This window comes from Citrobacter sp. wls827, assembly GCF_005280875.1.
GTDB classification, from domain to species: domain Bacteria; phylum Pseudomonadota; class Gammaproteobacteria; order Enterobacterales; family Enterobacteriaceae; genus Citrobacter; species Citrobacter youngae.
The window spans coordinates 15,031-58,177 of sequence record NZ_SZWR01000014.1; the positions used below are offsets into that span (position 1 = coordinate 15,031).

Sequence of the window (43,147 nt, forward strand, 5' to 3'; positions counted from 1 at the left end):
ATTGATTTTATTCAATGTTTCTTCCATTTTGAGCGTTTCTCTGCGGTTCAATGGATAGCAATAAATCAGAATAACCGCCGCCAAAAACAGGCACAAAGCCGGCAAGAGATTTGCCATCGTATAAATATTTTCCTGCACAATGCTGGTTTGCACTGCACCGCCCGTTGACGAAGATTGATAACCAATGATGGCCAGCATAAAGCCACCAATCGCCCCTGCACACGCCTGACCCACCTTGCGGGCAAAGAAGTTCACACCGTAAACCGTACCATCCTCACGATCGCCGGTGACATACTGATGATAATCACAAACATCGGTCATAAACGCCCAAATCATCAGGTTGAATAGCCCTGCCCCCAGCGTCGCCAGGAACAGGAAAACCAAATAGACTTTCGCGTCCGTAATATGGATGAAGTACATAATCAGATACATCGCCACCGCAAAGAGCAATGCGCCGACGCTGGCCTCTTTTTTGCCAAACCGCTTCGTCAGCCAGGACGCCGAGGGTGCCAGCAAAACCAGAGAGCCGAAGGTAAATAGCAACGCCACGGACATGGCCTCTTTGTTGTGGAAGTAGTCATTAAACAGGTAAGTCATGTTGGTACCTGACAACCCCTGGTTAATCACAATCAGCAGATCCACCACAACTAAAACGATCAGTGCTTTATTGCGTAACAATCCCTTCAGCAGCACCGATACGGGCATACTCTCTTTTCGCTCCACGCGCACACGTTCTGTTGTTAACTGACAGGTCAACGTTAAAAAGATAAAGCCCAGTACGGCACAACCAATAGCAATCCAGAAGAAATGTTGCCCGGAAATCACCTGACTTCCGTCCACCAGGGTGGTGTACATCAGAATCGGGATAAAAAAGCCGGTTGCTCCACCGCCGATGGCGGAACCCACGCTGCGCCAGGTTGACAGTGACACCCGATCTTCCGGGTTCGAGCTAATCGCCGCAGACATGGCGCCATATGGAATGCTGACTGTCGATAACAGTGAACCGTAAACAAAATAGGAACAGCAGATATAGATAATTTTCGCCGTATAAGAAAAATCATTCACAAACGGCAGGAACAGGACCACCGCAATGATGCAGAACGGGTACTTCATACGGCGCACCCACGGATTAAATCGTCCATGTACCGTCAATTTAGAGGTATCGCATAAGCGCCCTACACCAACATCGACAAACGCATCAAAGAGCTTAGTCACAAAATAGAGCGAGCCGACAATAACTCCTGAAATGCCGAGGACGTTAGTGTAATAAATCATTAAAAAACTATTTACTAACCCAAGAATAAAACAGGTTCCCAGGTCACCACACAAATAACCAATTTTATCCCTGAATCCGAAAGGTCTGACGACAATATCTTGATTACTTCCACTCACTGTTCCATCATTAGACATGATGTCAACTCCTTAGACATATTATTCACGCAAACTATGCGTATATCCTGGTGTTCAACGTAATAAACCAATACGCAGAGTATTAACAATCAGAAGTTATAACCGAGGCCGACACGATAGCGGGTCTGGCGATCGTCAGTCGTGGTGGTGTCATAACCCGAAGAAACATTACCAATTTCAATAAATGGAACCCAGGAATCTATTTTATAAGCGACACGGAAGTTATATTCATAATCGTCTTTTCGGTTGTTATATAAATCTTCGCTATCGGCAATTTTATAAATGCCGTTTAGCTCAAACATCCAGTTATTGACGTTATAACCAAGCCAGACTTCCGGACGATAGACCATGCGGTCATCTTTGCCGTCAGTGTTTCTGCGCATGTACTCCTGACGATAGCGGAACGCGGTCCACCAGCTGTCGTTGATGTTGTACTGCACGCGGATATAAGGTTTATAAATCGTGATGTTATCGCCCGTTTCGATCGCAATACCTGGCTGCCAGATGAGATCCCACCAGGTAAACTGGTAACTTGCCGTATACTCGTTACCGTTACTTTCCATATTATTCCACGCATCGTTCGATTGCGTATCTTCAGAACGTGAAATGGCCTCTACCGCTACACCAAAACCTGTAGCAAAACGATGAGACATATAAACACGATCGTAATTTCGCCCGTCATCATAATATTCATGGCGGTAATCAACATAACCCGCCTGCGCGGCCGCAGATAATAATGGAATAAGTAACAAGGTAGATTTAAATTTCATGACAATCCCTTTTCACACTAAATAAAGAAAATTCACCATCACATCCCGGGCTATAAACAGGAAAGCAATAGAGTCGTAAGAATAATTTTATATTTCCGCGAAAGTGTATTTTAGAAAGAGGGGATAAACCTTTGAGATTTTGCCAGGAATTGGCATGAGTGGCAAAGAACAGAAGATAAAAATGACGAAGATCACTAGTGCGAATATTTTATCTTAAAAAATAAAAACACTGTTTCATTTATTAAAAGTGAAACATCATTCAATACATCAATGTAAGTTTTATTATCAAGTACAGATACAAAAAAAGCGCCATAAGGCGCTTTTTTCTGACAGCAGGAACTTATTTGCTGCCCGGGATGCTGAAACGCTTGTTGAAGCGATCAACACGGCCACCGGTAGCAACATCACGCTGCTTGCCAGTATAGAACGGGTGGCACTTGCTGCACACGTCGAGGTTCAGATCGTGACCGACAGTAGAGCGGATTTTAATGACGTTACCGCAAGAGCAGTTTGCAGTAATTTCTTCGTATTTCGGGTGAATATCTTTTTTCATGGGAAAACCTCGGTTTAAGGCCGCGTCGCTCTTCCAGCCCTAACGCCAGACACCACGCGATGTTAATAGTATAGGTCAGTGATACAAATTTGTATCAAAGGCGGCGAATCATACAGAAATTAACCTGCTCATGCAAACTGATCCGCATTCTACCCTCCACTAATGTGTATACTAACCCGCCAGATTTCAAGTCAGGATGATTCAATGCCCGTTGCGCACGTTGCCTTACCCGTTCCGCTACCTCGCACCTTTGACTACCTCCTGCCGGAAGGCATGAGCGCCAAAGCCGGGTGCCGTGTACGCGTGCCCTTTGGCAAGCAGCAGGAGCGCGTGGGTATCGTCCTTTCCGTCAGCGAGCACAGTGAACTACCGCGGAGCGAATTGAAAGCCGTTCTCGAAGTGCTGGACAGCGAACCGGTCTACTCGACCTCTGTCTGGCGTCTGCTGTTGTGGGCGGCGGATTATTATCATCATCCTATCGGTGACGTACTGTTTCACGCTCTGCCAATTTTACTGCGCCAGGGACGTCCGGCGACTAACGCGCCCATGTGGTACTGGTTTGCCACTGAAGAAGGCCAGGTTATTGATCTGAACAGCCTGAAGCGCTCTCCCAAACAGCAGCAGGCGCTGGCTGCGCTACGCCAGGGAAAAATATGGCGCGACCAGGTCGCTGAACTGGAATTTAATGACGCCGCATTACAGGCACTGCGGAAAAAAGGTCTGTGCTCCCTGGCGAGTGAAACGCCAGGCTTTAGCGACTGGCGTACGCACTACGCCGTTTCCGGTGAGCGTCTGCGGCTGAATACCGAGCAAGCCACCGCTGTTGGCGCGATTCATAGCGCGTCGGACAGCTTTAGCGCCTGGCTATTAGCGGGCGTGACGGGGTCGGGCAAAACAGAGGTCTATCTAAGCGTACTGGAAAATGTCCTTGCCCAGGGCAAGCAGGCGTTGGTGATGGTGCCGGAGATTGGCCTGACGCCGCAAACTATTGCCCGTTTTCGCGAACGCTTCAATGCGCCGGTCGAAGTCCTGCACTCGGGTTTAAATGACAGTGAACGTCTTTCGGCATGGCTGAAGGCGAAAAATGGCGAAGCGGCGATTGTTATCGGCACGCGCTCCTCGCTGTTTACGCCGTTTAAAAATCTGGGCGTGATTGTCATCGACGAAGAGCACGACAGCTCTTATAAACAGCAGGAAGGCTGGCGCTATCATGCGCGCGACCTCGCGGTTTATCGCGCCCACAGCGAGCAGATCCCGATTATTCTCGGCTCAGCCACCCCGGCGCTGGAAACGCTGTGCAACGTGCGGCAGAAAAAATACCGCATGCTGCGCCTGACGCGCCGCGCCGGGAATGCACGCCCAGCCACTCAGCACGTGCTTGATCTGAAAGGTCAGCAGGTGCAGGCCGGACTCGCCCCTGCGCTTATCACCCGCATGCGTCAGCATCTGCAAGCAGATAACCAGGTAATTCTGTTTTTGAACCGCCGGGGTTTTGCCCCTGCGCTGCTGTGCCACGACTGCGGCTGGATTGCCGAATGCCCGCGCTGCGATCACTACTATACCCTGCATCAGGCACAGCACCATTTACGCTGCCACCACTGCGACAGCCAGCGCCCAATACCGCGTCAGTGTCCTTCCTGCGGCTCGACGCATATGGTTCCGGTTGGACTTGGCACCGAACAGCTTGAGCAGGCTCTGGCACCGTTTTTCCCCGGTGTGCCGATTTCACGCATCGATCGCGACACAACCAGCCGTAAAGGCTCGCTGGAGCAGCATCTGGCGGAAGTGCATCGCGGCGGCGCTCGCATTCTTATCGGCACACAAATGCTGGCCAAAGGCCACCACTTTCCGGATGTCACGCTGGTTGCACTGCTGGATGTTGACGGGGCGCTATTCTCTGCCGATTTCCGTTCGGCTGAACGTTTCGCCCAACTTTATACCCAGGTTTCCGGACGAGCTGGGCGCGCCGGGAAACAAGGCGAAGTAGTGCTGCAAACGCACCATCCTGAACATCCGTTGCTACAAACCTTGCTGTATAAAGGTTACGACGCGTTTGCCGAACAGGCGCTGGCCGAGCGACAAACGCTCCAGCTTCCACCGTGGACCAGCCATGTGATCGTGCGGGCAGAAGATCATAATAACCAGCATGCGCCAATGTTCTTACAGCAGTTACGAAATCTGATTCAGGCCAGTCCGCTGTCTGATGACAAGCTGTGGGTGCTCGGCCCGGTTCCCGCCCTGGCGCCCAAACGCGGCGGTCGCTATCGCTGGCAAATTTTGTTGCAGCACCCGTCGAGAATTCGCCTGCAACATATCATCAGCGGCACGCTGGCGCTGATCAATACGTTACCCGATGCACGTAAGGTTAAATGGGTGCTGGATGTCGATCCCATCGAGGGATAATGCCTCATGATGCGAGGCGGATCGTAAAATTAAACATCCATCACACTTTTTATGAAAATTCTGTAACCGCTTCCATTAACTATCTGATAAAAATGTTTCAGATGAAGGTTACCCAGGGACGAGTCTGTGCCAGCAGCCCTCTGGCGAGGAGAAAGAGTGAAACCGAATAAGCAGGTTGCCGCCGCTACGATGAAAGATGTTGCTCTGAAGGCGAAAGTCTCAACGGCAACCGTATCCCGCGCATTAATGAACCCGGACAAAGTCTCACAGTCAACCCGTAACAAGGTTGAGCAGGCCGCGCTGGAAGTGGGATATTTACCCCAATCAATGGGACGCAATGTTAAGCGTAATGAGTCACGTACCATTCTGGTGATTGTGCCGGATATCTGCGATCCCTTTTTTAGCGAAGTGATTCGCGGCATAGAAGTGACCGCCGCAGAACAGGGATATCTGGTGCTGATCGGCGATTGCGCGCACCAGAACCAGCAGGAAAAGACCTTCCTCAATCTCATAATCACCAAGCAGATCGATGGCATGGTCCTGCTCAGCTCGCGCCTGCCGTTTGATGCCAGCGTGGAAGAGCAACGCAACTTGCCGCCGATGGTCATGTCCAACGAGTTCGCGCCAGAGCTGGAACTGCCCACCGTGCACATTGATAACCTCACTGCCGCCTTTAACGCGATGAATTATCTGCTGGAACTGGGGCATAAGCGCATTGGTTGTATTGCCGGGCCAGAGGATATGCCGCTGTGCCACTACCGCCTGCAAGGCTATGTTCAGGCACTACGCCGCAGTGGAATTACCGTCGATCCACACTTCATCGCGCGCGGTGATTTCACCTATGAAGCGGGCGCCAACGCGTTAAAACAGCTGCTTGAGCTACCGCAACCTCCGACCGCGGTCTTTTGTCACAGCGATGTGATGGCGCTTGGCGCACTCTCTTACGCCAAACGTCAGGGCTTAAAAGTACCGGATGATTTATCTATCATTGGCTTCGATAATATTTCACTGACGGAATTTTGTGATCCACCCCTGACAACCGTCGCACAACCGCGTTTCGATATCGGACGTGAAGCTATGCTGTTACTGCTCGATCAATTACAAGGGCAGAGCGTCAGCAGTGGCTCACGTTTACTGGACTGCGAGCTAATTATTCGGGGTACTACCCGGGCACTGACGTAAAGTAAAGTGCTTTCGGACTCCCCTGTCTGGTCAAAGGCCCGTCGCTTAAGTAACATGGCGGGCTGACGAACGAATAAATACAGCGAAACGATAGTGGCACAACGAGATTATGTACGTCGCGGCCAACCGGCACCTTCGCGGCGCAAAAAGAGCACATCACGGAAAAAGCAACGCAGTACGCCAGCGGCATCCCCCGCGATGGTCGCTATTGCTGCAGCCGTACTCGTGACCTTTATCGGTGGTCTGTACTTCATTACGCATCACAAGAAAGAAGAGTCCGAGACGCTGCAAAGCCAGAAAGTCACCGGTAATGGCATCCCGCCTAAACCGGAAGAACGCTGGCGCTATATCAAAGAGCTGGAAAGCCGTCAGCCTGGCGTGCGTGCGCCTACCGAACCCTCTGCGGGTGGCGAAGTGCTTAACGCCGATCAGTTGACCAATGAGCAGCGCCAGTTGCTGGCGCAAATGCAGGCTGATATGCGTCAACAGCCTACACAGCTCAACGAAGTACCGTGGAACGAACAAACGCCTGAACAGCGCCAGCAAACGCTGCAGCGCCAACGCCAGGTGCAGCAACAGCAATGGGCCAACACGCAGCAGCAGGCTCAGCAGCCGCGCCCACGGGCGACGGAACAGCCTTACCAGCAGCCACAAACGCGTACGGCACAAGCCGCACCGGTACAACAGCCGAAAGCGCAGCCAAAACCAGTGGCCCAGCAGCCGTATCAGGATCTGTTGCAGACGCCTGCGCACACCACCGCCGCGCAGCCGAAAACGCAGCCGGCCGCGCCAATAACGAATGAAACGCAGCCGCCAAAACAGACGGCGGAGAAAAAAGACGAACGCCGCTGGATGGTGCAGTGCGGGTCATTTAAAGGCGCAGAGCAAGCAGAAACCGTGCGGGCGCAGCTGGCTTTTGAAGGCTTCAACTCCCGCATTACCACCAACAACGGCTGGAATCGCGTGGTGATTGGCCCGGTGAAAGGCAAGGAAAATGCCGACAATACCATCAGCCGCCTGAAAGTTGCCGGCCACACAAACTGCATTCGACTCGCCACTGGGGGTTGAAACCCCCAAAATCTCCCCCATCTATACTTGCATTACGCCCCGTACAACTGTGCGGGGCCTGTATTCTGCATTTGTAACCAAGGGGTCTGCTCGTGACAACAATAGTAAGCGTACGCCGTAACGGCCATGTGGTAATCGCCGGTGATGGTCAGGCCACACTGGGTAACACCGTAATGAAAGGCAACGTGAAAAAAGTCCGCCGTCTGTACAACGACAAAGTCATTGCGGGCTTTGCGGGCGGGACTGCGGATGCATTCACGCTGTTTGAACTGTTTGAACGCAAACTGGAAATGCACCAGGGTCACCTGGTTAAGGCCGCCGTTGAGCTGGCTAAAGACTGGCGTACCGACCGTATGCTGCGCAAACTCGAAGCGTTGCTGGCCGTTGCAGATGAAACAGCATCGCTCATCATCACCGGTAACGGTGACGTCATTCAGCCAGAAAACGATCTGATTGCCATCGGCTCCGGCGGTCCCTACGCCCAGGCTGCAGCACGCGCTCTGCTGGAAAACACCGAGCTTGGCGCACGCGAAATTGCTGAGAAAGCGTTGGATATTGCAGGGGATATCTGCATTTATACCAACCACTTCCATACCATCGAAGAATTGAACTCCAAAGCGTAAGGATCCCCCATGTCTGAAATGACCCCACGCGAAATTGTCAGCGAACTGAACAAACACATCATCGGCCAGGATAACGCTAAGCGTTCCGTGGCGATTGCCCTGCGTAACCGCTGGCGCCGCATGCAGCTCAACGAAGAACTGCGCCATGAAGTCACACCGAAAAACATTCTGATGATTGGCCCGACCGGCGTCGGTAAAACCGAAATCGCCCGTCGCCTGGCAAAACTGGCCAACGCGCCGTTCATCAAAGTTGAAGCAACGAAATTCACCGAAGTTGGCTATGTTGGTAAAGAAGTTGACTCGATCATCCGCGATCTGACCGATGCTGCCATTAAGATGGTTCGCGTTCAGGCAATCGAGAAAAACCGCTTCCGCGCAGAAGAAATGGCGGAAGAGCGCATTCTCGACGTGCTGATCCCACCGGCTAAAAATAACTGGGGACAGTCAGAGCAGCCGCAGGAGCCTTCTGCAGCGCGTCAGGCGTTCCGTAAAAAACTGCGTGAAGGCCAGCTGGATGATAAAGAGATCGAAATCGATCTCGCGGCCGCACCGATGGGCGTTGAAATTATGGCGCCTCCGGGAATGGAAGAGATGACCAGCCAGCTGCAGTCCATGTTCCAGAACCTGGGCGGTCAGAAGCAAAAACCGCGTAAGCTGAAAATCAAAGACGCAATGAAGCTGCTGATTGAAGAAGAAGCGGCCAAACTGGTCAATCCGGAAGAGCTGAAACAGGAAGCTATCGACGCCGTTGAACAGCACGGGATCGTGTTTATCGACGAAATCGACAAAATCTGTAAGCGCGGCGAATCCTCCGGTCCGGATGTTTCCCGTGAAGGCGTACAGCGCGACCTGCTGCCGCTGGTTGAAGGCTGCACCGTCTCTACCAAACACGGTATGGTGAAAACCGATCACATCCTGTTTATCGCCTCTGGCGCATTCCAGGTGGCGAAACCGTCCGACCTGATCCCGGAACTGCAGGGTCGTCTGCCGATTCGTGTCGAGCTGCAGGCGCTGACCACCAGCGATTTTGAGCGTATCCTTACCGAACCGAATGCCTCTATCACCGTGCAGTACAAAGCGCTGATGGCGACTGAAGGTGTGGACATCAACTTCACCGAATCGGGTATTAAACGCATTGCCGAAGCGGCCTGGCAGGTTAACGAAACCACCGAAAACATCGGTGCGCGTCGCCTGCATACCGTTCTTGAGCGTCTGATGGAAGATATTTCCTATGATGCGAGCGATTTGAACGGTCAAAGCATCACAATTGATGCCGAATATGTGAGCAAACATTTGGATGCGCTGGTCGCAGATGAAGATCTGAGCCGTTTTATCCTATAATCGCGTTCAATGCATTTTCATCACTGTTGATGGGGCTGATAAAGCCCCATTTTTATTGGCGCTAAATATGACTGAACAACAACAAATTAGCCGCTCACAAGCCTGGCTGGAAAGTTTACGACCTAAGACCTTACCGCTCGCCTTCGCGGCGATCATCGTCGGTACGGCATTAGCATGGTGGCAAGGGTTCTTTGATCCGCTGGTCGCTCTGCTGGCATTGATTACTGCAGGACTGCTGCAAATCCTGTCCAATCTCGCGAACGACTATGGCGATGCCGTCAAAGGCAGCGACAAGCCCGACCGCATCGGACCGCTGCGTGGCATGCAAAAAGGCGTTATTACCCAGCAGGAGATGAAGCGTGCGCTGATTGTCACCGTGGTCTTAATCTGCCTGTCCGGTCTGGCGCTGGTGGCGGTGGCATGTCACACGCTGGCGGATTTTGTCGGCTTCCTGATTCTCGGCGGCCTGTCGATTATCGCCGCGATCACTTACACCGTAGGTAATCGCCCTTACGGCTACATCGGCCTCGGTGATATTTCCGTGCTGGTGTTCTTCGGCTGGCTGAGCGTTATGGGGAGCTGGTACCTGCAGGCGCATACGCTGATTCCGGCGTTAATCCTGCCGGCAACCGCCTGCGGCCTGCTGGCAACTGCCGTGCTCAACGTCAACAACCTGCGCGATATCAACAGCGACAGAGAGAACGGCAAGAATACGCTGGTGGTGCGTTTAGGCGCCGTCAATGCCCGCCGCTACCACGCCTGTCTGCTGATGGGGACGCTGGTCTGCCTGGCGCTGTTTAACCTGTTTTCACTGCAAAGCCTGTGGGGATGGCTGTTTATCCTCGCCGCTCCGCTACTGATTAAGCAGGCGCGATACGTGATGCGTGAGATGGATCCAGCGGCAATGCGCCCGATGCTGGAACGCACCGTAAAAGCGGCACTGTTGACTAACCTGCTGTTTGTTGTTGGAATTTTCTTAAGTCAGTGGTCTCTTTAACTGACAAATATCAATTAACAATTGATGATTTTGCCAACAGTACACATAGCGCGATATACTAAAAATTCTCGCAGCAACTGAACGTTGAGCCTATGAAATACGATACATCCGAGCTTTGTGACATCTATCAGGAAGATGTCAACGTCGTGGAACCACTGTTCTCTAACTTTGGAGGACGGTCGTCGTTTGGCGGACAAATCATCACGGTAAAATGTTTCGAGGACAACGGGTTGCTGTACGATCTGCTCGAACAAAATGGCCGTGGTCGCATTCTGCTGGTCGATGGCGGCGGTTCTGTCCGTCGTGCGCTGGTCGATGCCGAACTGGCTCGACTGGCCGTACAGAATGAATGGGAAGGTCTGGTCATCTACGGCTCAGTCCGTCAGGTAGACGATCTGGAAGAACTGGATATCGGCATTCAGGCGATTGCCGCAATTCCGGTCGGTGCCGCAGGGGAAGGTATTGGGGAAAGCGATGTACGCGTCAACTTTGGCGGCGTAACGTTCTTCTCCGGCGACCACCTGTACGCCGACAACACCGGGATAATCCTCTCCGAAGACCCGCTCGATATCGAGTAAAGAAAACACCGCAATTCGGTGTGATGCCAGTCGGTTAAACAACTGACTGGCTTTTTTTCGCTTCTGGAAATCTCCAGAGCCTCTTTTTGTCACTTTCCCCTTTCGATTCCCCTATCCTGCGCATTGACGAAGAAAAAACTCTCTCTATACCTAATGATGAATCTCATCACTCTCATCACGAGGTCATCATGCATATCGATCTGACAGGTAAAAAAGCGCTGGTCACCGGAGCCAGTCGTGGATTAGGGCGCGCCATTGCACTGTCGCTGGCGAAAGCCGGTGCTGATGTTGTTATAACCTATGAAAAATCTGCGGAGAAAGCCCAGGCCGTTGCCGATGAAATTACAGCGCTTGGCCGCCATGGTGAGGCGATTCAGGCAAACAGTGCAGACGCTCAGGCGATTCAGAACGCCGTACACCGCACTGTACAGTCACTCGGAGGACTGGATATTCTGGTCAACAACGCAGGGATCGCACGTGGCGGCCCGCTGGAGTCGCTGTCACTGGAGGACATCGACGCATTGATTAACGTGAACATCCGTGGCGTGGTAGTTGCCATACAGGCCGCGCTGCCGCATCTCCCTGAAGGTGGGCGAATCATCAATATTGGCAGTTGTCTTGCCAACCGCGTCGCCCAGCCGGGAATTGCTGTCTACGCGATGACTAAATCAGCGCTCAACTCGCTAACCCGTGGCCTGGCTCGTGATCTCGGCCCACGGGGTATTACCGTTAATCTTGTCCATCCCGGCCCAACTGACAGTGATATGAACCCGGCAGATGGCGAGCAGGCAGAATCCCAACGGCAGCTTATTGCTACAGGGCATTATGGAACACCGGAGGATGTTGCAGCGGCGGTGACGTTTCTGGCAAGCCCAGCGGCTGGGCAGATTTCCGGCACCGGTCTGGACGTAGATGGGGGTTTGAATGCCTGAAATTAACGTTGTGTTGCGGTAAAACGTTTGTATTGCCGGATGACGGCTTACGCCTTATCCGGCCTACACAGGAACGATTACGCAAGAGATTTCGTGTTGTAGCAAGGCGGCAAACGAAGGTATCCCCAGGAGCGTAGTAAACTACGTGACTGGGGTAACTGAGCGCAGCCAACGCAGCTACGGCACGAAAGATGAAGCGTAATTAGACTTCTTCCATACGACCTAAAAGGGCATGCAGACGATCCTGCCAGCCGTTCTGCTGTTCTTTCAGGTTGTTGTTCTCACGCTCCAGCTCTTCACGCTGCTGCTGTGCAGACTGAACTTCCTGCGACAGTGAGTTGTTCTTTTCTTTCAGCTCTTCGATTTCCATCTGCAACAGCGTGATGGTATCAATCGCCTGCTGTACTTTTGCTTCCAGTTTCTCAAACACTTCTAATGACATCGTCATACCTCTCCTGAATTGCAAGGCGTTGATGGATAAAAATCCTCGTCCCGATAACCGGCGACGCCTTAATAAAAACGAGCGCACACTACTTAACACCGATTGTATGAAGCCGCGCCATCCCTGTCCAGCGGCATCCCGCGCAGATTGCGGTTTGCAACACTTTTAATCTTTGTCCTGGTGACACAACGGTCATAACTCTTAAGTGTTAACAGGATGATCGGTGAAATGATTCAGCTCACACTATTTTTGTATAACAAATACCGCGCAATGGCGCGAAAACGCTCATTTTGTTGATGGAGTACACACATTTTAATTTCGATATTTCTCGTTTTTGAGCGTTAACGATAAATTAACAGTGTGCCTACCGGCTCCGGGGATGTCAGTGACCTTCTCGCATACAATAAACATTAAACTCTTCAGGATCCGATTATGAGTCAAACATCAACCTTGAAAGGCCAGTGCATTGCTGAATTCCTCGGTACCGGGTTGTTGATTTTCTTCGGTGTGGGTTGTGTCGCTGCACTCAAAGTGGCCGGGGCTACTTTTGGTCAGTGGGAAATCAGTATCATCTGGGGTCTGGGGGTAGCCATGGCTATCTATCTGACCGCAGGCGTTTCTGGCGCACACCTGAATCCAGCAGTCACAATCGCACTATGGCTGTTTGCGTGTTTTGACAAACGCAAAGTCGTTCCTTTTATTATTTCGCAAATTGCCGGCGCCTTTTGCGCAGCGGCACTGGTTTACGGGCTTTATTACAATCTTTTCATCGATTTCGAACAAACGAACCATATCGTGCGCGGTAGTGTAGAAAGCCTCAATCTGGCAGGTACTTTCTCCACCTATCCAAACCCGCATATCAATTTTGTGCAGGCCTTCGCGGTTGAAATGGTCATTACCGCTATTCTAATGGGGCTGATTCTGGCACTGACCGATGATGGTAATGGTGTACCGCGTGGTCCACTGGCACCGCTGCTGATCGGCTTACTGATTGCCGTTATTGGTGCATCCATGGGCCCACTGACCGGTTTTGCGATGAACCCGGCACGTGACTTCGGACCGAAACTCTTCGCCTGGATGGCCGGATGGGGTGAGATTGCCTTCACGGGTGGTCGTGATATCCCTTACTTCCTGGTTCCGGTGTTTGGCCCAATTACCGGCGCGATTTTGGGCGCATGGGCATATCGCAAACTGATTGGTCGCCATTTACCGTGCGATGTCTGCGCGATTGAAGAAAAAGACGCGGCGGCTAACACTCAACAAAAAGCTTCGCTGTAATGTGACTACGGGACAAAAATTATGACTGAAAAAAAATATATCGTTGCGCTCGACCAGGGCACCACCAGCTCCCGCGCGGTCGTAATGGACCACGATGCGAATATCGTTGCCGTTTCACAGCGCGAATTCGAGCAAATCTACCCGAAAGCAGGTTGGGTAGAACACGACCCAATGGAAATTTGGGCAACCCAAAGCTCTACGCTGGTTGAAGTTCTGGCGAAAGCCGATATCAGTTCCGATGAAATCGCAGCGATCGGTATTACCAACCAGCGTGAGACCACCATCGTCTGGGAGCGTGAGACCGGTAAACCAATCTATAACGCCATTGTGTGGCAGTGTCGTCGTACCGCAGATATCTGCGAAAAGCTCAAGCGCGATGGCATGGAAGAATACATCCGTAACAACACCGGCCTGGTGATTGACCCGTACTTCTCCGGTACCAAGGTGAAGTGGATCCTCGACCACGTAGAAGGCTCGCGTGAGCGCGCTCGTCGTGGCGAACTGCTGTTCGGTACCGTTGACACCTGGCTTATCTGGAAAATGACGCAGGGACGCGTACACGTCACGGATTACACCAACGCTTCACGTACCATGCTGTTCAACATCCACTCCCTGGACTGGGATGACACGATGCTGGATGCGCTGGACATTCCGCGCGCCATGCTGCCAGAAGTGCGTCGTTCTTCTGAAGTCTATGGCCAGACCAACATCGGTGGTAAAGGCGGCACACGTATTCCTATCTCCGGTATCGCGGGTGACCAGCAGGCTGCACTATTCGGCCAGCTGTGCGTGAAAGAAGGGATGGCGAAGAACACCTACGGTACTGGCTGCTTCATGCTGATGAATACTGGCGAGAAAGCCGTTAAGTCAGAAAATGGACTTCTGACCACTATCGCCTGCGGACCGACCGGGGAAGTGAACTACGCGCTGGAAGGTGCGGTATTTATGGCTGGCGCATCCATTCAGTGGCTGCGCGATGAAATGAAACTCATCAGCGATGCATTCGACTCTGAGTATTTCGCCACCAAAGTGAAAGACACCAACGGCGTATATGTTGTTCCGGCGTTCACCGGTTTGGGTGCACCGTACTGGGACCCGTATGCACGCGGCGCCATCTTCGGCCTGACCCGTGGCGTAAACTCCAACCACATCATCCGTGCAACGCTTGAGTCTATCGCTTATCAGACGCGTGACGTGCTGGAAGCGATGCAGGCGGACTCAGGTATTCGTTTACACGCCCTGCGCGTCGATGGCGGTGCGGTCGCCAACAACTTCCTGATGCAGTTCCAGTCTGACATTCTGGGTACCCGCGTAGAGCGTCCGGAAGTCCGCGAAGTCACCGCATTAGGCGCAGCATATCTGGCCGGTCTGGCTGTCGGCTTCTGGCAGAATCTGGATGAGCTGCAGGAAAAAGCGGTCATTGAGCGTGAGTTCCGCCCTGGCATCGAAACCACCGAACGTAACTTCCGTTACAGCGGCTGGAAAAAAGCGGTCAAACGCGCTCTGGCGTGGGAAGATCACGACGAGTAATACGTCATTGCCGGATGGCAACTTTGGCTTATCCGGCAATCTCTTCGTGCGGGGGCAACCCCGCACACACATCAATAATCTCGTCCCCTCCCCTGTGCTACACTTCGCGCCATTCCTTTCAGCTACGAGTTTGCAATGAGACGAGAACTTGCCATTGAATTTTCACGCGTGACCGAAGCGGCCGCGCTGGCTGGCTATAAATGGCTGGGCCGCGGCGATAAAAATACCGCTGACGGCGCGGCGGTGAACGCCATGCGTATTATGCTCAACCAGGTCAACATCGACGGCACCATCGTGATTGGCGAGGGTGAGATTGATGAAGCGCCGATGCTGTTTATCGGTGAAAAAGTCGGGACCGGTCTTGGTGATGCGGTCGACATCGCCGTCGATCCTATCGAAGGCACACGCATGACGGCCATGGGTCAGGCCAACGCGCTGGCCGTACTGGCCGTTGGCGATAAAGGCTGCTTCCTGAACGCGCCGGATATGTACATGGAAAAGCTGATTGTCGGCCCAGGCGCAAAAGGGTCCATCGACCTGAACCTGTCGCTGGAAGCCAACTTGCGTAACATTGCTACCGCGCTCAACAAACCGCTCAGCGAACTGACCGTTACCATCCTGGCAAAACCACGCCATGACGAGGTTATTGCCGGGATGACAAAACTGGGCGTACGCGTCTTCGCCATTCCTGACGGCGACGTGGCGGCCTCGATTCTGACCTGCATGCCAGACAGCGAAGTTGACGTGCTGTACGGCATTGGTGGCGCGCCGGAAGGTGTCGTCTCTGCCGCCGTTATCCGCGCTCTGGATGGCGACATGCAAGGCCGCCTGCTGGCTCGCCATGACGTCAAAGGCGACAGCGAAGAGAACCGTCGTATCGGCGAACAGGAGCTGGCTCGCTGCGCCGCGATGGGTATTGAGGCAGGTAAAGCGCTGCGTCTGGATGAAATGGCCCGCAGCGACAACGTTATTTTCTCCGCGACCGGCATCACCAAAGGCGATCTGCTGGAAGGGATTAGCCGCAAAGGTAATATTGCCACCACCGAAACACTGCTGATCCGTGGGAAATCACGTACGATCCGTCGTATTCAGTCCATCCACTACCTCGATCGCAAAGATCCGGATGTACAGACGCATATCCTGTAATTGATTTGATCAATAGAGCCTTCCAGCCCATCTGGGCTGGAAATCTTTCGTGCAACGAACGAAGATAAGGCAATCACAGCAGACAGGAGAAAACCATGGCAGATTGGGTAACAGGCAAAGTCACTAAGGTACAGAACTGGACCGATGCCTTATTTAGTTTGACCGTGCGAGCTCCGGTTCTTCCCTTCACCGCAGGTCAGTTTACCAAGCTCGGCCTCGAAATCGACGGCGAGCGCGTCCAGCGTGCCTATTCCTACGTGAATGCGCCTGATAACCCCGATTTAGAGTTCTATCTGGTGACGGTTCCTGACGGAAAACTCAGCCCCCGTCTGGCCGCACTGAAACCTGGCGACGAAGTCCAGGTGGTGAGTGAAGCCGCCGGTTTCTTCGTGCTGGATGAAGTCCCCGATTGTGACACGCTATGGATGCTGGCAACCGGTACCGCTATCGGCCCATATTTATCGATTCTGCAGTTGGGCAAAGATCTGGACCGTTTTAAGAATCTGGTGCTGGTCCATGCCGCCCGCTATGCCGCCGATTTAAGCTATCTGCCGTTAATGCAGGACCTGGAAAAACGCTACGAAGGTAAATTACGTATCCAGACGGTTGTGAGCCGTGAAACCGCCGCAGGTTCATTAACCGGGCGAGTTCCGGCGTTGATTGAGAGCGACGCGCTGGAAGCTGCTGTTGGGCTACCCATGGATACAGCAACCAGTCATGTGATGCTCTGTGGTAACCCGCAAATGGTACGCGACACGCAGCAGTTGCTGAAAGAAACCCGGCAAATGACCAAACACCTGCGCCGTCGACCGGGCCATATGACCGCTGAGCATTACTGGTGAGGTCTTGCCGGATGGCGCTCACGCTTATCCGGCCTACGAGTCAGCTCTGTATTTTACGTCCTGCGTGTCCTTACCGTATTTATTTGCGTCCTGGGTGCCAACGAACGCGCCCAGATCGATAAGCATACCCACCAGAATCAGCGTCGGTACAAAGCGGCCTACCGCCCATTGCCAGACACCGGGCAATACTGCCCAGTTTCCGGCCAGCAGCATCCATGCAAGAATCATCAGGAACGCCCACGCGCCGGAGCGACCCCGATCATGCAGACGTTTTACTGTGACTGCAGCCGTCGGCCACAGCAGACAAACCAGACAAAATGCCGCCGTCTGGATATCGAGCAATTGTTTACTCGCCAGCGAGAACAGAACCAGCATCCCGACTATCCACAAGCCTATCCAAATCCAGAAATCACGGCGTCCAAGACGCCCTTTAAATGAGAATAACCACTGCTGTATGGTCATGTAAGTTCCTTTATTATTACCTTCCAGAACAGTTTACCCTTTTGACAAGCCCGACGGTTACCGTTTTAATCGTGAGCAGTGAGAATGAAAGGTACGATTGATGAAGCAAGGATTTACACTGTTTTTATTATTGTTTTCAGCCATGTCCGTGAATACAGCGGCGCTGGCGGAAGAGCCATCGACGGCAACCACGGCCCCCTATTTACTGGCGGGTGCGCCGACCTTTGACCTGTCGATTAGCCAGTTTCGCGAAAACTTTAATACGCAGAATCCGAAGCTTATTCTGAATGAGTTCCGTGCCATCGACAGCAGCCGCGATCGGGCAAATCTCACCCGCGCGGCCAGTAAAATTAATGAAAACCTGTATGCGTCCTCCGCCCTTGAGCGCGGCACCTTAAAAATCAAAAGTATGCAGATAACCTGGCTGCCGATTCAGGGGCCAGAACAAAAGGCGGCCAAAGCGAAAGCGCTGGAATACATGACCGCCGTCATTCGCACCGTCGCGCCGCTGTTGACGAAAGAACAGAGTCAGAAAAAGCTGCAAAAACTGCTCGCTGCCGGCAAAGGTAAGCACTATTACGCCGAAACGGAAGGCGCAATCCGCTATGTTGTTGCAGATAACGGCGAAAAGGGGCTGACCTTCGCTGTTGAACCGATTAAGCTGGCACTATCAGAAAGTCTTGAGAAGGCGAATTGATGACAAAAAGCAAAGCCTTTCCGCAGATGAATCTCTATACTGTTTCACAGACCATGCTGCCCTGACGGGCGGCCATCTTCCTTAATTCGCTGACAAGCGTGGAGAAATGAAATGCGACATCCTTTAGTGATGGGTAACTGGAAACTGAACGGCAGCCGCCACATGGTAAACGAACTGGTTGCAAACCTGCGTAAAGAACTGGCTGGCGTTGCTGGCTGTGCAGTAGCAATCGCTCCGCCGGAAATGTATATCGACCTGGCGAAACACGCCGCTGCCGGTAGCCACATCATTCTGGGCGCGCAGAACGTTGACCTGAACCTGTCTGGCGCATTCACCGGTGAAACTTCTGCTGAAATGCTGAAAGATATCGGCGCGCAGTACATCATTATCGGTCACTCTGAGCGTCGTACTTACCACAAAGAGTCTGACGAGCTGATCGCGAAGAAATTCGCTGTGCTGAAAGAACAGGGTCTGACCCCGGTTCTGTGCATCGGTGAAACCGAAGCGGAAAACGAAGCGGGCAAAACTGAAGAAGTTTGTGCACGTCAGATCGACGCAGTGCTGAAAACTCAGGGCGCAGCAGCATTCGAAGGCGTGGTTATCGCTTACGAACCTGTATGGGCTATCGGTACCGGTAAATCTGCAACGCCTGCTCAGGCTCAGGCAGTCCACAAATTCATCCGTGACCACATTGCTAAAGCTGATGCGAAAATCGCTGAGCAAGTTATCATCCAGTACGGCGGTTCTGTAAACGCAGCAAACGCCGCAGAACTGTTCGCTCAGCCGGACATCGACGGTGCGCTGGTTGGCGGTGCTTCTCTGAAAGCAGACGCCTTCGCAGTCATCGTTAAAGCAGCAGAAGCCGCTAAACAGGCCTAAGTTGTTAAAAGGGGAGCATCGCTCCCCTTCTTATACCCGCTTTACCAGTATCCCAGCCAGTGCCACCAGAAGGCCCCCGTGACACCCCAGATGGTCAGGTTGACCACACTCATCACCAGCCCCGTTTTCCACCACTCCGCCAGCGTGACATAGCCCGAACCAAAGATAATAGGCGCAGTACCCGTGCCATAGTGCGTGAGTGACATCATCAAGGAGGAGGAGAAGCCCAGCATCAGACCGAGCAGCGCCGGTGGAGCACCGAGGCCTAATCCGGCAGCAAAGAAAGCCGCGAACATGGCCGTGATATGTGCAGTGGTACTGGCGAAAAAGTAGTGTGAATAGACATAAAGCAGGATCAGCAGCAGCGTGGCGATACTCCAGTGCACGCCGAGATGGTCAATTGCGCTACCAACACTCGTCGCCAGCCACCCCACCAGACCCAGTTTGCTCAGGAAATCCGCCATCATAACCAGTGCGGCAAACCAGACTATCGTATCCCATGCACCGCGGCATTTAAGGATATCGTCCCAACTCAATACCCCTGTCACTAACAGAACAGACAAGCCAATGAGCGCCGCGCTGGTGGGGTTAACGGCCCAGGTACTGCCCATCAGCATGGCAGGAACACCTGCCCACAGGCAGAGCAGCAAAGCGAAAACCGCGAGGGTGATTTTTTCAGCCAGCGACAACGGACCGAGTGCCCCCAGCTTTTCCCGGGCAAACTCTGGCGCATTCGGCGTGCGTGTAATAGCGGGCGGATAGAGCCACCAGATGACAATAGGCATCACGACCAGTGAGACAACGGCAGGAAGAAGCGCCGCAATCGCCCACATTCCCCAGGTCATATTCAGCACCCCATCCGTCCCTTTGGTCAAGAAACTCACAATAAGCGGGTTTGGCGCGGTAGCGGTAATAAACATTGCCGAACTGATCGGGTTAATGTTGTAGTTCACCAGAGCCAGATAACGACCTGTAGCACCGTTCTCTTTGTCACCGGGTTGAGAACCCAGACTTTCCGCAATCGCCCGCATCACTGGGTGAATAATACCGCCGCCGCGTGCGGTATTGCTTGGCGTAACGGGTGCGATCAGCGTTTCTGCCAGCGTTAGCGCCCACGCGATACCCAACGTTCTTTTGCCAAACAAAGCAATAAACCCATAGCCGATACGCGCGCCCAGCCCCGTTTTCAACAGGCTTTGCGACAACATAATCGAGATGCCGATCAGCCAGATAAGCTGGTTGGAGAAACCACTTAACGCATCGCTCAGCGCCGCGGTGGGTTTACCGGGATGCGTCACGCCGGTCATGGCTACCAGCATAATTGCCACAATCGCAATCGCGCCAATAGGCATCGCTTTACCAATAATTGCCGCGATAGTACCGATAAATAACGCCAGCAGATGCCACGCCTCGGGGGTGACATCTGCTGGACATGGGATAACAAACCAGATGGTCAGCGTAATAACAATCGAGATGATGGCAGGCCAACAGCGGATGGGGGTCAATCTGTCCATGAATCAATCCTTGAGTTTCCAGCACGCAATTATGCGCTCAGGTATTAACCAATATCGGTGCGCATAATACAATTCACCCACTCACAAAACAAAAAATTAACATTCTGATGCAACTATAATTTCCCCAACACGCTAAACCACAGATAATCCAGCGGCAGCAGTATCAGATACGTTGCCGCCGCCAGCGCGATACACAGCAGCATTCCAGCTCTTGCCGGTACTTTTCCTAACGCCATTGCCACCACAATCGGTGATGCCTGATACGGCAATAGCGGTGTGGAATAGCCCAGTACCTGAATCATAATCACCGAGAGTAGCGGGAAACCGGTCGCATCTGAAAAGCTTTGTGCCAGTGTGGTATACAGTGCCGGAACGCCGTTCGCCGTCATGATGAAATTGAGCGCGGTGGTAATGCCGGTCAATGCAAGGAAGCTGGTAAACGGTTTTTCCGCATCCAGCGGCATCACCTGTAACAGCGCCTCGCCTACCGCGCTACCGATACCGGTCTGTGTCACGGTGATGGCCAGCCCCAGAATACCCGCCACGTAAATGCAGGTACGGATATTCACCCCACTGGAAAATTCTTCGCCATTAATAAATCCTACGCGCGGCAACAGCGTAATCACCGCCGCCACCAGCCCGGTCCATGCCGGCCCCACACCATGCCAGCTTTCGCTGACCCACAGAAACAGCACCACCGCTAACATCCAGGCCAGACGTTTTTCATCACGACTCATTGGCTCAGGTGGCGTCAGATCGCGCGGAGCATGAGGTTGGCCGGGAAACAGCCAGCAGATAAGACCAATAAGTACCGCGCCTTTTAGCCAACCCAACACGGGCGTATGCAGCAGCAAATAGGGAAGATAATTGAGGTGGATGCCGTAAGAGCCTTCCGCAGCGCCACTCATCACCAGGTTTGGTACGTTAGCAGGTAAGATCGTGGCGGAAAGCTGGAAGGTACCAAAACCCACGGCAAGCGCCAGACCATACCAGGCGCGCGTGCCGTCGTTAATTCCAGCCCGTTTCGCCATCGCCGCGACAATCGGCATCAGCAGCGCAATACGTCCCATGTTGGACGGCATGACGAACGCCAGCGCGTAACTCAATAGCACTACGCTTGCGACCATTAATGGCCAGGAGTCTGTCAGCCTTGACGACAATGCCCTCGCCGCCCGGTCCGCCAGCCCCGTTTTACGAATCGCGATACCCAGCACAAAACCACTGAAAACCAGCCAGAACGCCGATGAGGCAAAGCCACCAAAGATGACATCCGGTGGCGCGATTTTGGCCACCATCGCCACGGCAAAGAACAGCAGCGCCGTGATAAATTCCGGCAACGGCGACGTAGCCCAAAGCAAAATGGTGACGCCGACCACCAGAGAGGGAATAAACAGAGGGTGCGTAAGCCAGAGCGACATGCCTGTCTCCTGTTGTTTTTTTCAACAAGAATACGGGGACAGGCATGCGGAGTAAACGCCAGATTAGGTGGGGTTAACGCAGAATATCACATTGATGATCCTGAATTTCCTCAGCGGAGGCGAGATTGAGCGCCAGCAGATTGCGCTGGGTCGCCAGCAGAACAAAGGATTCGTCGCTTTGACGCACCATTGCCAGGGCGTAGCGGCCCATATGCTCGCGAGCATCCGGCACCTCCTCTGCCAGCATCATAAACGGGCTGCGTTGCGCCAGTTCATTTTCCGTGACGCGGCGCGCCAGATATTCATGCCCGCGCAATCCGCCGGGCAATGGCAACCAGCGAGTGCTGATTTCCGCTATATTATCATCCAGTTGCGTTCTGACGTCGGTTCGCAGACAGGAGATATGAATATGCAAATGATTTTGCGTACGTCCGCTACGCGAGTTAATGGTCAGCGAGACCGCTTTGTCAGGGATTTCGTGCCCGTATTTTTGGCTCATAAAGCTGCGCGCCTGCCAGGCCAACCAGAAAAAGTTCGGCGTGCCTGATTTCAACAGCAGTGGGCTTTCCGTACCATTGATACGGTAAGTGGGCATCAACAGATATTGCAGCGGACCGTTTCGGTCTTTGAATACCACATATCCGGCATCGGGTTTAACTTCAGTACACGGCGCGGGATCGTGCTGCTGCAATTGATGTGGCAGGCATTGTTCAAGGACTATCTGGCGTAACGCGTCCGGGTTACCGCTAAATTTCCAGTACCCAACGCCCGCAGCGGCGGCAACCACAATCACCACCAGTAAAAGATAACCTGCTTTTTTCATTACGCGTTCCCTGTATCCCATTGAGGCGCAAGAGTAACGCAAAACGATGACAAATAAAAAACCCGGTCGCGTTAAGCCACCGGGTCGGTAAATCACAGACTTATTTAGCGTTTGCTGATCTGGTCGAACGTACCGCCGTTAGAAAAGTGCTCTTTCTGCGCTTTCGTCCAGCCGCCAAACTCTTCGTCGATGGTGAACAGCTTCAGCTTCGGAAATGCATTTTCGTATTTCTTCGCGACGTCTGCATCACGTGGACGATAGTAGTTTTTCGCTGCAATTTCCTGACCTTCCGGAGAGTAGAGATACTTCAGATAAGCCTCTGCCACCGCTTTGGTGTCTTTCTTTTCCACCACTTTATCGACGACGGAAACGGTCGGCTCCGCGAGAATAGATTCACTCGGCGTCACTATCTCGAATTTATCTTTACCCAGTTCGTTCGTTGCCAGCAGCGCTTCGTTTTCCCAGGCGATCAGCACATCACCGATACCGCGTTCTACGAAGGTATTGGTTGAACCACGCGCACCGGAATCCAGCACTTCAACGTTTTTAAACAGTGCTTTGACGAAGTCCTGCGCTTTGGCCTGATCGTTGTTGTTGTGGTGCAGGGCATAGCCCCATGCCGCCAGATAGTTCCAGCGTGCGCCGCCTGAGCTTTTCGGGTTTGGTGTAATCACTGACACGCCCGGTTTGATCAAATCGTTCCAGTCATGAATTTGTTTGGGGTTGCCTTTGCGGACCAGGAACACGATGGTGGAGGTGTAAGGCGCGGAGTTGTCCGGCAGGCGCGTAATCCAGTTTTTATCGATACGGCCACGTTCAGCAATGGCATCCACGTCGTATGCCAGTGCCAGCGTCACGACATCGGCTTCAATGCCGTTGATGACGGAAGTCGCCTGTTTACCCGAACCACCATGCGACTGGCGGATCACGACGTTGTCGCCCGTTTCCTGCTTCCAGTGCGCGCTGAAGGCTTTATTGTACTGCTCGTACAGTTCACGCGTTGGATCGTACGATACGTTAAGTAACTGAATATCCTTTGCCAGAACGCTGGTCGATGCCAGCAATAATGTTAAACCTACGCCCCATTTGTTCATCGCCCAGCTCTCTTATGTGATGTTGTGATGAGCAAAGCGTGCCAGAAAGGCATCCAAACATTAAAGAATAAAAAAAGATTTGCTATAACTCTGGGGAATAAATGAGGAAGGTTGTACCGGATGACGGCTTACGCCTTATCGGGCCTACAAGAGTACACGCTGTAGGCCCGGTAAGCGAAGCGCCACCGGGCAACCAAAAACAATCAGTACAGTTTTTTCGCGCAGTCCAGCCAGTCACCTTTGAACGGACGCTTCATGTTTTCGATAGCGTCGATGATGTCGTGGTGAACCAGCTGCTCGTTCTGAATACCGACACAGCGACCGCCATGACCTGCCAGCAGCAGTTCAATAGCATATGCGCCCATACGGGACGCCAGAATACGATCGTAAGGAACCGGAGAACCACCACGCTGGATATGACCCAGTACGGTAGAACGCGTTTCACGGCCCGTTTCTTTCTCAATGTAATGTGCCAGTTCATCAACATCACACATGTGCTCAGTGATCGCTACGATGGCGTGTTTTTTACCTTTTGCGATACCGGCTTTGATTTCAGCAACCAGATCATCACGGCTAAATTCAACTTCCGGAACCACGACAAATTCACAGCCACCGGCAATTGCTGCGGCCAGGGTCAGGTCGCCGCAGTAACGCCCCATCACTTCAACGATGGAGATACGCTGGTGAGAAGAAGAAGTATCACGCAGACGGTCAATCGCTTCGACGACGGTACCCAATGCGGTGAAGTAACCGATGGTGTAATCAGTGCCTTTAATATCGTTGTCGATAGTGCCCGGCAAGCCGATGCACGGGAAGCCCATTTCAGTCAGGCGTTTTGCACCCATGTAAGAACCGTCACCACCAATAACAACTAATGCATCGATGCCACGTTTCTTCAGATTTTCGATAGCCACTGCACGCACATTTTCGTCGCGGAATTCCGGGAAGCGAGCAGAACCGAGGAAAGTACCACCACGGTTGATCATGTCGGACACGCTGTAGCGGTCAAGCTGGACCATACGGTCTTCATACAAACCCAGGTAGCCATCATGGATCCCCATGACTTCCAGTCCTTCCGTTAACGCTGCACGTACAACACCACGGATTGCTGCGTTCATGCCCGGCGCATCACCGCCGCTTGTCAACACACCGATTTTCTTAATCATGACTACCTCTGAACTTTGGAATGCAAAATGAAATCTGCTGCCGGAAGTCGATTCCGCATATCGAAACGATCCAACGAATATGCAGATAGTATAACAATCACTTCCTGCTGAATTGATTCAGGTCAGGCCAAATGGTGGTAATTTATACACAAAATGCTGGCCCGGCTCACTTTTTTACAACGAATTATGAAAGCTCAAACATCTTGCCTTCCTTGGGTACGACTGAACAGGGATCCTGGTGAATAATCACATCCGATCCCGGGAAACGCCGTAAAATTGCCTGCTCCACCTGCTCAGCCACTAAATGCGCCTGAACGAGCGGCAGATTATCTTCCATTTCCAAATGAATCTGAATAAAGCGGGTCGGCCCTGACTGCCGCGTGCGAAGATCGTGAGCGCCGCTGACACCGGGCCATGACGTCACTATATCAATAATTTCCTGACGTTCCTCATCGGGTAAGGCGCGATCCAACAAGGATTGCACTGCCTCATACCCCATGCGTAATGCACTATATAAAATATAGATGCCAATCCCGAGCGCAAACAAGGCATCCGCACGATGCCAACCGTACCAGGCCAGTCCAAGCGCCACGAGAATCGCACCGTTCATCATAACATCAGACTGATAATGAAGCATATCTGCCCGTACAGCCTGACTTTGCGTACGTTTCACCACCCAGCGCTGAAACGTGACCAGAATGATTGTACACACTAACGCAATGATGGTGACCACCACCCCAACGCCAGGATCTTTCATCGGCGTCGGTTGGATGAGATGCTGAATCCCGGTCAGGAATAAAAACAGCGCCGAACCGGAAATAAACATGCTTTGCGCCAACGCCGCCAGCGATTCCGCTTTTCCGTGTCCGAACGTATGTTCATCATCGGCCGGTTGCAACGAATAGCGCACCACCAACAGGTTGGTTAACGACGCCGCGATGTCCACCAGAGAATCCACCAGTGCAGCCAGAATACTGACCGATCCGGTGTACCACCACGCAAAAATTTTGATCAAAAGTAACAGCGATGCCATCACGGTAGCCGCGATTGCCGCCCGGCTAACCAGCCGCCCATAGGTTTGATTCATAAACACTCCTGCCAGGATATGCCGCTAGTATAACGGATGAAGTAAAACAGTCAGGCAATAACCGAGTGACAAATTTGGGGCAAAAAAAACCCCCACATCATGTGGGGGAAGACAGGGATGGTGTCTATGGCAAGGAAAACAGGGTTACTACTGGGAACGTGAGTTGCTACTACTCAATAAATTTAACGATGAGCTTTGTTTCCAGTGCGCTACGTCGCGCAGTTGCTCCATTCGTTGTTCATGTTTCTCATTTAAAACCGCTTGCTGCTCGGGCGTTAACAGGCGATACATCTGGTTGCGGACCCTGGCTATTTCAACCTGGCGGGCAACCTGTTCTTGTGCCATTTTTTCTGCCTGAGCGCGCACAGCGCTTTCATCAAATTTCTCTGCGGTGACAAGACGATGCATTGTCTCCATTTCGCTAACATTAACAGGAGGCTGTTCGTGTCTTGCCTGCTGCATTAAATCTCGCATCTGTTGACGTTGATGTTCGGTTAAACTGATACCGTCAAACATGTGGCTCTGTACGCTGCGCTGCGAGGAGCCTTCACCCAGGTGCCAGTGATCGCCTGTGACGACTTCAGCTGCATGGCTCAAAGTACTGAGTGCCAGCGTTGAGGCCATGACGGCAGCGGTAACTTTGCCCATCACTTGCTCCCAAAATCTTTTCTGTCGCGATTCAACGAGAGACAGTTTACGATTCGGGCTGCAAACATGCGTCAGGGGGTGTAAAACAACGTAAAGTCATAGATTAGCGACGCCTGATGACGTAATTTCTGCCTCGGAGGTACGTAAACAATGAATAAAATCCTGTTAGTTGATGATGACCGAGAGCTGACTTCCCTGTTAAAGGAGTTGCTCGAAATGGAAGGTTTCGATGTGCTGGTTGCCCATGATGGGGAGCAGGCACTTGAGCTTCTGGATGACAGCATCGATTTACTTTTGCTCGACGTCATGATGCCGAAGAAAAACGGCATCGATACACTGAAAGCGCTTCGCCAGACACACCAGACGCCCGTAATCATGCTGACCGCTCGCGGCAGCGAATTGGATCGCGTACTCGGCCTTGAGCTGGGCGCGGACGACTATTTACCCAAACCGTTTAATGACCGCGAACTGGTCGCGCGTATCCGCGCTATTCTGCGCCGCTCTCACTGGAGCGAACAACAGCAGACCAGCGATAATGGCTCGCCGACGCTGGAAGTGGATGCGTTAAGTCTGAATCCGGGTCGCCAGGAAGCCAGTTTTGATGGGCAAACCCTGGAGTTAACCGGCACCGAATTCACCCTGCTTTATTTACTGGCACAGCATCTCGGCCAGGTAGTTTCTCGTGAACACCTGAGTCAGGAAGTGCTGGGCAAACGCCTGACGCCGTTTGACCGCGCGATCGACATGCACATCTCGAACCTGCGCCGTAAGCTGCCAGAGCGGAAAGACGGGCACCCCTGGTTTAAAACCCTGCGTGGTCGCGGCTACCTGATGGTCTCCGCTTCATGATAGGAAGCTTAACCGCACGCATCTTTGCCATCTTCTGGTTAACGCTGGCGCTGGTGTTGATGTTGGTACTGATGCTGCCCAAGCTCGACTCACGCCAGATGACCGAGCTACTGGACAGCGAGCAGCGCCAGGGGTTGATGATCGAGCAACACGTTGAAGCTGAGCTGGCGAACGACCCACCCAACGATCTGATGTGGTGGCGTCGCCTGTTCCGTGCTATCGACAAGTGGGCGCCGCCAGGACAGCGGTTATTGCTTGTCACTACAGAAGGACGTGTGATCGGCGCAGAACGCAACGAAATGCAGATCATTCGTAACTTTATTGGTCAGGCTGATAACGCTGACCATCCGCAGAAGAAAAAATACGGTCGCGTTGAGATGGTCGGGCCTTTCTCCGTCAGAGACGGGGAAGATAACTACCAGCTGTATCTCATTCGACCAGCCAGCAGTTCACAGTCTGATTTCATCAACCTGTTGTTTGACCGGCCACTGTTGCTGCTGATCGTCACCATGCTCGTCAGCTCACCGCTGCTGCTTTGGCTGGCATGGAGCCTGGCGAAACCGGCGCGTAAGTTGAAAAACGCGGCGGATGAGGTGGCACAGGGTAACCTGCGTCAGCATCCGGAACTGGAAGCCGGCCCGCAGGAATTTCTGGCGGCAGGTGCCAGTTTTAACCAGATGGTGACCGCGCTGGAACGCATGATGACCACGCAGCAACGCCTGCTGTCGGACATCTCTCACGAGTTGAGAACGCCACTAACACGTTTGCAATTGGGGACTGCGCTGCTGCGCCGTCGTAGCGGTGAGAGCAAAGAGCTGGAGCGCATTGAAACAGAAGCGCACCGGCTGGACAGCATGATCAACGACCTGCTGGTGATGTCACGTAATCAGCAGAAAAACGCGCTGGTCAGTGAAACCGTGAAGGCTAATCAGCTATGGGGCGAAGTACTGGATAACGCCGCCTTTGAAGCCGAGCAGATGGGTAAATCGCTGACAGTGAATTTCCCGCCGGGTCCGTGGCCGCTGTACGGTAACCCAAATGCACTGGAAAGCGCGCTGGAAAACATTGTGCGCAATGCCCTGCGCTATTCACATACGAAGATTGAAGTTGGCTTCGCGGTGGATATCGACGGGATTACCATCACCGTGGACGACGATGGCCCAGGCGTAAGCCCTGAAGACAGAGAACAGATTTTCCGTCCGTTCTATCGTACCGATGAGGCGCGCGATCGCGAGTCTGGCGGAACAGGTCTGGGTCTGGCGATTGTTGAAACCGCAATCCAGCAGCATCGTGGCTGGGTGAAGGCCGAAGACAGCCCGCTGGGTGGTTTACGGCTGGTAATTTGGTTACCGTTGTATAAGCGTTCCTGAGTCTCTCTGTGTTGCCGGATGGCGGCGTAATGCCTCATCCGGCCTCCACGGACAGGGGGAATTATTTCCCCCACAAACGGCGGGAATTGTCCTCGATCTTGCCGCTTAAACGGCGTTTTTGCATCGTTCTGGTCCAGCTTTTCGATAGCCCTGCAGCCGACAGTAAACGGTGATATTGCGAATCATCAAACGGCATATGCCAGGCAATAGCAATCGCCTCCCGCAGACTGACATCGCTCACGCGCGATGCCAGTACCAGCGGCGCATCCGCCGACACCATGCCCGGCGCGATAACACTGTACAGCCAGCCTATCTTCCCCGAGGCCTGCATCTGACTTGCCATATCGCTAATGCCAAAATGGAAATTCAGCTTAAAACACGGTGAACGTGGCTGCGTGACCTGAATCAACGCCTCGCCCCACTGGAAAATATCGCCGATATAGACATTCTCTTCTGTCAGCCCAAGCGTTGAGAGGTTCTCCCCAAAGGCGGGGGCGACAAATAACTCCGCCTGTTCAGGGAATTCTTGTATCCAGTGCTGATAGTGTTCACGCGGATAGTGGCACAACGCGCGATCCGGCCCGCCGTGAATTTTAGTCTCCGCCTGTTCATCACCCGTGAGCCCCAGATCGGTCAGCATCAACTCGCCATCAACCTGAACTTTAGCAATCGCGCTGGGACGGCTTCCCGTGTAGTCCCGAATCTTGCCTGTAAAAACATCGACCGGATATCGCATCTGTTCCCTCTCCCGATAAATTTCTCCCATTACACCACATTTATTTTACCCCAGTCGCTCAAAATGAGAGCACGGTTCACATGAAAGTTAGGGACACATGCTATCAATGTAAGCTGGTTTTGAAACATCATTTCAAATAAGGAGTCGACAACGTGACTGGTCAATCGCAATTTGCTGGCGTCTGGTGTCCTTCCATTACGCCAATGGACAATGACGGCAAGATCGATCTTAACGGTCTGAGCCAGCATCTTAAACGCCTTACCGAGGCCAACATCGACGTGATTTTGTTGATGGGCAGCATCGGGGAATTTGCCTCCTTTACGCTCGAGGAAAGGCTGTTGCTGATCCGTGAAGCCCGTGCCATGAGCTCGCTGAAGATGGTCGCCAACGTCTCATCCACTTGCCAGAACGATGTGCTGTTGATGGCACAGGAAGCGTATCGCGCCGGTTACGATGCCGTGATGATCCTACCACCTTACTATTACGGGCAAACGGCGAAACAGCTCCTGAGCTACTTCCGTCAATTGGGGCAGAAACTCAGCGGCAAATGGTTTGCCTATAACTTCCCGGCGCGAACCGGTTGCGACTTAACGCCTGAACTGGTTGCCACCCTTGCCTCTGAGTTCCCCAACTTCGCAGGCATCAAAGATACCGTCGACTGCCAGTCCCACACCCGCAGCATGATCCAGACCACCCGCGCCGTACGCGAAGATTTTGCCGTGCTATCCGGCTATGACGAATACTATATTCCTAACCTGCTGGCAGGCGGCGCAGGGATTATTTCAGGATTAAACAACGTCATGCCGGAGCTGTTTGTCAGCGCACGAGAAGCCTTCAAGCAGGGGGATCTGGCTGCACTTCGCGATATTCAGGACCAGATTGGCACCTACATGTCCATCTACGCCATCGGTGAGGATTTCGTCACCACCATCAAAACCGTGGTATCGCGTAAGTTTGGCTATTGCACCGGGGTTTCACGTAATGCAGGCGGGGAGCTGAATGAAAGTGAGTGTCGAACAATTGATGAGGTGTTTGTAATCAAGGGTTAAAACGGTTAAGCCGGATGGTGCAAACCATCCGGCTTAATCACGTTACTTCACCGCGTTGCGTATATCGATTGCCGCCGCTCTGGCTTTGGCTCTTTTCGACCAGATGGAGGTGATAATCGGCACGAGGATGGAGGTTACAATCACTGACGTCGCCACCAGAGAGGTTGCCGCCGGCGCCATGGGTTTGAACGCCGGAACCATTTCCGCAATCAGCACCGGCGTGGCAACGGCCGCGCCAGCAGAACTGGACGCCGCAATTCCCGCCGTACCATCGCCGCCGCCAATCAGTTTATCGGCAATAATCAGCGGGATACCGGTGATTATAATCACCGCCACGCCCAGCAGAATACCCAGTACGCCGGTCTGTGCAATCACGCTCAAATCAATGGTGTTACCTAATGCGAAGGCGAAGAAAGGGATCAGCGTCTGCACGGCCTTACTGAAGAATTCCCGCAGCTCAGGATCCAGATTACCCAGCGCAAAACCAATCAGGAACGGCAATACCGCCCCTACAAATACATGCGGTTCAAATGAAGCAATCCCGGCGGTTCCCAGAATCACCATGGTCATCAACGGGCCAGACTCCAGCGACATCAGGACAAACGCCCCAGCCTCTTCTTTGGTGCCGTACTGCTGCATAATCGAGGCATACAGCCCGCCGTTAGTCATATCCATTGCGGCCACCAGCGCCAGCGTGGACAACCCGGCAAAGAACCCCACTTCCACGCCATGTTCAGGAAGAATGCGCGATGCAATCGCCGCTACCACCCATGCGACCAGGATCTTGGTTATCACTAACGTGCCGGATTTACGCAGTACGGTTCCGGTTGCGCTCAGCTTAATCGATGCCCCCATGCAAAAGAACCAGACTGCCAGAATCGGCACCGTACCGGTGATCATACCGTTGGTAAATGAGCCGAAGTATTTCCCGGCGCCGGGGGAAAAGGTATGACACAACGCGCCCAGAAACAGCGGCACCAACATCATACCGCCTGGGATTTTCTCTATCGTACGTTTGATCTGCATTTCCATCACCTGTAGACATAAAAATGGGGCAATTTTTATGGGCGACTGCATCTTGCTTTTGAGATGCGCCCGTCTTGATGAAAAGAAGATAGACATTCGCAGAAACTATAAAAGTGATCCCACTCGCATAATAAAACCTTGTTTCAATTTAAATGGATCATTGTTTTTATATTGATTTTGATCACAAAAAAGCCCCCGCAGGCATCGCTTGCAGGGGCTTAGTTAACGCGTCGAACTTATTTTTTCGCGGCGAAACGTGCAGCAGCTTCGTCCCAGTTCACCACGTCCCAGAACGCTTTGATGTAGTCCGGGCGACGGTTCTGGAATTTCAGGTAGTAAGCGTGTTCCCAAACGTCCAGGCCCACGATCGGGAAGCCGGAAGCGCCAGAGATAGCTTCACCCATCAGCGGGGAATCCTGGTTAGCGGTGGAAACAACAGCCAGTTTGTCACCTTTCAGAACCAGCCACGCCCAGCCGGAACCGAAACGAGTGGCTGCTGCTTTTTCAAATTCAGCTTTGAAGTTGTCAACAGAACCGAAGTCACGTTCGATAGCCGCTTTCAGGTCGCCCTGCAGCGTGGTACCGGTTTTCAGGCCTTTCCAGAACAGGCTGTGGTTAGCGTGACCGCCAGCGTTGTTACGCAGAACGGTTTTCTTATCCGCAGGCAGCTGATCCAGTTTGGTGATCAACTCTTCAGCAGACAGGCTCGCGAATTCAGGCAGGCTTTCCAGCGCAGCATTAGCGTTGTTTACGTAAGCCTGGTGGTGTTTGGTATGGTGGATTTCCATCGTCTGCTTATCGAAGTGCGGTTCAAGGGCATCATAAGCGTACGGCAGGGATGGCAGTGTATAACTCATAATCATCTCCAGTATTGTCGGGCGGCCAGTGTTAACGCCGCGTAAGCAGTTGGGTCATTATAGTTAATTAAATGATATTGAAAATGATTATCAATGCCGTACTTTTTACAGGGTCTTAATTATTCATCACCATTACTGAAGATGTGAGCCAAATCACCCAGTTAACGTGATGATTGCCAACAAGAGGACAAAGGCGGCAATCGTCAAAAGGTTAATCATCTGCGTAATTTTTAAACTCGTTGTGTCGGAGGGGTTATGACCGACGATAAAAAATAACGAGGATTCAGTCATGAGTAACGCGATTACGATGGGTATTCTTTGGCATTTGATAGGTGCAGCCAGCGCAGCCTGTTTCTATGCCCCGTTCAAACAAGTTAAACATTGGTCATGGGAAACAATGTGGTCGGTTGGCGGGATCGTCTCCTGGCTTATCCTGCCATGGACCATCAGCGCCATGTTGCTTCCCAACTTCTGGGCCTACTTCAGTTCTTTTAGCCTCTCCACGCTGGCACCGGTATTTCTGTTTGGCGCGATGTGGGGGATCGGTAATATCAACTATGGCCTGACCATGCGCTATCTCGGCATGTCGATGGGGATTGGTATTGCGATTGGTATTACCCTGATTGTCGGCACGCTGATGACCCCTATCATCAACGGTAACTTTGATGTGCTGATCAGCACCGATGGCGGGCGCATGACGCTACTGGGCGTATTGGTCGCGCTGATTGGCGTGGGCATTGTGACCCGCGCAGGACAGTTGAAAGAACGTAAAATGGGCATCAAAGCAGAAGAGTTCAACCTGAAGAAGGGGCTGGTGCTGGCGGTAATGTGCGGCATTTTCTCTGCCGGGATGTCCTTTGCGATGAACGCGGCGAAACCCATGCACGATGCAGCTGCCGCGCTGGGCGTTGATCCGCTGTATGTCGCGCTACCAAGCTATGTCGTCATCATGGGCGGCGGTGCTTTAGTCAACCTGGGCTTCTGTTTTATTCGTTTGGCAAAAGTGAAAGATCTTTCGATAAAAGCCGACTTCTCGTTAGCCAAACCGCTGATCATCACCAACGTGCTACTGTCCGCGCTCGGTGGCCTGATGTGGTATCTGCAATTCTTCTTCTACGCCTGGGGCCACGCTCGCATTCCGGCGCAGTATGATTATGTCAGTTGGATGCTGCACATGAGCTTCTATGTCCTGTGTGGCGGTATTGTTGGTCTGGTGCTGAAAGAGTGGAAAAACGCGGGCCGCCGTCCGGTCAGCGTACTGAGCCTCGGCTGCGTGGTCATTATTCTCGCGGCAAATATTGTCGGTCTGGGGATGGCCAGTTAATCATTCGGGCTGCTGAGATGACGCCACTGGCTCGGCGTCATCCCGGTTTCCCGCGTAAATACCACCGAAAAGTAGTTACTGTCTTCAAAGCCGCAGCGCATAGAAATTTCACTGATCATCAGTCTACTGTGCTTAAGCAGATACTGAGCATGGCAAACCCGTACCTGGCGGAGATACTGATTGATGGTCATCCCTGTCTGGCTGCGAAACTGCTGACGCAAAACTCGCTCACTGCACTGTTCCTGCTCACAGAATTTATCCAGCGCAAAGGCATGTTCATGACTCCCGGCCAACGCGGTAATCAGCTTATCCAACAACGTTTCACTTGATGTCGCTGGCAGCGTATCCGTGGCGTAGCGGTGCCGCTTGAAATGAGTCACCAGTTGCCCAAACAGCAACTCGGCCATTTCAAAAGCCAGCGGGTCACGCTGATTACTCTCATGTTCAAGCTGACTAATTATCTGCCGGGCCTGGGACATACCCGCGCTGCCAAGCCGCCAGTGGGGCTGTCGCGGCGAGCCGTTAAATCCTGGGATCGCGCTTTCCCAGCCGACATTCAGCGTCAGCCGTTCCGGGCAGTAAATGATATTTTGCAGGACGAGATCGTTAACTGAGGTGTAGGAGTGTTTGTCTTCGGCACGGATATAAAACAGATCGCCGCGGGTTATCCGGTACGGGCGATCGTTGAGAACATGCAGGCCATTGCCGCGCCATACCATCACCAGCTCGCAAAACTCATGAGTATGTTCGGCAAACACATCCTGTGGGTAACGATCGGCCACCGCGACGGCCTGGTGGTCATTCGCAAAAAAGTCTGATTTCAGAAGGACCAGATGATTCACCATCACATCACCTCAACCTGAACGCTTGCCGGATGCGCTACGTTTATCCGGTCTACAAGGCATCCACGTAGGCCGGACAAGGCACAGCCGCCATCCGGCATAAAAGGGTATGATTATCAGCAAACGGACGGCAAAAAACGTTGATAGCTTTCGCGTTACTGGAGGCTGCTTCCAGTAATGACATCGCGTCCCTGTCGGATATCGCGCGGCGACCAGTTAAACTCCCGGCGAAACAGCGTCGAAAAATGGTTACTGTCACCGAACCCACAACGATAAGCGATGTCCGTCACGCTGTCATCACTGTGACGTAGCAAATGGCGGGCTTTGATAAGCCGTAGGCGGTTGAGATAGCGCTGTGGCGTCAGCCCGGTCTGTTGTTTAAGCTGGCGGTGCAAAGTCCGTAAAGAGAGCGAAAACTGCTCGGCTACAGCTTCCCAGCACACTTCGTCGGCAAAGTTATCCTCCAGCCATGCCAGTAGTTGGTTCAGTCGCGCATCATTATCTGTTGCCGCTTCTATCAGGCTGCTTTTACGCAACAGCACCAACAGTTGCATGAACAAGATCTCACGATTTGCCGCCGTTGGCGTATCCATTGCCTCTCCAAGATTTTCCATTTGCCCCACCAGATGCCGAACCTGCTGCAACACGCTCTGATTCACCCGCCAGTGTGACGGATATTGCCCATTCAGCTCCTGGGGTAACAACTGATTCAACCCGGCCAAAAACTGAAACGCATCCGGGGAACGATACAGAATATTGGTCAGACACAGGTTGTCAGTATGTTCATATAAGTGTCTGTCATGATCGCGGACAAAACACACCGTTCCCCCGCTAATGGTATAAGGCTGTCCATTGAACACATGAATTCCCGTACCATGTTCAACCACTACAATTTCATGAAAATCATGATGATGTTCTGGAAAAGCAGGCTGAGGAAGCCGGGGCTCAATCGCCACGGGCGCTTTACCTGTCGGAAAAAAATCCACGCAATGCAATACGGTCATGATGACATCCCCCCCGATCAAATGAACATGACTGAATAGTAATTAAGGGTTATCACCCTCACCTTAAATTTTTGACGCCAAAGTGCGTAAACACGGTCAATTCTTCAAGAAATAGCGGGAAAGATCGGGAATTGCGGAAGGGGTCACATCAGGTGAAACCGTCCCCATTAGTAGAAACTGTGAACGCTATCACGTTCACCTTTGCCATGCTGCCAGCCGCGTATTGTCGCTGTCACTAACAAGAAGGTACGCCATTTCACGGGTTCTTAGACTGAGTGCAATGAAACTCAGAAGGACCTCGCTATGACTCTTCGCCATTGTGTCGCTGTTGATCTCGGTGCATCCAGTGGACGCGTAATGCTGGCGCGTTACGACAGTAAACACCGTACCCTGACACTGCGTGAAATCCACCGCTTTGTTAACTGTCTGCAAAAAACAGACGGTTTTGACACCTGGGACATCGACAGCCTGGAAAACGACATTCGTCTGGGGTTGAAGAAAGTCTGCGATCAAGGCATTCGGATCGACAGCATCGGCATTGATACCTGGGGCGTGGATTATGTCCTGATCGATAAAAACGGTCAGCGCGTTGGGTTGCCAGTCTCTTACCGTGACAGCCGCACGACCGGCATTATGGCGCAGGCGATGGCGCAGCCGGGTAAAGGTGAAATTTACCGCCGTAGCGGCATTCAGTTTCTGCCCTTTAACACCCTGTATCAGTTGCGTGCGCTGGTTGAACAACAGCCAGAACTGCTCCCGCAGGTGGCCCATGCCCTGCTGATCCCCGACTACTTCAGCTTTCGCCTGACCGGCAAAATGAACTGGGAATACACCAATGCCACCACCACCCAGTTCGTCAATATCAATACCGACGACTGGGATGACACTCTGCTGGCGTGGACCGGAGCAGACAAAGCCTGGTTTGGCCGCCCCACGCATCCGGGGAACGTAATTGGTTACTGGATTTGTCCACAGAAAAATCAAATCCCGGTGGTTGCCGTCGCCAGCCACGACACCGCCAGCGCGGTGATCGCATCACCGCTGGCCGATAAAAATAGTGCCTATCTCTCTTCCGGTACCTGGTCGCTGATGGGCTTCGAGAGCAGAACACCGTATACCAACGATGCGGCACTGGCGGCGAACATCACCAACGAAGGGGGCGCGGAAGGGCGCTACCGCGTGCTGAAAAACATCATGGGGCTGTGGCTACTTCAGCGCGTGTTAAAAGAGCGGCAGATAACCGACCTGCCTGCCCTTATCGCTCAAACCCAGGCGCTGCCAGCCTGCCAGTTTCTGATTAACCCCAACGACGAGCGCTTTATCAATCCTGACGATATGAGTGCGGAAATTCAGGCGGCCTGTCGTGAATCAGGCCAGCCCGTTCCTCAGCAAAACGCCGAACTGGCGCGCTGTATTTTCGACAGTCTGGCGTTGCTGTACGCCGATATCCTGCAGGAACTGGCTGAGCTTCGCGGCGAAGCATTTCACCAACTGCACATCGTCGGCGGTGGGTGCCAGAACGCATTACTCAACCAGCTTTGCGCGGACGCCTGCGGTATTCGCGTCATATCCGGGCCTATTGAGGCCTCCACGCTCGGCAATATTGGCGTCCAGTTGATGACGCTGGACGAGCTTAACAACGTCGATGATTTCCGTCAGGTGGTGCGTGCCAACTACGACCTGACCACCTTCATCCCCAATCCTGAAAGTGAAATTGCCCGCCACAAAGCGCAGTTTCAACCATTACGACAGACAAAGGAGCTTTGCGCATGACCACTCAACTTGAACAAGCCTGGGAACTGGCAAAACTGCGTTTCGCAGCGGTAGGTATTGATGTCGAGGAAGCATTACGCCAGCTCGATCGTCTGCCGGTCTCCATGCACTGCTGGCAGGGCGACGACGTAGCCGGATTCGAAAACCCGGAAGGTTCGCTCACGGGTGGAATTCAGGCAACCGGTAACTATCCGGGCAAAGCGCGTAATGCCAGCGAACTGCGTGCCGATCTGGAGCAGGCGCTGAGCCTGATCCCGGGTCCAAAACGTCTGAATTTGCATGCGATCTATCTGGAGTCTGATACGCCAGTTGCCCGCGACCAAATCAAACCTGAACACTTCAAAAACTGGGTTGAGTGGGCGAAAGCGAACCAGCTAGGGCTGGATTTCAACCCGTCCTGCTTCTCACATCCGCTGAGTGCCGACGGTTTCACGCTGGCCCACGCCGATGACACCATTCGCCAGTTCTGGATTGACCACTGCAAAGCCAGCCGTCGCGTCTCGGCGTATTTTGGCGAGCAGTTGGGTACGCCATCAGTGATGAACATCTGGATCCCGGATGGTATGAAAGACATCACCGTTGATCGTTTAGCGCCGCGCCAGCGTCTGCTGGACGCGCTGGACGAAGTGATCAGCGAGAAACTCGACCCGGCGCACCACATCGATGCCGTCGAGAGCAAACTGTTTGGTATTGGCGCAGAAAGCTACACCGTCGGCTCTAACGAGTTCTATATGGGTTATGCCACCAGCCGCCAGACCGCATTGTGCCTGGATGCAGGTCACTTCCATCCGACGGAAGTCATTTCCGACAAGATCTCCGCCGCCATGCTGTACGTGCCACGCCTGCTGCTGCATGTCAGCCGTCCGGTGCGTTGGGACAGCGATCACGTGGTGCTGCTGGATGATGAAACGCAGGCGATTGCCAGCGAGATCGTGCGCCACAACCTGTTTGACCGCGTACACATCGGCCTCGACTTCTTCGACGCCTCCATCAACCGCATCGCCGCGTGGGTGATCGGCACCCGCAATATGAAAAAAGCGCTGCTGCGCGCGTTGTTAGAACCGACCGGGCAATTGCGTCAGCTTGAAGCCAGCGGCGACTACACCGCACGCCTGGCTCTGCTGGAAGAGCAAAAATCGCTGCCGTGGCAGGCCGTCTGGGAGATGTATTGCCAGCGTCACGACACGCCAGCGGGCAGCCAGTGGCTGGAAAGTGTGCGCGCTTATGAAAAAGAGATTTTGAGCAAACGTGGCTAACTGTGACGCCAGGCTTGTAGGCCGGATAAGACGCCCCGCGTCGCCATCCGGCAATAAATGAAACACGATTGCCGGATGGCGCTTCGCTTATCCGGCCTACGTAAGACCCGATAACGTTCGGGCAATAAATGGGAACACCGAACATGCAAAACATTACCACTTCCTGGTTCGTCCAGGGGATGATTAAAGCCACTTCCGATGCCTGGCTGAAAGGTTGGGACGAACGCAACGGCGGCAACCTGACACTGCGCCTGGATGAGGCAGATATTGCGCCATTTAGCGCCGATTTCCACGAAAAACCACGCTATATCGCGCTGAGTCAGCCGATGCCGCTGCTGGCGAATACGCCGTTTATCGTCACCGGTTCGGGGAAATTTTTCCGCAACGTCCAACTCGACCCGGCCGCAAATCTGGGCGTGGTGAAAATCGATAGCGATGGCGCGGGTTATCACATTCTGTGGGGTCTGACCCACGAAGCCGTACCGACTTCCGAACTGCCCGCCCACTTCCTATCCCACTGCGAGCGCATTAAAGCCACCAATGGCAAAGACCGCGTGATCATGCACTGCCATGCCACCAACCTGATCGCCCTGACCTACGTACTGGAAAACAATACCGCGCTGATGACCCGCAAACTGTGGGAAGGCAGCACCGAGTGTCTGGTGGTGTTCCCGGATGGCGTCGGTATTCTGCCGTGGATGGTGCCAGGTACCGATGAAATCGGTCAGGCCACCGCCGAAGAAATGCAGAAACACTCGCTGGTACTGTGGCCGTTCCACGGCGTGTTCGGCAGCGGACCTACCCTCGACGAAGCGTTCGGTTTGATCGATACCGCAGAGAAGTCCGCTGAGGTTCTGGTCAAGATTTACTCGATGGGCGGTATGAAGCAGACCATTACGCGTGAAGAGCTGATCGCACTTGGCAAACGCTTCGGCGTGACGCCGCTGGCCAGCGCACTGGCATTGTAAGGAGAATAATGATGAGCTTTATGTTGGCACTGCCAAAAATTAGCCTGCATGGCGCCGGCGCGATTGCCGATATGGTGAACCTCGTGGCGAATAAGCAATGGGGCAAAGCGCTGATCGTCACCGATGGTCAACTGGTAAAACTGGGCCTGTTGGATAGCCTGTTTGCGGCGCTGGATGAACATCAGATGTCTTACCACCTGTTTGATGAGGTGTTTCCAAACCCGACGGAAGAGCTGGTGCAGAAAGGTTTCGCGGCGTATCAGGACGCAGAATGTCACTACATTATTGCCTTCGGTGGCGGTAGCCCGATCGATACCGCTAAAGCGGTGAAGATCCTGACCGCCAACCCCGGCCCTTCTACCGCCTATTCCGGCGTAGGCAAGGTAAAAAATGCTGGCGTACCGCTGGTCGCCATCAATACCACCGCCGGAACGGCAGCAGAGATGACCAGTAATGCGGTCATTATCGACTCAGCTCGCAAGGTTAAAGAGGTGATCATCGACCCGAATATCATCCCGGATATCGCCGTGGATGATGCCAGCGTCATGCTGGAAATTCCGGCATCCGTCACCGCCGCAACCGGCATGGACGCCCTGACCCATGCGGTAGAAGCCTATGTTTCCGTTGGCGCGCATCCGCTCACCGACGCTAACGCGCTGGAAGCGATTCGCCTGATCAACCTGTGGCTACCGAAAGCGGTCGACGACGGTCATAACCTCGACGCCCGTGAACAAATGGCGTTTGGTCAGTATCTGGCGGGGATGGCATTTAACAGCGCTGGTCTCGGTCTGGTGCATGCGCTGGCGCACCAGCCGGGCGCAACCCATAATCTGCCACACGGAGTCTGCAACGCCATCCTGCTGCCGGTAATCGAAAACTTTAACCGCCCGAACGCCGTGGCGCGCTTTGCCCGCGTGGCGCAAGCGATGGGCGTCGATACGCGCGGTATGAGCGATGAAGCGGCAAGTATGGAGGCTATCAACGCGATTCGTGCCCTGAGCAAACGTGTCGGTATTCCTGCTGGCTTTAGTTCGCTTGGCGTGACGAAAGAAGATATTGAAGGCTGGCTGGATAAAGCGTTGGCCGATCCGTGTGCGCCGTGCAACCCGCGCACCGCCAGCCGCGACGAGGTCCGCGAGCTGTATCTGGAGGCGTTATGATCCGCAAGGCCTTTGTGATGCAGGTGAATGCCGACGCACATGTTGAATATCAACGTCGGCACAATCCCATCTGGCCAGAACTGGAAACAGTGCTGAAAGCGCACGGTGCCCATCACTACGCGATTTATCTCGACGAGGAGCGCAATCTGCTGTTCGCCACCGTTGAGATTGAGTCCGAAGAACGCTGGAATGCCGTTGCCAGCACCGACGTTTGCCAACGTTGGTGGAAGCATATGCGTGACGTAATGCCGGCCAACCCGGACAACAGTCCGGTCAGCGCAGAGCTAAAAGAAGTGTTTTATTTGCCGTAAGTCGTGTGCCCGGTGGCGCAAGCTTACCGGGCCTACGGTTCTATTTTTTGTAGGCCGGATAAGCGATAGCGCCATCCGGCAGTTTCAATTCTGCTCAGAAACCAGAATCGCCTGGGTGTCAGGCTCCAGTGCTTTAAAGATATGCGCCTGGTCAGCGGGGTAGCAAATATAGTCGCCCTCGCCTAACTCCTCCGGCGCTTCCGTCAACCCCACCATCGCCTTACCCTGCGTCACGATAATATGTTCAACCGATCCCGGTGGATGCGGTTGTGAAATACGATCTGCGCCCGGTTGCGTCAGCAGCAGATAGATATCCCGCCGCGCGCCCGGTGGGCAGGCTGCCAGTAAAATAGCCTGATAGTGGGCCTGCTCAGCCACGACTTTTGTCCCTTCGCCACGGCGAATCACCTGCGTTTTTTGCTCCTGCGGTTCCAGTAATCGGGCAAAGGGGATATCCAGCGCCACACACAGCGACCACAGCGTTTCCAGGCTAGGATTACCATTTCCCGCTTCCAGCTGCGAGAGTGTCGATTTTGCAATTCCCGCGCGACGGGCAATTTCTGCCAGCGATAAACCGGTGCGCTGACGTTCACGCACCAGACTTTTCGCGATCATACTGATGGGTTGGGTCATTCTCGACTCCATGTTCTTTATATCGAACGAATCGTTCGACTTGTAAATCAAACTGATTGTGTTCATTATAATGGAAACTCGTTCGATATGGCTAAAACGGTATGAAACATTATTTTTCCAGCCTCAAAGGCGACACGATTAAAGCGATATTTTTAGTGTGCCTGGCCGTCGGCGTGGTAGGCATGTCCTACGGTTCGCTGGCAATGGCTTACGGCTTCCCGATTTGGGTGCCCTTTGTACTCTCGATTACAGTACTGGCCGGAGCTTCTGAATTTATGTTTATCGGTATTATCGCCAGCGGCGGAAATCCGTTAGCGGCAGCGGCGGCCGGGTTACTGGTGAATGCCCGACATGTACCGTTTGGCGTGACGGTACGCGATCTGGTCGGCACTCGCGCCGCCAGCTTTCTAGGCTGTCATATCATGAACGATGAAAGCGTGGTGTTCGGCCTGTCGCAGAAAACACCGGAACAACGTAAAGCCGCCTACTGGTTATGCGGTCTGGGCGTCGCCATTTTCTGGCCGATTGGCACACTGATCGGCGCCGGTGTCGGCAAGCTGCTCCCGGCACCTGAAACCATTGGGCTGGATGCCGTTTTCCCTGCCATTTTGTTGGCCTTAGTGGTTCCGGCTTTTAAAAACCGCACCACGCTCATCCGTGCCTGTAGCGGGGCCGCATTGTCACTCGCTTCCGTACCTTTCGCACCGGTAGGCTTGCCGGTACTGCTTTCACTGTTTGGCTTACTGACGAGGAAAAAATAATGGGCAACATGACGCTGTTTATCGTCGGTATCGCCGTGTTATCTCTGGGAACCTATTTAATGCGTTTGGGGGGAGCAAAACTGGGAGGCCGTTTAGCCTTTTCTGAACGTTCACAGGCGTTGCTTTCTGATGCTGCAACGGTGCTACTGTTTTCCGTTGCGCTGGCAACCACCTTTTACGAAGGCGAACACTTTGCCGGCATGGCGCGCGTGCTGGGCGTGGCTTTTGCGGTGTTTCTCGCCTGGCGTAAGACGCCATTGATTGTGGTGATTATCGCTGCAGCAGTGGTAACCGCAGTGCTGAGAATGGCGGGTATAAACTAAAAAAGCGCCCCAAGGGCGCTCT

The 43,147-nt window shown here is 53.2% G+C and carries 43 protein-coding genes; 25 read left to right on the forward strand and 18 right to left on the reverse strand.

Going from position 1 to position 43,147, the window contains the following annotated elements:
- The 3 genes from FDX03_RS09150 to rpmE all read right to left on the reverse strand — a co-directional run.
- The coding region (locus FDX03_RS09150) for an MFS transporter (RefSeq protein WP_137345836.1) at window positions 1–1,410 on the reverse strand (1,410 nt) is incomplete at its 3' end.
- Between the two features lie 89 nt (window positions 1,411–1,499).
- Window positions 1,500–2,180: an oligogalacturonate-specific porin KdgM family protein gene (locus tag FDX03_RS09155; RefSeq protein WP_137345827.1), complete on the reverse strand. Its 681-nt coding sequence runs from the start codon at window positions 2,178–2,180 to the stop codon at window positions 1,500–1,502.
- Between the two features lie 340 nt (window positions 2,181–2,520).
- A complete protein-coding gene (gene rpmE, locus FDX03_RS09160; protein ID WP_003028810.1) occupies window positions 2,521–2,733 on the reverse strand; it encodes a 50S ribosomal protein L31 in 213 nt (70 codons plus the stop codon).
- 204 nt (window positions 2,734–2,937) lie between these two features.
- On the opposite strand from rpmE, the gene priA reads away from it, so the two are divergent.
- From priA to FDX03_RS09200, 8 genes are all read left to right on the forward strand, one after another.
- Entirely contained in the window at window positions 2,938–5,136 is a 2,199-nt protein-coding gene (gene priA / locus FDX03_RS09165; RefSeq protein WP_137345828.1) for a primosomal protein N', read from the forward strand.
- A 156-nt stretch (window positions 5,137–5,292) separates the two neighbouring features.
- The gene (cytR, locus tag FDX03_RS09170) at window positions 5,293–6,318 is read left to right on the forward strand and encodes a DNA-binding transcriptional regulator CytR (protein WP_003825179.1); all 1,026 of its coding nucleotides are present in this window, start codon (window positions 5,293–5,295) and stop codon (window positions 6,316–6,318) included.
- Window positions 6,319–6,411: 93 nt separating this feature from the next.
- Complete coding sequence (gene ftsN, locus FDX03_RS09175) at window positions 6,412–7,386, forward strand: cell division protein FtsN (RefSeq protein WP_137345829.1); 975 nt, start codon at window positions 6,412–6,414, stop codon at window positions 7,384–7,386.
- A 92-nt stretch (window positions 7,387–7,478) separates the two neighbouring features.
- Entirely contained in the window at window positions 7,479–8,009 is a 531-nt protein-coding gene (gene hslV, locus FDX03_RS09180) for an ATP-dependent protease subunit HslV (protein ID WP_003028805.1), read from the forward strand.
- Between the two features lie 9 nt (window positions 8,010–8,018).
- Window positions 8,019–9,350, forward strand: coding sequence for an HslU--HslV peptidase ATPase subunit (gene hslU, locus FDX03_RS09185; RefSeq protein ID WP_003028803.1), 1,332 nt, complete (start codon window positions 8,019–8,021; stop codon window positions 9,348–9,350).
- 67 nt (window positions 9,351–9,417) lie between these two features.
- Window positions 9,418–10,347, forward strand: coding sequence for a 1,4-dihydroxy-2-naphthoate polyprenyltransferase (gene menA / locus FDX03_RS09190; protein WP_048213993.1), 930 nt, complete (start codon window positions 9,418–9,420; stop codon window positions 10,345–10,347).
- Window positions 10,348–10,439: 92 nt separating this feature from the next.
- Entirely contained in the window at window positions 10,440–10,925 is a 486-nt protein-coding gene (rraA, locus tag FDX03_RS09195; RefSeq protein ID WP_003028798.1) for a ribonuclease E activity regulator RraA, read from the forward strand.
- A 188-nt stretch (window positions 10,926–11,113) separates the two neighbouring features.
- On the forward strand, window positions 11,114–11,857 hold the full coding sequence (locus FDX03_RS09200) for a 3-oxoacyl-ACP reductase family protein (RefSeq protein WP_061066971.1): 744 nt from the start codon (window positions 11,114–11,116) through the stop codon (window positions 11,855–11,857).
- Between the two features lie 202 nt (window positions 11,858–12,059).
- On the opposite strand, the gene zapB is transcribed toward FDX03_RS09200, so the two are convergent.
- Complete coding sequence (gene zapB / locus FDX03_RS09205) at window positions 12,060–12,305, reverse strand: septal ring assembly protein ZapB (RefSeq protein WP_019077914.1); 246 nt, start codon at window positions 12,303–12,305, stop codon at window positions 12,060–12,062.
- 426 nt (window positions 12,306–12,731) lie between these two features.
- Between zapB and FDX03_RS09210 the strand changes: the two genes are divergently transcribed.
- From FDX03_RS09210 to fpr, 4 genes are all read left to right on the forward strand, one after another.
- Entirely contained in the window at window positions 12,732–13,577 is an 846-nt protein-coding gene (locus FDX03_RS09210) for an MIP/aquaporin family protein (protein ID WP_048213998.1), read from the forward strand.
- A gap of 21 nt (window positions 13,578–13,598) precedes the next feature.
- Entirely contained in the window at window positions 13,599–15,107 is a 1,509-nt protein-coding gene (glpK, locus tag FDX03_RS09215) for a glycerol kinase GlpK (protein ID WP_048213999.1), read from the forward strand.
- Between the two features lie 135 nt (window positions 15,108–15,242).
- Window positions 15,243–16,253: a class II fructose-bisphosphatase gene (glpX, locus tag FDX03_RS09220; protein ID WP_061066970.1), complete on the forward strand. Its 1,011-nt coding sequence runs from the start codon at window positions 15,243–15,245 to the stop codon at window positions 16,251–16,253.
- Between the two features lie 95 nt (window positions 16,254–16,348).
- A complete protein-coding gene (fpr, locus tag FDX03_RS09225; RefSeq protein WP_137345830.1) occupies window positions 16,349–17,095 on the forward strand; it encodes a ferredoxin--NADP(+) reductase in 747 nt (248 codons plus the stop codon).
- A gap of 33 nt (window positions 17,096–17,128) precedes the next feature.
- On the opposite strand, the gene FDX03_RS09230 is transcribed toward fpr, so the two are convergent.
- The gene (locus tag FDX03_RS09230; RefSeq protein WP_005121733.1) at window positions 17,129–17,557 is read right to left on the reverse strand and encodes a DUF805 domain-containing protein; all 429 of its coding nucleotides are present in this window, start codon (window positions 17,555–17,557) and stop codon (window positions 17,129–17,131) included.
- A gap of 100 nt (window positions 17,558–17,657) precedes the next feature.
- Here FDX03_RS09230 and FDX03_RS09235 point away from each other — a divergent pair, with 100 nt between their 5' ends.
- Both FDX03_RS09235 and tpiA read left to right on the forward strand, forming a co-directional pair.
- Window positions 17,658–18,254, forward strand: a complete 597-nt coding sequence (locus FDX03_RS09235; protein WP_061066968.1) for a YiiQ family protein — start codon at window positions 17,658–17,660, stop codon at window positions 18,252–18,254.
- 111 nt (window positions 18,255–18,365) lie between these two features.
- The gene (tpiA, locus tag FDX03_RS09240; protein WP_003028783.1) at window positions 18,366–19,133 is read left to right on the forward strand and encodes a triose-phosphate isomerase; all 768 of its coding nucleotides are present in this window, start codon (window positions 18,366–18,368) and stop codon (window positions 19,131–19,133) included.
- Window positions 19,134–19,174: 41 nt separating this feature from the next.
- Here tpiA and FDX03_RS09245 read toward each other — a convergent pair whose 3' ends face one another.
- The 7 genes from FDX03_RS09245 to cpxP form a co-directional block, all read right to left on the reverse strand.
- Window positions 19,175–20,647 carry a DASS family sodium-coupled anion symporter gene (locus tag FDX03_RS09245; protein ID WP_061066967.1) on the reverse strand — a complete coding sequence of 491 codons (1,473 nt, stop codon included), beginning with the start codon at window positions 20,645–20,647 and terminating at the stop codon, window positions 19,175–19,177.
- Window positions 20,648–20,760: 113 nt separating this feature from the next.
- Window positions 20,761–22,065: an SLC13 family permease gene (locus tag FDX03_RS09250; RefSeq protein ID WP_137345831.1), complete on the reverse strand. Its 1,305-nt coding sequence runs from the start codon at window positions 22,063–22,065 to the stop codon at window positions 20,761–20,763.
- Window positions 22,066–22,138: 73 nt separating this feature from the next.
- Window positions 22,139–22,888, reverse strand: a complete 750-nt coding sequence (locus FDX03_RS09255; RefSeq protein WP_115601202.1) for a CDP-diacylglycerol diphosphatase — start codon at window positions 22,886–22,888, stop codon at window positions 22,139–22,141.
- Between the two features lie 104 nt (window positions 22,889–22,992).
- Entirely contained in the window at window positions 22,993–23,982 is a 990-nt protein-coding gene (gene sbp, locus FDX03_RS09260; RefSeq protein WP_048214006.1) for a sulfate/thiosulfate ABC transporter substrate-binding protein Sbp, read from the reverse strand.
- A gap of 203 nt (window positions 23,983–24,185) precedes the next feature.
- Window positions 24,186–25,148, reverse strand: coding sequence for a 6-phosphofructokinase (gene pfkA / locus FDX03_RS09265; RefSeq protein ID WP_003028778.1), 963 nt, complete (start codon window positions 25,146–25,148; stop codon window positions 24,186–24,188).
- Between the two features lie 184 nt (window positions 25,149–25,332).
- Window positions 25,333–26,235, reverse strand: a complete 903-nt coding sequence (fieF, locus tag FDX03_RS09270) for a CDF family cation-efflux transporter FieF (protein ID WP_048214007.1) — start codon at window positions 26,233–26,235, stop codon at window positions 25,333–25,335.
- Between the two features lie 147 nt (window positions 26,236–26,382).
- Window positions 26,383–26,883 carry a cell-envelope stress modulator CpxP gene (gene cpxP, locus FDX03_RS09275; RefSeq protein WP_005121753.1) on the reverse strand — a complete coding sequence of 167 codons (501 nt, stop codon included), beginning with the start codon at window positions 26,881–26,883 and terminating at the stop codon, window positions 26,383–26,385.
- 150 nt (window positions 26,884–27,033) lie between these two features.
- Between cpxP and cpxR the strand changes: the two genes are divergently transcribed.
- Together cpxR and cpxA are read left to right on the forward strand one after the other, a co-directional pair.
- Window positions 27,034–27,732 carry an envelope stress response regulator transcription factor CpxR gene (gene cpxR / locus FDX03_RS09280; protein WP_048214010.1) on the forward strand — a complete coding sequence of 233 codons (699 nt, stop codon included), beginning with the start codon at window positions 27,034–27,036 and terminating at the stop codon, window positions 27,730–27,732.
- A complete protein-coding gene (cpxA, locus tag FDX03_RS09285) occupies window positions 27,729–29,102 on the forward strand; it encodes an envelope stress sensor histidine kinase CpxA (protein ID WP_003840485.1) in 1,374 nt (457 codons plus the stop codon). The genes cpxR and cpxA overlap by 4 nt, the downstream gene beginning before the upstream one ends.
- Window positions 29,103–29,163: 61 nt before the next feature.
- Here cpxA and yiiM read toward each other — a convergent pair whose 3' ends face one another.
- Complete coding sequence (gene yiiM, locus FDX03_RS09290) at window positions 29,164–29,838, reverse strand: 6-hydroxyaminopurine reductase (RefSeq protein ID WP_048214011.1); 675 nt, start codon at window positions 29,836–29,838, stop codon at window positions 29,164–29,166.
- A gap of 152 nt (window positions 29,839–29,990) precedes the next feature.
- On the opposite strand from yiiM, the gene FDX03_RS09295 reads away from it, so the two are divergent.
- Window positions 29,991–30,887: a dihydrodipicolinate synthase family protein gene (locus tag FDX03_RS09295; protein WP_048214012.1), complete on the forward strand. Its 897-nt coding sequence runs from the start codon at window positions 29,991–29,993 to the stop codon at window positions 30,885–30,887.
- Between the two features lie 42 nt (window positions 30,888–30,929).
- Here FDX03_RS09295 and kdgT read toward each other — a convergent pair whose 3' ends face one another.
- Together kdgT and sodA are read right to left on the reverse strand one after the other, a co-directional pair.
- The gene (gene kdgT, locus FDX03_RS09300; protein WP_048214013.1) at window positions 30,930–31,913 is read right to left on the reverse strand and encodes a 2-keto-3-deoxygluconate transporter; all 984 of its coding nucleotides are present in this window, start codon (window positions 31,911–31,913) and stop codon (window positions 30,930–30,932) included.
- Between the two features lie 236 nt (window positions 31,914–32,149).
- Window positions 32,150–32,770 carry a superoxide dismutase [Mn] gene (gene sodA / locus FDX03_RS09305; protein ID WP_005121766.1) on the reverse strand — a complete coding sequence of 207 codons (621 nt, stop codon included), beginning with the start codon at window positions 32,768–32,770 and terminating at the stop codon, window positions 32,150–32,152.
- A gap of 289 nt (window positions 32,771–33,059) precedes the next feature.
- On the opposite strand from sodA, the gene rhaT reads away from it, so the two are divergent.
- Window positions 33,060–34,094 carry an L-rhamnose/proton symporter RhaT gene (gene rhaT, locus FDX03_RS09310; protein ID WP_101741963.1) on the forward strand — a complete coding sequence of 345 codons (1,035 nt, stop codon included), beginning with the start codon at window positions 33,060–33,062 and terminating at the stop codon, window positions 34,092–34,094.
- Here rhaT and rhaR read toward each other — a convergent pair.
- Window positions 34,091–34,939 (reverse strand): HTH-type transcriptional activator RhaR, encoded by an 849-nt coding sequence (rhaR, locus tag FDX03_RS09315; RefSeq protein ID WP_048214015.1) that lies wholly within the window; start codon window positions 34,937–34,939, stop codon window positions 34,091–34,093. The two genes, rhaT and rhaR, sit on opposite strands and share 4 nt — an antisense overlap.
- 152 nt (window positions 34,940–35,091) lie before the next feature.
- Window positions 35,092–35,940 carry an HTH-type transcriptional activator RhaS gene (gene rhaS / locus FDX03_RS09320; RefSeq protein WP_137345832.1) on the reverse strand — a complete coding sequence of 283 codons (849 nt, stop codon included), beginning with the start codon at window positions 35,938–35,940 and terminating at the stop codon, window positions 35,092–35,094.
- Window positions 35,941–36,243: 303 nt separating this feature from the next.
- On the opposite strand from rhaS, the gene rhaB reads away from it, so the two are divergent.
- From rhaB to rhaM, 5 genes are all read left to right on the forward strand, one after another.
- The gene (gene rhaB / locus FDX03_RS09325) at window positions 36,244–37,713 is read left to right on the forward strand and encodes a rhamnulokinase (RefSeq protein ID WP_137345833.1); all 1,470 of its coding nucleotides are present in this window, start codon (window positions 36,244–36,246) and stop codon (window positions 37,711–37,713) included.
- Window positions 37,710–38,969, forward strand: a complete 1,260-nt coding sequence (rhaA, locus tag FDX03_RS09330; protein WP_061066962.1) for an L-rhamnose isomerase — start codon at window positions 37,710–37,712, stop codon at window positions 38,967–38,969. The genes rhaB and rhaA overlap by 4 nt, the downstream gene beginning before the upstream one ends.
- Window positions 38,970–39,112: 143 nt before the next feature.
- Window positions 39,113–39,937, forward strand: a complete 825-nt coding sequence (gene rhaD, locus FDX03_RS09335; protein WP_086523527.1) for a rhamnulose-1-phosphate aldolase — start codon at window positions 39,113–39,115, stop codon at window positions 39,935–39,937.
- Between the two features lie 11 nt (window positions 39,938–39,948).
- Complete coding sequence (gene fucO / locus FDX03_RS09340) at window positions 39,949–41,097, forward strand: lactaldehyde reductase (RefSeq protein WP_137345837.1); 1,149 nt, start codon at window positions 39,949–39,951, stop codon at window positions 41,095–41,097.
- On the forward strand, window positions 41,094–41,408 hold the full coding sequence (rhaM, locus tag FDX03_RS09345; protein WP_137345834.1) for an L-rhamnose mutarotase: 315 nt from the start codon (window positions 41,094–41,096) through the stop codon (window positions 41,406–41,408). The genes fucO and rhaM overlap by 4 nt, the downstream gene beginning before the upstream one ends.
- 84 nt (window positions 41,409–41,492) lie before the next feature.
- On the opposite strand, the gene FDX03_RS09350 is transcribed toward rhaM, so the two are convergent.
- Window positions 41,493–42,041, reverse strand: coding sequence for an XRE family transcriptional regulator (locus tag FDX03_RS09350; RefSeq protein WP_003028726.1), 549 nt, complete (start codon window positions 42,039–42,041; stop codon window positions 41,493–41,495).
- 101 nt (window positions 42,042–42,142) lie between these two features.
- Between FDX03_RS09350 and FDX03_RS09355 the strand changes: the two genes are divergently transcribed.
- Together FDX03_RS09355 and FDX03_RS09360 are read left to right on the forward strand one after the other, a co-directional pair.
- Window positions 42,143–42,802, forward strand: coding sequence for an AzlC family ABC transporter permease (locus FDX03_RS09355; protein WP_048214023.1), 660 nt, complete (start codon window positions 42,143–42,145; stop codon window positions 42,800–42,802).
- On the forward strand, window positions 42,802–43,125 hold the full coding sequence (locus FDX03_RS09360) for an AzlD domain-containing protein (protein WP_137345835.1): 324 nt from the start codon (window positions 42,802–42,804) through the stop codon (window positions 43,123–43,125). Before FDX03_RS09355 ends, FDX03_RS09360 begins: the two co-directional genes overlap by 1 nt.
- Window positions 43,126–43,147: the final 22 nt, after the last annotated feature.

Coding starts and splice junctions, on each gene's coding strand:
- FDX03_RS09155 (WP_137345827.1), bottom strand. CDS start 2,180: ATGAAATTTAAATCTACCTTGTTACTTATTCCATTATTATCTGCGGCC.
- rpmE (WP_003028810.1), bottom strand. CDS start 2,733: ATGAAAAAAGATATTCACCCGAAATACGAAGAAATTACTGCAAACTGC.
- priA (WP_137345828.1), top strand. CDS start 2,938: ATGCCCGTTGCGCACGTTGCCTTACCCGTTCCGCTACCTCGCACCTTT.
- hslU (WP_003028803.1), top strand. CDS start 8,019: ATGTCTGAAATGACCCCACGCGAAATTGTCAGCGAACTGAACAAACAC.
- menA (WP_048213993.1), top strand. CDS start 9,418: ATGACTGAACAACAACAAATTAGCCGCTCACAAGCCTGGCTGGAAAGT.
- rraA (WP_003028798.1), top strand. CDS start 10,440: ATGAAATACGATACATCCGAGCTTTGTGACATCTATCAGGAAGATGTC.
- FDX03_RS09200 (WP_061066971.1), top strand. CDS start 11,114: ATGCATATCGATCTGACAGGTAAAAAAGCGCTGGTCACCGGAGCCAGT.
- zapB (WP_019077914.1), bottom strand. CDS start 12,305: ATGACGATGTCATTAGAAGTGTTTGAGAAACTGGAAGCAAAAGTACAG.
- FDX03_RS09210 (WP_048213998.1), top strand. CDS start 12,732: ATGAGTCAAACATCAACCTTGAAAGGCCAGTGCATTGCTGAATTCCTC.
- glpK (WP_048213999.1), top strand. CDS start 13,599: ATGACTGAAAAAAAATATATCGTTGCGCTCGACCAGGGCACCACCAGC.
- glpX (WP_061066970.1), top strand. CDS start 15,243: ATGAGACGAGAACTTGCCATTGAATTTTCACGCGTGACCGAAGCGGCC.
- fpr (WP_137345830.1), top strand. CDS start 16,349: ATGGCAGATTGGGTAACAGGCAAAGTCACTAAGGTACAGAACTGGACC.
- FDX03_RS09230 (WP_005121733.1), bottom strand. CDS start 17,557: ATGACCATACAGCAGTGGTTATTCTCATTTAAAGGGCGTCTTGGACGC.
- FDX03_RS09235 (WP_061066968.1), top strand. CDS start 17,658: ATGAAGCAAGGATTTACACTGTTTTTATTATTGTTTTCAGCCATGTCC.
- tpiA (WP_003028783.1), top strand. CDS start 18,366: ATGCGACATCCTTTAGTGATGGGTAACTGGAAACTGAACGGCAGCCGC.
- FDX03_RS09245 (WP_061066967.1), bottom strand. CDS start 20,647: ATGGACAGATTGACCCCCATCCGCTGTTGGCCTGCCATCATCTCGATT.
- FDX03_RS09250 (WP_137345831.1), bottom strand. CDS start 22,065: ATGTCGCTCTGGCTTACGCACCCTCTGTTTATTCCCTCTCTGGTGGTC.
- FDX03_RS09255 (WP_115601202.1), bottom strand. CDS start 22,888: ATGAAAAAAGCAGGTTATCTTTTACTGGTGGTGATTGTGGTTGCCGCC.
- sbp (WP_048214006.1), bottom strand. CDS start 23,982: ATGAACAAATGGGGCGTAGGTTTAACATTATTGCTGGCATCGACCAGC.
- pfkA (WP_003028778.1), bottom strand. CDS start 25,148: ATGATTAAGAAAATCGGTGTGTTGACAAGCGGCGGTGATGCGCCGGGC.
- fieF (WP_048214007.1), bottom strand. CDS start 26,235: ATGAATCAAACCTATGGGCGGCTGGTTAGCCGGGCGGCAATCGCGGCT.
- cpxP (WP_005121753.1), bottom strand. CDS start 26,883: ATGGGCAAAGTTACCGCTGCCGTCATGGCCTCAACGCTGGCACTCAGT.
- cpxR (WP_048214010.1), top strand. CDS start 27,034: ATGAATAAAATCCTGTTAGTTGATGATGACCGAGAGCTGACTTCCCTG.
- cpxA (WP_003840485.1), top strand. CDS start 27,729: ATGATAGGAAGCTTAACCGCACGCATCTTTGCCATCTTCTGGTTAACG.
- yiiM (WP_048214011.1), bottom strand. CDS start 29,838: ATGCGATATCCGGTCGATGTTTTTACAGGCAAGATTCGGGACTACACG.
- kdgT (WP_048214013.1), bottom strand. CDS start 31,913: ATGCAGATCAAACGTACGATAGAGAAAATCCCAGGCGGTATGATGTTG.
- sodA (WP_005121766.1), bottom strand. CDS start 32,770: ATGAGTTATACACTGCCATCCCTGCCGTACGCTTATGATGCCCTTGAA.
- rhaT (WP_101741963.1), top strand. CDS start 33,060: ATGAGTAACGCGATTACGATGGGTATTCTTTGGCATTTGATAGGTGCA.
- rhaR (WP_048214015.1), bottom strand. CDS start 34,939: ATGGTGAATCATCTGGTCCTTCTGAAATCAGACTTTTTTGCGAATGAC.
- rhaS (WP_137345832.1), bottom strand. CDS start 35,940: ATGACCGTATTGCATTGCGTGGATTTTTTTCCGACAGGTAAAGCGCCC.
- rhaB (WP_137345833.1), top strand. CDS start 36,244: ATGACTCTTCGCCATTGTGTCGCTGTTGATCTCGGTGCATCCAGTGGA.
- rhaA (WP_061066962.1), top strand. CDS start 37,710: ATGACCACTCAACTTGAACAAGCCTGGGAACTGGCAAAACTGCGTTTC.
- rhaD (WP_086523527.1), top strand. CDS start 39,113: ATGCAAAACATTACCACTTCCTGGTTCGTCCAGGGGATGATTAAAGCC.
- fucO (WP_137345837.1), top strand. CDS start 39,949: ATGAGCTTTATGTTGGCACTGCCAAAAATTAGCCTGCATGGCGCCGGC.
- rhaM (WP_137345834.1), top strand. CDS start 41,094: ATGATCCGCAAGGCCTTTGTGATGCAGGTGAATGCCGACGCACATGTT.
- FDX03_RS09350 (WP_003028726.1), bottom strand. CDS start 42,041: ATGACCCAACCCATCAGTATGATCGCGAAAAGTCTGGTGCGTGAACGT.
- FDX03_RS09355 (WP_048214023.1), top strand. CDS start 42,143: ATGAAACATTATTTTTCCAGCCTCAAAGGCGACACGATTAAAGCGATA.
- FDX03_RS09360 (WP_137345835.1), top strand. CDS start 42,802: ATGGGCAACATGACGCTGTTTATCGTCGGTATCGCCGTGTTATCTCTG.